Origin of the sequence: Arthrobacter sp. zg.Y820, from assembly GCF_030125555.1 — a bacterium.
Taxonomy (GTDB): domain Bacteria; phylum Actinomycetota; class Actinomycetes; order Actinomycetales; family Micrococcaceae; genus Arthrobacter_B.
Window position 1 is genome coordinate 401,557 of sequence record NZ_JASKLX010000006.1, and the last position, 50,884, is coordinate 452,440.

The following is a 50,884-nucleotide window of genomic DNA, read 5'->3' on the forward strand; positions in this document are numbered from 1 at the left end:
GCCCGCCGCTGACCGGCTGGACGAACTCGCACCGTTCGCAGTCGAGTTCGCCGCCGACGTGGTGGGTGAAAGCGCCCACGCGCTGGCGGCTTCGCTGGCACCGGGCTCCGTCCTGGTACTGGAGAACATCCGGTTCGATCCGCGCGAAACGTCGAAGAACGACGACGACCGCCTGGCGTTGGCCCGCGAACTTGCCGGACTGACGGACAACAGCGGATCGTACGTGGACGATGCTTTCGGTGCGGTGCACCGCAGGCACGCCAGCGTCTACGACATCGCCGAGGTGCTGCCCGCCTACCAGGGCGACCTGGTCACCACCGAGGTTGAGGTCCTGAAGAAGCTCACCGAGAGCCCCGAGCAGCCCTACGTCGTCGTTCTCGGCGGCTCGAAGGTCTCGGACAAGCTGGCCGTGATCGAGAACCTCATGGAGCGCGCAGACTACCTGCTCGTCGGCGGCGGCATGGTGTACACCTTCCTCGCCGCGCAGGGCTTCAAGGTCGGCGCTTCGCTGCTGGAGGCGGACCAGATCGAGAACGTCAAGGGCTACCTCAGCCGCGCCAAGGAGATGGGCTGCGAATTCGTGCTGCCCACCGACATCGTGGTTGCTGACAGGTTCGCGGCCGATGCGGACTCCGAAGTGGTCCCGGCCGACGCCATCGAGAACAGCCGGTTTGCTGCCTCCGGCACCGGACTGGACATTGGCCCGGATTCCGCTGCCGCCTTCGCCGAAAAGATCCGCTCCGCCCGCACCATTTTCTGGAACGGTCCCATGGGCGTCTTCGAGTTTGACGCGTTCGCCAACGGCACCCGCGCCATCGCGCAGGGGCTGAAGGACTCCGACGGCTTCTCGGTGGTGGGCGGCGGCGATTCCGCTGCCGCTGTCCGCAAACTCGGTTTCAGCGACAGCGACTTCGGGCACATTTCCACCGGCGGCGGTGCTTCGCTGGAGTACCTCGAAGGCAAGAAACTGCCGGGGCTGACCGTCCTCAACCAGTAACATCCGGTGCGGGCCCTGCTGCCTCACGGCTGCGGGCCCGCACTGTCATGTCCGCCCTTCCCCGCCCGGACAGATCCCACCAATCCCATACCACCTAAGAAACCGGAGCGATGATGACTACCTCGACCAACGGCAAATTTGATCGGACACCGCTGATCGCGGGCAACTGGAAGATGAACATGGACCATGTCCAGGGCATCACCCTCCTGCAGAAGCTGGCGTGGACGCTCAAGGACGCGCAGCACGACTACAACCGTGTGGAGGCGGCGATCTTCCCGCCGTTCACCGACCTGCGCAGCGTCCAGACCCTGATCCGGGGCGACAAGCTTGACCTGGAATACGGTGCACAGGATCTCTCGCCGCAGGATTCCGGCGCCTACACCGGCGACATCTCCGGTGCCTTCCTGTCCAAGCTGGGCTGCAAGTATGTCCTGGTAGGCCACAGCGAACGCCGCACCGTCCACGGCGAAACCGACGAACTGCTGAACGCAAAGCTCAAGGCCGCCTACCGCAATGGCCTGGTGCCGGTGCTCTGCGTGGGCGAAGGGCTGGAAATCCGGCAGTCGGGCCAGCACGTGGAGCACACCCTTGAGCAGGTCCGCAACGACCTGGCCGGCCTTGACGCCGAGCAGGTTTCCAGCCTGGTGATCGCCTACGAACCGATCTGGGCCATCGGCACGGGCGAAGTGGCCGGCCCCGAAGACGCACAGGAAATGTGCGCAGCCATCCGCAGCGAAATCGCTGACCTGTACGACGACGCCGTTGCCGCCAAGACCCGCCTGCTCTACGGGGGGTCCGTGAAGGCAGCAAATGCGGCAAGCATTCTGAAGCAGCGCGACGTCGACGGCGTGCTGGTGGGCGGCGCCAGTTTGGATGTCACCGAGTTTGCTAATATTGTCAGGTTCGAACAACACCTGGTGACCGACTGATTTGCAGCTGACCTGCACCGCAGCAGTGTCTCCAATCCATGAGTCACCCCCGAAAGGCCGTAAGTGGAAATTCTGAAGATTATCCTGTTGGTTCTTCTTGCCATCACCAGCCTGTTGCTGACGTTGCTCATCCTGCTCCACAAGGGGCGGGGCGGCGGCATGTCGGACATGTTCGGCGGCGGCATGACCAGCAGCATGGGTTCCTCCGGGGTTGCCGAAAAGAACCTTAACCGCTTCACCGTCATCCTGGGACTCTCGTGGGGAGCCGTGATTGTCGCCCTGGGCCTGATCCAGCGCTTCTCCGGCGAAGCTTAGGCGAAGCATAGCCACTGCCAGAGGCACCTGCGGACAGAACGTCAAAAGCCCCGGGGATCCGCAAGGATCCCCGGGGCTTTCGTCTGCCGGCTAGTTCCCGGTGCCGGACCCGGAGCCCTCGGGGTCCAGAAGCCGGTCGGGCAGCTGGGAGGAGGCCGCCTGGTCGATGAGCCAGCGGGTCTTGATCAGTCCGCGTGCTCCGGCGGCGGGTACCTGGACCGGTCCGGCGCCGGCCAGGGCCAGGCCCACCGCACCGGCCTTGTCCTCGCCGGCGACGGTCAGCCACACCTCTTCGGCGGTGTTGATCGCCTCCAGGGTCAGCGACACCCGCTCCGGCGGCGGCTTGGGAGCGTTGCGCACGGCCACCACGGTTTCTCCGGTGGTGCGAACGCCGGCCATCTCGGGGAACAGCGAGGCGATGTGTGCGTCGGGGCCAACCCCCAGCAGAAGCACGTCGAACCGGGGCAGCCTGGGGTCCCGGGACTTCACGCCCCACGGCAGGTCCTCCTGCGCGGCAGCTGCGGCCAATGCGCGGGCGTAGCCGGCCGCCGCGTCCTCAACGGAGGCGGCGTCGTCGGACGCGGGAACCGGATGCACCCGGGCGGGGTCCACGGGAAGCCGTGACAGCAGGGCACCGCGGGCCTGCACGGCATTGCGGTCGGGGGAGTCCGCCGGCAGGAAGCGTTCGTCGCCCCACCAGAAGTTCACCTTGGACCAGTCCACGGCAACCCGGGCCGGGGCCGTGGAGACGGCGTCGAGCACGGCGATTCCCACGGTGCCGCCGGTCAGCACCACCGTGGCTTCCCCGCGCCGGCTCTGCACGTCCACCAGCTTGGTGATCAGCCGGCCAGCGGTCGCCGCGGTCAGGGCCTCGACATTCGGGTGGATGCTCACTCCGTTGGGTGAGTGCTTCATGCGTTAGCCCCTTCCTGGGACAGGCAGGCTGCCAGCCCCTGCGTCAGTACTTCACCGTAAACCTCGTCGGGGTCCAGCCGCCGCAGCTCCTCGGCCAGGCAGTCGCGGAGGTTGCGGCGCGGCAGCGAGATCTGCTGTTCCGGCTGGCCCGGCTGGGTCAGGTGCGCCGTAATCTGGTCCGGGCGGAGCAGCTCAACGTTGCCGCCGGCCCGGGTGAAGACCACCTGGTGGATGCCGGTGCCAGGCTCGCCCTCGACGATCTTCACCGGAACCCGCAGCGCGTGTTTCAGCCAGGCCGCGAGCAGGAAGGTGCTGGCGGAATCCGACGCGCCGGCCACCGTCACCGAGGACACCGGATCCGCCCCTGCACCGTCCAGCACCGCCGCCAGCTGGATCCGCCAGTTGGTCAGCCGGGTCCAGCTCAGGTCGGTGTCCCCGTCGGCATAGTCGTCGCCCAGCGCCAGCAGCGCCTTCTTGGGATCGGCCTCGGTCGCGGCGTCGGTAATCCGGCGGTGGGCGATGCTGCCCAGTGGCGTCCGGGAGGGGTTTTCCGGGACGCCGTGGGGCCACCAGACGACGATGGGAGCATCCGGCAGCAGCAGCGCCGAGACCAGCGAAACGCTTTCCCCGGAGAGCTCGCCGTGCCCGGAGAGGACGATGACCTCGGAGGCGCCGGCGTCGCCGCCGACACGGATCTCGGCGTCGAGCCTCGTTTCATCCGTCGGGGAGCCCTCGGCGAGCACGATGATCCGGCAGGGATGTTCCCGGCTGGCTTCGTTGGCGGCGGCGATGGCCTCCTCGACGAAGTCGGGCTGGGTGTCGACGACCAGGGTCAGCACGCGTCCCAGGGTCACCACGCCGCCTTTTTCGCGCATGGCGACAATTTCCTTGGATACCTTGGACGTTGTTGTGTCCGGCAGTTCAACAATCACGGCCTTCTCCAGGTTCTTCCGTCTTGGGCGAGCAGTTCATCGGCGGAGTCCGGACCCCAGCTGCCGGGAGCGTACGGTTCCGGCTGGGTGCCCAGGGACTCCCAGTACTCTTCGAACGGGTCGACGATCTTCCAGGACAGTTCAACTTCCTGGTGCCGCGGGAACAGCGGCGGCTCGCCCAGGAGCACATCGAGGATGAGGCGTTCGTACGCTTCCGGGCTGGACTCCGTGAAGGAGTGGCCGTATCCGAAGTCCATGGAGACGTCCCGGACCTCCATCTGCGTGCCCGGCACCTTGGATCCGAAGCGGATGGTGGCGCCTTCATCCGGCTGGACCCGGATCACAATGGCGTTCTGGCCGAAGTCGTGGTCGTTGTGGTCGCGGAAGAGCAGATTGGGCGCACGCTTGAACACCACGGCGATTTCAGTGACGCGCCGGCCCAGCCGTTTGCCGGCCCGCAGATAGAACGGAACCCCGGCCCAGCGGCGGGTGTTGATGTCCAGCCGGACGGCGGCAAAGGTCTCGGTGGTGGAATCCGGGTTGAACCCTTCTTCCTCCAGGAAGCCGGTGACCTTTTCTCCGCCCTGCCAGCCGCCGGTGTACTGGCCGCGTGCTGAGTGCTTGGACAGGTCCTCGGGAAGCCGGACGGCGGCGAGCACCTTTTCCTTCTCCGCGCGCAGGTGGTCGGCGTCGAAGGAGATGGGCTCCTCCATGGCAGTGAGCGCCAGCAGCTGGAGCAGGTGGTTCTGGATGACATCGCGGGCCGCGCCGACGCCGTCGTAGTAGCCGGCCCGTCCGCCGATGCCGATGTCTTCGGCCATGGTGATCTGGACGTGGTCAACGAAGTTGGAGTTCCAGATCGGTTCGAACATCTGATTGGCGAAACGCAGGGCCAGGATGTTCTGGACCGTCTCCTTGCCCAGGTAGTGGTCGATGCGGAACACCGAATCCGCCGGGAACACCGACTCCACGACGTTGTTCAGTTCACGCGCCGATTTCAGGTCGTGGCCGAAAGGCTTTTCGATGACGACCCGGCGCCATTTGCCCTGGGAGGTCTCGGCAAGCCCGTTCCGGGAAAGCTGCTGGCAAACCTCTTCGAAGGACTTCGGCGGAACCGAGAGGTAGAACGCGTGGTTGCCGCGTGTGCCGCGCTCGGCGTCGAGGTCTTCGAGGGTGCTCTTGAGATGAACGAAGGCCTCGTCGCTGTCGAAGCCGCCCTCGACGAACCGGATGCCCTCGGAGAGCTGCTTCCACACGTTCTCGTCGAACGGGGTGCGGGCATGGGCCCGGACGGATTCCAGAACCCGGGCCGCGAAGTCTTCGTGGCTCCAGGGCCGGCGGCCGAAGCCGACCAGCGAGAAGCTGGGCGGCAGCAGGCCGCGGTTGGCCAGGTCGTAGACGGCCGGAATCAGTTTCTTCCGGGCCAGGTCGCCGGTCACGCCGAAGATGACCAGCGACGAGGGGCCGGCAATGCGGCTGAGCCGCCGGTCGCGGGGATCCCGGAGCGGGTTGCCGGACCCTGTCCTGTCATCCGCCATCTAGCTGATCCCGTCTTCGCGGACCAGCGAACGCACGGCGTCTTCCAGCTCGCGAACGCCCTGTTCCCGGTTCAGCAGGTTCAGGCGCAGGACCGGACGGCCCTGGTCCGCGAGGACCTTGGCGTCTCCGGCGGCCTGGGCGGAAATCAGTTCACCAAAGGTGAAGGGACGGCCCGGAATGGGAAGGTCCTCGCCCGGCTCGCCGGTGATCTGCAGGAAGGCGCCCTGTGCCGGGCCGCCCTTGTGGAACTGTCCGGTGGAGTGCAGGAACCGCGGTCCCCAGCCGAAGGTCACCGGACGTCCGGTGGCAGCGGCAAGTTCAGGACGGATGCCGGCGAGCTCTGCCTGCCGGAACCGGTCCAGGTAGGCATGGATGCTCAGGTAGCCGTCGGAACCCAGCCGGCCGGTCAGGGCGGCGAGGGCTTCCCGGAGCGTGGTGGCGTTGCCCAGCAGCTCGGCCGGGCCGCGGACCTCCACGGCGCCGTCGGTGAAGGCGGGCGCCGTGGGTTCGGGGCGCGCGTCCAGCATGCCGCGGGCGGCCTTCTTGGCCGCCTCGACGTCGGGCTGGTCGAAGGGGTTGATGCCCAGCAGCCGGCCGGCGACGGCGGTGGCCACTTCCCAGAGCATCATGGAGCCGCCGAGGGTGCCGGCAACCACTGCCTGATCTCCCTCGGGTGCGGCGTCGGAGTCCACAGCCACCAGGCGGACGGTCAGCACATCGGCGGCACGCGACGTGATTTCCGGCGCGCCGGGTTCGACGACGACGGGCAGCAGGCCGGTGCCGAGCTTGCCGGTGGACTCGGCAATGAGCTGCTCGGCCCAGTCGGGGAACCCGACCAGTCCGGATCCTTCATCAACGATGACCACCTTGTTGCGCAGCGGCGAGGTGCCGCCCAGGGCGGCGCCCAGCTGCAGGCCGATGTTGTCGGCCGCATTGTCACTGAGGATTTCCAGTGCGTCCTCGGCGTCGTCCAGCAGCGTCTCAATGTCGGCTCCGGCCAGGCCGGAGGGCACCAGGCCGAAGGCCGTCAACGCCGAATAGCGGCCGCCGACGTTCGGATCGGCATTAAAGACGGCACGGTAGCCGGCCTCGCGGGCGGCACTGTCCAGGGGGGAGCCCGGGTCGGTGACGATCACGATGCGCGACTTGGCGTCGATCCCGGCGTCGGTGAACGCCTGCTCGAACGTCCGGCGCTGGGAATCTGTCTCAACGGTGGAACCGGACTTGGAGGAGACCACAATGACCGTCTCCTCCAGCCGGCTCTCCAGTGCGGCCCGGACGGCATCCGGGTCGGTGGAATCCAGCACCGTCAGATCCACTCCGGCGGTGCGGGTAATGACCTCCGGTGCCAGGGAAGAACCGCCCATGCCGGCGAGGACCACGCGGGTCACTCCCTCGGCGGCCAGTTCTTCCCGGAGCCCGCGGATCTGTCCCACGAGCGGCCGGGACGCCTCGGAAGGGTTCAACCAGCCGAGCCGGACGGAAGCCTCCGCTTCGGCGTCGGGACCCCACAGCGTGGGGTCCTGGGCGAGGAGACGGGCGGCGACGTCGTTCCGCACCAGGGAAGGTACGTTTTTTTCGACGGCGGCCAGCGCGGCTCCGGCTGCTTCGAAGGACAGTGTGGTCATTTGCTTATGCCTCTTTTGCGGTGTCCAGTGCGGTCTTCACGGTCTCGAGGAGTTCTCCCCAGCTGACCACGAACTTGTCCAGGCCTTCGGTTTCCAGCTGCTCCACGACGTCGGTGTAGGACACTCCGAGGCGGTCCAGCTCGTCCAAGAGGGCACCGGCCGCGGCGTAGGTGCCGGTGACGGTGTCCCCGGTGATGACGCCGTGATCCGCCGTGGCGTCCAGGGTCTTCTCCGGCATCGTGTTCACGACGTGCGGGGCAACGAGCTCCGTGACGTAGAGGGTGTCCGGCAGCGCCGGATCCTTCACGCCGGTGGAGGCCCACAGCGGACGCTGGGCGTTGGCGCCGGCGGCAGCCAGCACGGCCCAGCGCTCGGTGGCGAACTGCTCTTCGAAGACCTGGTAGGCCAGGCGGGCGTTGGCCAGTCCGGCCTTGCCCTTGAGCGCCTTGGCTTCATCGGTGCCGACGGCGTCCAGGCGCTTGTCGATTTCGCTGTCCACGCGGGAAACGAAGAAGGAAGCCACCGAGTGGATCGTGGACAGGTCGTGTCCGTTTTCCTTGGCCTGCTCGATGCCGACCATGTAGGCGTTGATGACCTCGCGGTAGCGCTCCAGCGAGAAGATCAGCGTGACGTTGACGCTGATGCCGGCGGCCAGCGTGGCGGAGATCGCCGGGAGGCCCTCCTTGGTGGCCGGAATCTTGATCAGCACGTTGTAGCGGCCGACCTTGTCGAACAGCTCGCGGGCTTCCTTGATGGTGCCTTCGGTGTCCCGCGAGAGGCGGGGGTCAACCTCGATGGAAACGCGGCCGTCAACGCCGGAGGTGGCTTCGGCCACGGGGGCGAAGACGTCGCATGCCTGGATGACGTCGTCGGTGGTGATTTCGAAGACGGCCTTGTCAACGTCGGCGCCGGAGCGGGAGAGCTGCTGCACCTGGGCGGCGTAGGATTCGCCGTTGGCCAGCGCGGCAGCGAAGATGCTCGGGTTGGTGGTGACGCCGACAACGTTCTTGCTGTCGATGAGGTTCTTGAGGGACCCCGAGACGATGCGTTCGCGGGACAGGTCGTCCAGCCAAATGGATACGCCGGCTTCGGAAAGCTGCGCGGTGGGAGTGGAAGTCATGAATTGTCTCCTTGTTGCTGGAATTACTTCTGGTCGCCGGTTTCGGTGGATTCTCCGCCCGACGGCGCGGCAGAGGTGCCGGCCGGAGGAGTGTCCGAGCCGTGGGCAGCAGCCAGGGAATCCCGGGCGGCTTCCGCAACGGCCTCGGCGGTGATGCCGAACTCGCGGTAAAGGGTCTTGTAGTCCGCCGAGGCGCCGAAGTGCTCGAGGGAAATGCTGCGGCCGGCGTCGCCGACCAGCTCGCGCCAGCCCTGGGCGATTCCGGCTTCCACCGACACGCGTGCCTTGATGTTCTTCGGCAGGACGGATTCGCGGTACTGCGCGTCCTGCTTGTTGAACCACTCAACGCTGGGCATCGAGACCACGCGGGCGGCGATGCCCTCGGCTGCCAGGGCCTCGCGGGCCTCGACGGCGAGCTGGACCTCGGAGCCGGTGCCGATGAGGATGACGTCAGGGGTCACCACGGAACCGTCCCGGACAGCCTCCGCCAGGACGTAACCGCCGCGGGAGACGCCCTCGGCGGAAGCGAAGGTCTCGGCCGTGGCTGCGCCGTCGCCGCGCTCGTACGTGGGGATGTTCTGGCGGGTCAGCACGATGCCGGCGGGGTTTTCGGTGTTCTCCAGGATCGTCTTCCAGGCCACGGCAACTTCATTGGCGTCGCCGGGACGGACAACGTCCAGGCCCGGAATGGCGCGCAGCGAGGCCAGCTGCTCCACCGGCTGGTGGGTGGGGCCGTCCTCGCCCAGGCCGATCGAGTCATGCGTCCACACATAGATGGCCGGAACACCCATCAGGGCGCCGAGGCGGATGGCGGGACGCTGGTAGTCGCTGAAGATCAGGAACGTGCCGGAGAACGCGCGGGTGCCGCTGTGCATGACGATGCCGTTGACGATCGATGCCGCAGCGTGCTCGCGGATGCCGAAGTGCAGCACCCGTCCGTACGGGCTGCCGGACCAGGTGCTGGTCTGCTTTGACGCCGGGATGAAGGACGGGGAGCCTTCGATGGTGGTGTTGTTGGATTCGGCCAGGTCGGCGGAACCGCCCCACAGCTCGGGAAGCACCGGGCCAATGGCGGAGAGGACCTTGCCGGAAGCGGCGCGGGTGGACATGTCCTTGCCGGCATCAAACTCCGGCAGCGCCTTTTCCCAGCCCGCCGGAAGCGTGCCGTTGCTGATGCGCTCCAGGAGGGCGGCGCCGTCGGCGTTTGCCGCCTTCCACGCCTCGAAGCCCTTGTTCCACTCGCTGTGCTCCTCGGCGCCGCGGGACACGGCCCGGCGGGTGTGCTCCAGGACCTTGGGATCCACGTCGAAGGACTTGTCCGGGTCAAAGCCCATAACTTCCTTCAGGGCGGCAACTTCGTCCTTGCCCAGCGCGGAACCGTGGATCTTTCCGGTGTTCTGCTTGTTCGGTGCCGGCCAGCCAATGATGGTCCGCAGCGAAATGATGGAGGGCTTGCTGGTCTCGGCCTTGGCAGCGAGGAGTGCCGAGTAAAGCTCGTTGACGTCCTCGACGTACTCGCCGGTCTTGGTCCAGTCCACGCGCTGCGTGTGCCAGCCGTAGGCTTCGTAGCGCTTGAGGACGTCTTCGGTGAAGGCGATGTCGGTGTCATCTTCAATGGAGATGTGGTTCTCGTCGTAGATCACCACGAGGTTGCCCAGCTCCTGGTGGCCGGCCAGCGAGGAGGCCTCGGAGGTGACGCCCTCCTGGAGGTCGCCGTCGGAGGCAATGACCCAGACGGTGTGGTCGAACGGGCTCTCGCCCTGCGGCGCGTCGGCGTCGAGCAGGCCGCGCAGGCGGCGCTGGGCGAACGCGAAGCCCACGGAAGAGGCCAGGCCCTGGCCGAGCGGGCCGGTGGTGATCTCCACGCCGTCGGTGTGGCGGTACTCCGGGTGGCCGGGGGTCTTGGAGCCCCAGGTGCGCAGCGACTCCAGGTCTTCGATCTCCAGCCCGTAGCCGGAGAGGAAGAGCTGGATGTAGAGCGTGAGCGAGGTGTGCCCGGGGGAGAGGACGAAGCGGTCCCGGCCGGTCCACTGGGGATCTGACGGATCATGGCGCATCAGCTTCTGGAACAGCAGGTAGGCTGCCGGTGCCAGGCTCATGGCTGTTCCCGGATGTCCGTTGCCGACCTTTTCGACGGCGTCGGCGGCCAGAACGCGAACGGTGTCCACGGCCTTCCGGTCCAGGTCTGTCCAGATCAGTTCTTGCTCTTCCATATGTGGCACGTTTACCGGGCCCCTCTCTACTACAGATGACCGGCGCGTCAAACGCCGGAGACTCCTGAACGCGCTGGTTCTTCCAGTGCATACGGTTCTTAACCACCACAACAGTCGGATCCGAAGAATCCATACCGGGGTGTGGCATGTTTGTCCTGCATGGTGCTGCCCAGCGGCAATTTACCCGCCGCGGGAAAGGTCCGCTCCAACCTTATCCCGTGGGCAGGACCTATGGGCGTATCGTTTCCTTCAGCGGGACTTCCGCCGTGTTGGTGCGCTTGTGCAGGCCCTGTCCGGACCTTGTCCGGACCCCGTGCAGGCGCGGCAGTGCAGGGCTTCGTTTTCTACAGCCGATAGAGGCTATGATGATGGTGGACTTTTCCGGCCCAGATTGGATGATGTGATCGCCCCGTGACAACGCAGCAAGCCCCCGCCGACCTTCCGGTGTACACCGGCAAGATGACGGCAGGCCGTAAGCTCCGGGCTTATGTGGCTCTGACCAAGCCGCGCGTCATCGAACTGCTGCTGGTGACCACCCTGCCGACCATGATCTTCGCTGAGCGGGGGCTGCCGGGCCTGTGGCTCGTTGTCGCCACCATGGTGGGCGGAGCCCTTGCGGCCGGCAGTGCCGGTGCCTTCAACTGCTACATCGACCGCGACATGGACAAGCTGATGAAGCGGACCAAGAGTCGTCCGCTGGTCACCGGGGAAGTGTCTCCGCGGGAGGCCCTGGTCTTCGCCTGGATCCTGGGCGTTGTTTCCATCGCCCTGCTGTGGTTCGGTGCCAACCCGCTCACCGGGCTGCTGGGCGTGGGCGCCATCCTGCTTTACGTCGTGCTGTACACCCTGATCCTCAAGCGCCGCACCACCCAGAACATTGTCTGGGGCGGCGCCGCCGGCTGCATGCCGGTGCTGATCGCCTGGGCCGCCGTCACGAACCGGGTGGAATGGCCGGCGTTCATCCTCTTCATGATCATCTTCCTGTGGACGCCGCCGCATTACTGGCCGCTGTCCATGAAGTACGGCGAGGACTACCGCAACGCCAGCGTGCCGATGCTCGGCGCGGTGGCCGGCGCCAAGCTGGTTTCGGTGCAGGTTGTGCTCTACGCCTACGCCACCGTGGCCTGCTCGCTGCTGCTGGTTCCCGTGGGCGGCGCCGGCTGGGTCTACACCCTGGCCGCCGTGCTCAGCGGTGTGTGGTTCCTTGCCGAAACCCATCGCCTGCACAACCGGGCGCAGCGCGGGGAGATCACCGACAAGACCGCCATGAAGGTCTTCCACGGCTCGATCAGCTACCTGACGATCCTGTTCCTGGCCCTGGCCGTCGATCCGTTTGTGGGCGGCCCGCTGCTCTAGCCCGCGGGTTCGGGTTACAGGGGCCCGGCGGACATTTCATCGACGGGCCGCGGAACCTTGAAGGACCGGAGGAAACTCCGGTCCTTTTTTGCGTGCGGGGTTCTTTTTTGTGTGCGCTATCCTTCGTGCAGTTCAGGGGCCTTGGCCAGATCCTTCGTACAGATCAGGGGGTAAAAACGTCCAAAACAGGGGTTTTGGTCCCGTTATCTGCACTAAGGAATGTGGGAGAGCCCGCGATCTGCACGATAGATGCACCAACGGGCCGCGGGCTCCCGCGATCTAGCGCCACTTCCGCTGCCACGCTGGGATATCCCTGCCATTTTGGGCTGGTACTGCGGAGCGGCAGCAGAATTCCCGAACGGCAGCAGACTCCCGGAGCGGCAGCAGAAGTGGTGCGGCCTGAGGTGAACGCGGCGTGTCGGGCGGGAAAGATGTTCCGCTGCAGCCGGCAGGCAAAGCAGCACAGGATAAAAGCACCATGGGCCGGACTCCCGAAGGAATCCGGCCCATGGTGTGGCGCTGAGGCAGCGCCCGCCCCAGTGCGGCGGCGTGAGCCGGCGGCCTACCGGCGGACGTCCGTCTCGGAAGCGGCGGCTCCTGAGCGGACCGGGGCAGCGGTGCCGGAAGCAGCACCGGCATCCTTCCCCGGAACCTGGCGGGAGAAGCCGGTGAAGACCACGTGTGCGGCCGCAGCGGTGAGCAGCGACGCGCCGAGCATGTGCAGTCCCACGAGCACGATCGGCAGGTGCAGGAAGTGCTGCGCGTAGCCAATGACGGCCTGGGCCAGCACGACGGCGGTCAGCAGCAGCAGCGAACGGCGCAGCCGGCCGTCAGCGGCATGCCGGAACACCAGGTAGAGGGCTACGGCGAGGGCAAACACGAGCATGTACACGGGCACCACATGGATGCGGGTCATCAGGTCCGGATCCAGCCCGTTGCGCGCCGCGCCGTGGTCCCCGGCGTGGGGTCCGGAACCGGTGACGACGACGCCGAGCACCACGGCCAGCGCCGAGAGGACACCCAGTGCGCCAAGCAGCGGACGCAGCGTGCGGGTGGCCAGCGGTCCGTTGGTGCCGGCCAGCTGGGCCGGGGTCAGCCAGGCGCGGTTGACCAGCACGGTGGCCAGCACAATGAGGAACATCGACAGGATGAAGTGCCCGCCCACGATCCAGGGGTTCAGGCCCGTCCACACAGTGATGCCGCCCAGCAGCGCCTGAGCGGGAATGCCGGCAAGCAGGACGATGGAGAGCCGGAACAGGTCACGGCGCTCGGCGCGGGCGCTCCAGACGCTGAACACCATGGCAAAGGCGATGGCGGCCAGCACGAAGGTCAGCAGGCGGTTGCCGAACTCGATGATCCCGTGGACACCCATTTCCGGCGTGGTGGTCAGGGAGTCCGGGGTGCACAGCGGCCATTCCGGGCAGCCCAGTCCCGAAGCGGTCAGCCGCACCGCGCCACCGGTGACCACGATGGCAATATTGGCAACGAGCGTTGCAACGGCAAGAGTGCGGACTGTTTTTCCCGCTGCGGGCGACGCAGCGGGCGATGACGCGTCCGGGGACCCGGCCTGGGGGACGGCGGGGGAGGAACCGGGGGATGCAGATGACACGGAATTTAGCTCCATTTGAACCAGCGGACAGCAGCAAGGCCACCCAGGATTGTCCACGCGGTCAGGATCAGCGTGGCGGGGATATTGAATGTGGCGTCGAGCAGTGCGGACCGCATGGCTTCACCCAGTGCGGCCGACGGCAGGATTTCCACGAACGGCTGCAGCATCTCCGGCAGGCTTACCGCCGGGATGATGATACCGCCGGCAGCCGCCAGAAGTATCCAGAGCAGGTTCGTGATGGCCAGCGTTGCCTCGGGTCGGACGGTGCCGGCCACGAGCAGCCCCAGCGCGGTGAACGCGGCGGCACCGAGCAGCAGGGAGACGAGCCCGAGCGGAATGCCCGCCCAGGACGGCTGCCAGCCGAGGAAGCCGGCCACAATGCTCACCACCACCACTTGGATGGCCAGAACGGCGACGACGGCGATTCCCTTGCCGGCGATCAGCCCGGCCTTGCCCAGCGGGGTGGTGGACAGGAACCGCAGGACGCCGTAGCGCCGGTCGAACCCGGTGGCGATGCCCTGGCCGGTGAAGGCAGTGGACATGGCGCACAGGGCCAGGACCCCCGGCGTCGCGATGTTGATGCGGGAACCGGCGAACCCGTCCAGGATGGGCGTCACGGACAGCGCCACCAGCGCCATCAGCGGCAGGAAGACGGCCAGGATCAGCTGTTCTCCGTTGCGGAGCATGGTGATGGCCTCGTAGCGCCCCTGATTAAGGATGCGCACGGGCAGCGAGGCGGGAGCGCTCATCGGATTTCCCTTCCGGAAAGGTCGAGGAAGACATCCTCCAGGGACCGCGAGGCCATGTGGATGGCGGACGGAAGGAGATTCAGCCGGGCCCACCAGGCGGAAAGGGCGGCAACATCCGCGGGCGTAATCGCACCGCGCAGCGTGTAGTGGCCGGGCACCGGTTCAGCAGCGGCCAGATGGACGAGCCCGACGGCGGCCAGGTCCAGTCCCGGGGCGGCGTCGAAGGTCAGCAGCCGCTGGTCGGCAAGCTCGCCGGTTTGGGCGGTCAGCTCGGCGACTGTGCCCTGCGCAACGGTCTTGCCCGCATCGATGATGTAGACGTAGTCGGCGAGTTTTTGCGCGTCGTCCATCAGGTGGGTCGTCAGGATGATGCCCAGGCCCTCGGCGCGGAGCTCCGAAATCAGGTCAAAGACAATCTGCCGCGACTGCGGGTCCAGTCCGGCGCTCGGCTCGTCCAGGAACAGGACCTCCGGCCGGCCGATCAGGGCGGCCGCCATGGCGAGGCGCTGCTTCTGTCCGCCGGAGAGCCTGCGGATGTTGGTGTTGGCGAAGCTGCCGATGCCGAGACGGGCCACCAGCTCCTCCACGGGACGCGGGTCCGCGTACATGGAAGCGATGTGGTGCAGCAGGGGGACCGGCCGTGCCGACGGGGGAAGGCCGCCGTCCTGCAGCATCACGCCCACTCGGCTGCGGAGATCCGCTCCGGCCCCGTAGGGAGCCTGCCCCAGCAGCAGGACCTCGCCGCCGTTAATGGGCTGCAGGCCCTGCGCGCATTCCAGCGTGGTGGTCTTGCCGGCGCCGTTGGCGCCCAGCAGGGCGGTGACGGAGCCGCGGCGCGCGGTGAAATCCACGCCGGCCAGCACCCGGATCATTTTGCCGTCGAGACCGGCTACCGGACCGCAGTCCTTAATCAGGCCTTTGATGGTCAGGCAGGGTTCGTCGTTAGGCACCGTCATATTCTACGTTAGGTAGTACTGGAGGATGCACCCGGCGGCGGCGGACGCCGCGGGGCACTCCGGCGATGGGAAGCCTGTCCTTAGTGGCATGCGGGAACAGATTAGGTCATGCTTGTGTTGTGTATTCTATGAGCAACTCTGAGCCGGAGGCAGTGGCCAAGCCGGCAGCAGCCCGCGAAGCGGAGGAACGTACCCGGGACCGCGTCCTGGGTGCAGTGCTGGAACACGGCCCCGTGAGCGCCGCGGAACTCGGCGAACGGCTGGGCTTCACGCCTGCTGCTGTGCGCCGGCATCTTGATGCCCTCTCCGCCAAGGGGCTGATCGAGGTCAAGCGGGTCAGCACCCCGTCGTCGGGCGCCGGCCGTCCGGCTCGCCGTTACGTGCTGAGCCCGCAGGGCCAGGCATATCTTGGCAATGACTACCTGGACATCGCCACCGAGGCCCTGCGCCAGCTGGGGCTGGCTGCCGGGCCCGGGGCCATCGAGAAGTTCGCCGCTGACCGCTTCGCCCGGATGGAAGAGCGCTACCGGCCGGTGGTTGAAGCAGCCGGACCCGCGATCGCCGACAAGGCGCAGGCCCTGGCGGCGGAACTGACGAAGGACGGCTTTGTCGGATCGACCACCATGATCGGCACGGCAAAGCAGCCCAGCACGCTGCTCAGCGTGCAGCTGTGCCAGGGGCACTGCCCGATTCAGGGACTTGCCACCGCCTACACGGTCTTCTGCGACAAGGAAACCGAAGTTTTCGCCCGCCTGCTGGACGTCGATGTCCGGCGGCTGTCAACACTCTCCCGCGGGGGTCACGTTTGTACGACCCACATCCCCGTGGGTCGAACCGGGTCTGTGACGCGCCTACCCGTGCGCGCCGCAACCAACCAGTCCACATCCATTCATCAGCAAGAAAGGCCGTGATGACGGATCAAGTAACCCAGAAGTCAACGGCGCCCTCATCGGTGCCGGAGTCTGTGATTTCAGACATCCTGGAAAAGAACCCCGAACTTGAGGGCATTGGAACCTACGAGTACGGATGGGCAGACTCCGACGTCGCGGGTTCAAACGCGCGCCGCGGACTCAGCGAGGAAGTCGTCCGGGACATCTCGGCGAAAAAGAGCGAGCCCCAGTGGATGCTGGACCTTCGACTCAAGGGCCTGAAGTACTTCTCCCGCAAGCCCATGCCGACCTGGGGCGCAGACCTCTCCGGCATCGACTTCGACAACATCAAGTACTTTGTGCGCTCCACCGAGAAGCAGGCCAACACCTGGGAAGACCTCCCCGAGGACATCCGCAACACGTACGAGAAGCTCGGCATCCCCGAAGCTGAGCGCGGCCGCCTGGTTTCCGGCGTCGCAGCGCAGTACGAGTCCGAGGTTGTCTACCACCAGCTCCGCGAGGACCTGGAACGCCAGGGCGTCATCTTCCTGGACACCGACACCGCGCTGAAGGAACACCCGGAAATGTTCCAGGAGTACTTCGGCACCGTCATCCCGGTGGGTGACAACAAGTTCGGCTCGCTGAACACCGCTGTCTGGTCCGGCGGCTCCTTCGTCTACGTCCCCAAGGGCGTTCACGTGGAGATCCCGCTGCAGGCCTACTTCCGCATCAACACGGAAAACATGGGGCAGTTCGAGCGCACGCTGATCATCGCCGACGAGGACTCCTACGTCCACTACATCGAAGGCTGCACGGCGCCGATCTACACCTCGGACTCGCTGCACTCCGCCGTCGTGGAAATCATCGTGAAGAAGGGCGCCCGCGTCCGCTACACGACCATCCAGAACTGGTCCAACAACGTGTACAACCTGGTCACCAAGCGGGCCATTGCACACGAGGGCGCCACCATGGAGTGGATCGACGGCAACATCGGTTCCAAGGTCACCATGAAGTACCCGGCGGTCTACCTGGTTGGCGAGCACGCCAAGGGTGAAACGCTGTCCATCGCCTTTGCCGGCGAGGGCCAGCACCAGGACACCGGATCCAAGATGGTCCACATCGCCCCCAACACCAAGAGCTCCATCATCTCCAAGTCCGTGGCCCGCGGCGGCGGCCGTGCCGCTTACCGCGGCCTGGTCCAGGTCCGCGAAGGTGCCAAGCACTCGGCCAACACCGTGCGCTGCGACGCCCTGCTGGTGGACACCATCTCCCGCTCGGACACGTACCCGTACGTGGACATCCGCGAAGATGACGTCACCATGGGCCACGAGGCAACGGTGTCGCGCGTCAGCGAAGAACAGCTGTTCTACCTCATGTCCCGCGGCCTGCCCGAGGACGAGGCCATGGCCATGATCGTGCGCGGCTTCATCGAGCCGATCGCCCGTGAGCTGCCGATGGAATACGCCCTTGAACTCAACCGCCTCATCGAACTCCAGATGGAAGGAGCCGTCGGTTAATGTCGAAGCTTAACGACGTCGTCGAAACCGTGACCGAACAGGTCAGCAAAACCGTAGAGGGCGTCAAAGCCAGGATCGGTGCCCCCTCCGGGGACAACCGCGTCCGGATTGACGGTTTCACCGAAGAGGGCGAGAACCTCTCTCCGCTGAACGAATCCTCCGCGATCCTCGGCGGCGACAGCAGCAAGTCCCACAGCCACGGCGCAGGGGCAGGCATTCCGGACAGCTCACGCGCCGGACGCCTGACCTCCTATAACCGCGGCGACTTCGGCAAACTGACCGGACGTGAAGAAGACTGGCGGTTCACCCCGCTGAAGCGCCTGCGCGGCCTGCACACCGCTGAACTCACCGGCACCGCGCCCGAGGTGGCCGTTGTGGCCCCCGACGGCGTGATCGTGGAGAACATCGCCCGCACCGATGCCCGCATCGGTTCCGCAGGCATCCCCGAAGACCTGGTGGCAGCTGCCGCCTGGGAAGCCTTCACCGAGGCCACCGCAGTCACCATCCCGGCCGAAACCGTGGTGGACGGCAGCGTCACGCTGACCATGACCGGCGCCGGCAAGGATCCCGCGGCCCAGCACATCGTCATCACCGCGGAGAAGTTCTCCAAGGCAGTGGTGGTCCTGGACCACAAGGGATCGGCCACGCTTTCGCAGAACGTTGAGATCGTCGTCGGCGACGGCGCTGAACTCACCGTTGTCTCCGTTCAGGACTGGGATGACGACGGCGTTCACGCCTCCGCCCAGTACGCGAAGATCGGCCGCGACGCCAAGTTCAAGCACGTGGTCATCAGCCTCGGCGGCGACCTGGTGCGCATCACGCCGTCGTCGAAGTTCACGGCGGTTGGCGGTGACGTCCAGATGTTCGGCCTCTACTACGCCGACGCCGGACAGCACCTGGAGCAGCGCCTGTTCGTTGACCACGCGGTCCCGAACTGCAAGTCCCGCGTCATGTACAAGGGAGCCCTGCAGGGCCGCGACGCGCACACCGTCTGGGTAGGCGACGTCCTGATCCGCAAGGAAGCTGAAGGAACCGACACGTACGAGGTCAACCGCAACCTGCTGCTGACCGACGGCGGCCGTGCCGACTCCGTGCCGAACCTGGAAATCGAGACCGGACTGATCGAGGGTGCCGGCCACGCCAGCGCCACCGGCCGGTTCGACGACGAGCACCTGTTCTACCTGATGGCCCGCGGCATCCCCGAGGATGTTGCCCGCCGCCTGGTGGTCCGCGGATTCCTCAACGAGATCATCCAGCAGATCAAGGTTCCGGCCCTGGAAGAGCGCCTCACGGAGGCCGTCGAGCGCGAGCTCGCCACCGTCGAGAGCTAGCAGGCGTTTCCCGGGAGCCGCACGGCTCCCGGGAAACGCGGCTGCACCCCCCACACTTTTTGAAGCTTAAATACGCACCAGAGCGTGCAAAGGAGAAAGCGTAACTCGTATGTCTACTCTTGAGATCAAGGATCTTCACGTCAGCATTGAGACCGATCAGGGTGTTCGCAAGCAGATCCTGAAGGGCGTCAGCCTGACCATCAACACCGGTGAGACGCACGCCATCATGGGCCCGAACGGTTCCGGCAAGTCCACCCTGGCCTCCACCATTGCCGGCCACCCGCGCTACCTCGTCGACAGCGGCTCGATCACCCTGGACGGCGCCGACGTCCTGGACATGAGCGTTGATGAGCGCGCCCGCGCCGGCCTGTTCCTGGCCATGCAGTACCCGGTTGAGGTCCCCGGCGTGACGATGACCAACTTCCTGCGCACCGCCAAGACCGCACTCGACGGCGAAGCGCCGTCCCTGCGCCACTGGACCAAGGACGTCAAGGCAGCCATGTCCCAGCTGCGCATCGACGCCGACTTCGCGTCGCGCAACGTCAACGAAGGCTTCTCCGGCGGCGAGAAGAAGCGCGTGGAGATCCTCCAGCTTGAGCTCTTCCGCCCGAAGTTCGCCATCCTCGACGAGACCGACTCCGGCCTCGACGTTGACGCGCTGAAGGTTGTTTCCGAGGGCGTGAACCGCGAGCACAGCAAGGGCGAGATGGGCACGCTGCTCATCACCCACTACACGCGGATCCTGCGCTACATCAAGCCGGACTTCGTCCATGTGTTCGTTGACGGCCGGATCGCCGAGCAGGGCGGCCCCGAGCTGGCCGACCGCCTCGAAGAAGAAGGCTACGACCGCTTCACCGGCGCCAACGCGACAGCGGCCACCGCTACCGCCAACGCCCTGAAGGCCTAGGCTTAACCCCTGTCCGCAACAACTGCCAAGGAGCAGATGATGAGTGAGTCGAATCTGGCCCAGACGTCCCTGGAGGACGTTGAAGAGGCCCTGAAGGACGTCATCGACCCCGAGCTGGGCGTGAACGTTGTTGACCTTGGTCTGCTCTACGGGCTGCGGTATGCCGACGACGGCGCACTGCTGATCGACATGACGCTGACCACTGCGGCCTGCCCGCTGACCGACGTGCTCGAAGAGCAGGTCGGCCAGGCGCTGGACGGCGTCGTGGATGACTGGCGGCTGAGCTGGGTCTGGATGCCGCCGTGGGGTCCGGAGAAGATCACTGACGACGGCCGCGACCAGATGCGCGCGCTCGGCTTCAACATCTAGTACCGCTGCACCTGTGGTTCTGCAGAAGGGCCGCTTCCCCGACACGGGGAGGCGGCCCTTCTTCGCGTGTGCGGCTGCTCCGCTTGGCCTGGCTGCTACCGTATGCGCCATGGGGAAAACAGAGCATTTTCATGACCAGTATCTTGCTGCTTGGAACGAGGCCATGGCGTCCGGGGACAGCGGACCCATCGAGGCTTTCCTGTCGCCGGACTACCACGGCTGGCTGGGCCAGGACGCGGCCGCTGCCGAAGCGTTCGACGGCGCGGCGGCGCGGAAGGGCTTTCGGGACGCCGTTTCCGGCCTGCAGGGCAGCACGGTTCACACCGACTTCCGAACGGTGGCCCCGCGCGGCCGGGACGAAGCCGTGGTCTTTCACGAAATGACCTACCGGACCGGCGGGGACATCACCGCACGGGCGCTGCTGATGGAATCCTGGCGGCTCGAAGCCGGTTCCTGGCTGCTCTGCCGGGACTTCACCGAAGTCAACGTCGGAACGCCGGAATAGCTCCCGCCGCCGCGGCTGCGGCTAAGCTCCCGGAGTGTCCAGGTCCGCGGCGCTGAACGTGTCGCACGCGCCGATTCCGCCGTCGTTGTTGTAGCCCTGCATGAACCAGGCCTGGCGCTGGTCCCCGGAGCCGTGCGTCCAGCTCTCGGGGTTGACCTGGCCGGTGGCCATCGACTGGATGCGGTCATCACCGATGGCCGAAGCGGCCGACAGGGCGTCCTGGACATCCGTGGTCGTCAGTTCCGCGAGGAACGGTTCGGAGCTTCCCGGAGCCGGAACGGAGGCGGCAGCTCCGGCCCACAGTCCGGCGTAGCAGTCGGCCTGCAGCTCCGTGCGGACCGCGGCGGAGTCCGCTCCCTGCGGATCCCGGGCGGAGGCGCCGAGGACACCGGTCAGGTTCTGGATGTGGTGGCCGAATTCATGGGCCACCACATATTCCTGGGCCAGCGGCCCGCCGGAGGCGCCGTACTGCGCCACCAGCTCGTCAAAGAACGCGGTGTCGTAATAGGTCTGCTCGTCGGCAGGGCAGTAGAAGGGTCCGACGGCGGAGGTGGCCGAGCCGCAGCCGGTGGAGGTTTGGCCGCTGAACAGGGTGACGCCGGGCTCGGTGTAGGTGAGTCCCTCGGCTGCCAGCGCCGGCCCCCAGTAGCTGTCGAGGCTTTCGGCGGTGCCAACGATCCGGCAGTCCAGGCGCTCGTTCGCGTCCGCGCCGTCGAGGCACTCGGTGATGCTCGGTGAGCTGCCGGATCCGGTTGCGGCGTCGGCCCCGTCGGTGAGGCCGAGGCTGTCCACGACATCCGATCCGAAGACCAGGGACAGGATCAGGATCAGGCCGCCGCCGAGTCCTCCGCCCAGGGCGATCCCTTTGCCTTTGCCCCGGTGATCGCGAACCCGGGAGGAATCCAGCCGTGCATTTTCGTTAAAACTCATGCCCGCAATTATCCCCGACGATCAGCGTGCTTCCGTTCCGCCTTCACCTGCGGGTCGGGCGGTTCCCCGATGCCGCGGGCGGCCAGGGCATCGCCGGTCTGCTGCGCGTAGGCCACCGCCTTGATCACCACCGGAACGGTCAGCGCCCGCGGATTGCGCTCCAGTCCGCGCGCCATGGCCGACTGCCGGACATCCTGCGCCGACCCCAGCAGGAACGGGATGCTGCGCATCATTAGGGCGAGCGTGAGGCCAAACCGTTCCGGATCCGCGCCGAGGACGCGGAAGGGCCGGGCCAGGGCGACCAGCCCGTCCAGCAGTTGCTGCGGGGGAGTGGTCAGGGTCAGCAGGCGGGCCGCAGCCACGCACGCCGCAATGTTGCCGACCACCAGCACGGCTGCGGCCGGCCCGTTCGTCCAGGCCTGAAAGCCGCCCAGGAGCAGCAGCACCGGCCACATCAGCTTCAGCGGGCGCCACGACTCGCGGAGCATCCGGGCCGCGGCATAGGCACCGGCCAGGATCAGCAGGGCTGCGCCCAGCAGCGGCAGCGAACCGGCAACGAGCACCGTTACCGAGAGCACGACGACGGCGGCCGCCTTCACCCCCAGCGGGGCGCGGTGCACCGGGGTGCGTCCCGGCCGGTAGGAGCCGAGCAGATGGTTTGAGCTCTTTATCGAAGGCCTCACTGCACGCCCAGTGCCAGCGTGCGGTAGGCGTCGAGCGCCTGTTCCGGGGCGGCGTCGAACACGATCCGCCCGCCGTCGACCACCAGCACGCGCCGGGCGTCGGCAGCGAAGTCCAGGTCATGGGTGGTGTAGATGATCTGCTGGGGCAATTCCGCGAAGATCCGCCGCAGCCGGGCCGTGTTGCGCAGATCCAGCAGGGTGCTGGGCTCGTCAGCCACCAGAATGGCGGGATCAACGGCCAGCACCGAGGTCAGGGCCATCAGCTGCCGTTCACCGCCGGAGAGGTCGTAGATGCTGCGGTCCGCCAGCTCCAGCAGTCCCATGGCCTCCAGCCGGGCTTCGGCCGCTGCGCGCCGTTCCTCCCGCCGGCGGACGGCCGAGCGCAGGGACAGTTCGACGTCGTCGCGCCCGGTCGGCATCACCAGCTGGGACAGCGGATCAGTGAAGACGAAGCCGACCCGGCGCCGGACCCGGCTGCCGTGCTTCGCCGTGTCCAGGCCCTGAACCGTCACCGAGCCGGTGTCGGGCAGCAGCAGGCCGTTGAGCAGCTTCAGCAGCGTGGACTTTCCTGACCCGTTGGCGCCGATCACCGCTATCCGGTCTTCGGTCAGGTCGAGGTTCAGCGGGTGCAGGATCGGGGCGGCCGGGTTTCGGGTGGAAGCGGAGTCCGGGGCCGGCAGCACCGACACGCCGCGCAGCTGGATGCCGAGCATCAGCGGGGTTTCGCTGCCAGGCGCGGAAAGGCCGTCAGGACGCTCACGCCGACGGCGGCCGCCAGCAGGTTCTTAAGCACGTCCCCGGGCCAGAAGGCCATGTCGGCGGCCAGGGCTGCGGGGAACTCCAGCTTCGCGTTGAGCATCATTCCGGCGATGCCAAGGGGATGGACCACGAGGAAGCTGGTGCCCATCGCCGCGGCAAACAGGAGCGGAAACCGGGCCCGGCGGGTGCGGCGCAGGACCAGGCGTGCCAGCAGTCCCAAAAGGAAGGCGGCGGGCAGGAACGCCAGCAGGTATCCGGCCGACGGCCCGGCCAGCACGCCAAGGCCGCCGCGGAAGCCGCTGAAGACGGGCAGCCCGGCCAGGCCGGCCAGCAGGAACAGGCCCACGGCCGCGGCGCCGCGGGCGGGGCCCAGGATGATGCCGGCGAGCATGACGGCCAGTGTCTGCAGCGTGATCGGAACACCGGAGCCCAGGGGCACTCCCGGAAGCACCGAAAACGCTGCCGTGAGGGCCGCGAAGACCGCGATCAGGGACAGGTCGCCCGGGGTCCACCGCCGGCGCTGCCGGAGGATCCGGCCGGAAGGTACCGCCGGGGGAGCGGGGGGAAGCGTCATCTGGCCTCACTTCGTCGAAGTTCTACAAGGGGTGACACGTCTCACCCGGGGCTGAGCGGCCGCGCTCCCCGCCGTCAGGACGGGGATGCGGGGCGGCGCTGCTGTCGACACTAGCCGGGGATGGCCGTAATTCCTTTGGAGCTTTTCTACAAATCGGCTATCAACGGTAGACTTGAGACGCTGCCATCGCAGTTCAAGCACTATCCCCAACCCCCTCGAAAGGTCCACTGAGTGATTGCCGTATCTAATCTCGAGCTTCGTGCCGGCGCACGTTTGCTCATGGAAGCGGTTTCATTCCGTGTTGACAAAGGCGACAAAATTGGGTTGGTAGGCCGCAACGGAGCGGGCAAAACCACTCTTACCAAGGTTCTGGCCGGCGAGGCGCTGCCCGCCAACGGACACGTGAAGCGCGTTGGCGAAATCGGCTATCTGCCGCAGGACCCGCGCACGCCGGACATGGAGCAGCTGGGCAAGGACCGCATTCTCTCGGCCCGCGGCCTGGACGTCGTCACGGCGCAGCTCAAGAAGTGCCAGGACGAAATGGCCAGCGAAGACGAAAAGGTCTCCCGCAAGGCCATGAACCGCTATGACCGGCTCGAGGCCGACTTCCTGGCCGCCGGCGGATATGCCGCCGAATCCGAAGCCGCCACCATCTGCGCCAACCTGGCCCTTCCGGACCGGCTGCTGAATCAGCCGCTGAGCACCCTTTCCGGTGGCCAGCGCCGCCGTGTGGAACTGGCGCGGATCCTGTACTCGGACGCCGAAACCATGCTGCTCGATGAGCCCACCAACCACCTTGACGCCGACTCCATTGCCTGGCTGCGCGAGTTCCTGAAGAACCACACCGGCGGCCTGATCGTGATCAGCCACGATACTGCGCTGCTTGAAGCCACCGTGAACAAGGTCTTCAGCCTGGACGCCAACCGCGCCACGATCGACATCTACAACATGGACTGGAAGCGCTACAAGCTGCAGCGCGAGACCGACGAGCGTGCCCGCAAGCGCGAGCGTGCCAACACCGAGAAGAAGGCAGGCATCCTGCTGGCCCAGGCCAACAAGATGAAGGCCCGTGCTTCCGGCGCCTCGGCCGCGCAGAGCATGCTCAAGCGCGTTGACCGCCTCATGGGCGGCCTGGACGCCGTTCGCGCCACCGACCGGGTCGCAGCCCTGCGCTTCCCGGATCCGGCACCCTGCGGCAAGACTCCGATGATGGCCGAAGGCCTCAGCAAGAGCTACGGTTCGCTGGAAATCTTCACCGACGTTGACCTGGCCATCGACCGCGGTTCCAAGGTGGTCATCCTGGGCCTGAACGGTGCCGGCAAGACCACGCTGCTGCGCATGCTGGCCGGCGTCGACACCCCGGACACCGGCAAGGTCATCCCCGGCTTCGGCCTGAAGGTCGGCTACTACGCCCAGGAGCACGAAACCCTGGACACCGAGCGGACGGTGCTGGAGAACATGCGTTCCTCGGCTCCGGACATGGACGACGCCGAGGTCCGCAGCGTCCTGGGTTCGTTCATGTTCAGCGGTGACGACGTCGAGAAGAAGGCCGGCGTCCTCTCCGGCGGTGAGAAGACCCGCCTGGCCCTGGCGACCATCGTGGCCTCCTCGGCTAACGTCCTGCTCCTCGATGAGCCCACCAACAACCTGGACCCGGCCTCCCGCGCGGAGATCCTGGGCGCCCTGAGCAACTACTCCGGGGCAGTGGTGATGGTCAGCCACGATGAGGGAGCCGTTGCGGCGCTCAACCCCGAGCGCGTAGTGCTGCTGCCGGACGGCGACGAGGACCACTGGAACGATTCCTACCTGGACCTGGTCACGCTGGCCTAAGGCTCACACCAGCAACGCCCCGGGATCTGCCCGGGTACCGCGGCGGCCGGACTCACGTTCCGGCCGCCGTTGGCGTGTCCGGGCGCCCTTGGCATGCCTGGTTCCCTTGTGCGCGGAGTGTGTGGACTTGACCCTGTCGCCGGACCCGCGCTGCCCCCATCCTGCTTGCCCCGCCGCCGGCGCCCCCATCCGGCCCCGCCTGCCCGCATCCTGCCCGGCCGCCGCCCTGGTTCCCACTGTTTGTTTCCTCCTGTGGCTTCCGGAACCCCATGAGCCACTCCCGCCCCAGAGAGTGGGAGCACGTGCGCCCAGTGCAGGCCCATCGAGGTCGATCCGCCCTTGGGGAGGGAATGGGCTGGGGAAGCGCCGCCTCCGGGAGGGGATGGGTCCGGGAGCGGACGGGTCCTGGAGGGAACAGGGCCGGCAGCCAGGAATGGGGGAGGGGCAGCGGAGATCGGCGCCGCACCCATGCGGAGAGCCGGCCTTCCAGGCTGTAACAATCGGCGGCAAGCATTTTGGCGGCTGGTAATCGTCGACTGCTAATCGTCGACAATCGGGTTCGCCAGAACCGCACTCCCCTCCATCTCTTCATTTCGTATAAATTTTTATCCAACAATATAAAGAATTTCGGATATGTCCGCTAGGATGGGTGGCATGCACAGTGCCACGAACCCGTACTCACCCGGCGCAGGCCGCACACCTTACGAGCTGGCCGGCAGAACAGCCTTGATGAATGATTTTGACCTGCTGATTTCGCGGGCGGCATCCGGTCGAACCGACCGGGGGATAGTGCTGCACGGGCTGCACGGCGTGGGCAAGACCGTCCTGCTCAATGATTTCCGGCGCCGCGCCGAGGAAGCCGGCTTCCTGGTGGTGTCGCTGGAGGGGAGGGACGCCGAGGGCGGACCGAAGGCCATCCGCGCCAAACTGGCGCGGAGCCTGCTGCAGGCCGGACGCAAGGCCAACTCCCGCGGAGGAAGCAAGGCCCTGGCCGACGCGCTCGGAACCATCACATCGTTTGCCGACGGACTCCAGGTCAGCGGCATCGATGTGGGTGTCGGTTCCCGGCACGGGCGTGGTGACTCCGGAGCGTTTGCCGTTGACCTGGAGGAGACTGTGGAGGATATCTCCCGGGCCCTGGCCGAACAGAACGGTGCGCTGATTATTGTGGTGGACGAAATGCAGAATCTGGATCCGGTTCTGCTCTCGGCACTGCTGGGCGTCCAGCATCAGGCCGGGCAGCGGGACTGGCCGTTTTATCTCGTCGCTGCCGGATTACCAAACCTTCCGTCGGTCCTGAACCAGTCGCAGCGCTATGCCGAGGGTCTGTTTACCTACCGCACTGTTGGCGCGCTGGACCGGGAGGACGCCGGCACCGCACTGACTGCTCCGGCGAAGGAGCAGTCGGTTACCTATGATCCGGAGGCCCTGGACCTTCTGCTGAACGCCGCCGGGGGATATCCCTACTTCCTGCAGGAGTATGGGTCCGCCGCGTGGGAATCCGCGCCGCATCCGGTGATCACCGCCGCTGACGCCCGGGTGGCCGTTGAAATAGGCCGGGCCCAGCTGGACCAGGGCTTTTTTCCCATGCGCTGGCGGCGCGCCACCAAGGCGGAAAGGGACTTCCTCCGGCTCATGGCGGTTGACGGCGCCGCGGGCTCGGGGACGGCAACCCTGGCAGCCCGGGCCGGCAAGAAAATGACGTCAATGACCATGACGCGCGGTTCCCTGATCCGCAAGGGGATCATTTACGCACCTTCCCTGGGCCAGGTGGCCTTCACGGTGCCGGGCATGGCCGAGTACGTGCGGCGGGTCACCGGCTAAGCACCGGGAACAGTTGCTACCCGTCCCGCGGCACCCGGCCAAGTGCTACCGTGTGGCCATGACCCGGCCCGCAGATGGCTCCGAGACCCCGTGGCCCGCCGGCCCGGTGCTCTCTCCGCCCGCCCTGGTCACGCAGTCCTGGTCCGATGCCGTTTTTCTGCACTGGCGCATAACGGCGGCGGAGGCGGCGCCGCATATGCCGTCCCTGGTCGAACCGGATGTCTTCCACGGTTCAAGCTGGGTGGGACTGATCGGGTTCCGGCTGCACGGAACAAGACTCGGAGGTGCGCTGCCCCTCCCGTGGCTGGGCAGCTTTACCGAAGTCAATGTTCGCCTGTATACCCGCGGGGCCGACGGAACCAGAGGAGTCCTCTTCCTGTCCCTCGACGCGTCCCGCCTGCTGGCCGTACTGACTGCCCGTGCCGCCGGTGTTCCGTACGTCTGGTCCCGCTGCCGGCAGCAGGCCCCCGGCGGACCGGACCGCGACACCTGCGGGTACGCCGTCGAACGGTACGGCAACGGTGCAAGCTCATCCTTCGCAGTGCGTCCGGAGCTCAGCAGGCAGGCCGATGACCCCCTGTCCCTGGAGCTCACCGCACGCTTCGGCGCCCACGCCACACTCGCCGGCCGGACGATCTTCGTTCCCAACACGCACCGGCCGTGGCCCCTGCACCCGGCCGCGCTGGCGGAGTGCGACGACGAACTGCTGGCCTCCGCCGGCCTGCCGGTTGCGGGTCCGCCCGATTCCGTGCTGTTTTCATCCGGTGTCCGGACCGTTTTCGGCCGGCCGCGGACAGTTCGGAAAGGAGAGGCGCGGTAGCTGTCCCGGGGCGGACCGCGGGAGCACGCACCGCCTGCTTTTGTGTCCAGCTGCTGTCTCGGTACGCTTGGGAATTTGGGTGATGCTCAGCCCATTCCCCTGTTCGGAAGGATGCGCCGCCATTTCCCCCTCAGTTTCCGTACCTGCCCGTCGCCGTGCGGCAGTGGCCGCCCTGTCTTTTGGTCTGGTCCTCAGCGGCTGCACCGGCACACCCGAAACCGACGGCAGTGCCGGGACGACCCCGGACGTGCCGTCCGTCAGCCTGTCTCAGGACCGCGACGTGACCGGTGTCTTTGACGGGGGAGCGGGAAAAGCCTCCCTGGCCGCAACTGCTGCGTTCTTCGCGTCCAGCCCTGCCGCGGTGGTGCTGGCCGCGCCGGAAACCGGCGGGCAGATTCCGGCCTCATCGGACCCGGCCCCGTCGGATCCGGCCGGCACGGATCACACCGGAGCGGCTGCCGCGGCGGCTGCCGGGCTGGGCATTCCGCTGCTCGTGGCCGAACCGGGCAGCGAACAGCAGGTCGCCGCCGAGCTCGATCGGCTCGGCGCCGCCTCGGTGATCCTCTACGGCACGCCGGCGGACGGGTGGTCGCAGACGGTGGGGGAGCGGACCCAGGTATCCGGCCCCGCCACCGCCGCCGGCTTCGCCTCCGTGCTCGGCCTTGAAGCGGAAGCCGCCGGGAAAGAGGGGCTGGTGGCGCAGGTCGCCGCAATGGCACCGGGCGAGCGGCTGACGGTCCCCGGGCTGGAGGTTCCTGCCCCGGAGCCCTCGGAACGTGACCCCTCGGAAAGTGCGGATCCGTCACCAAGTGGCGCCCCGCCCCAGGGCCCGGCCCCGTCCGAGAATGCCCGGCGGGACCTGGCCGGGGAGGACCTGCCCGCCTTCGAAGCGGCGCCGGAACCCGCCAACGCCGTCGTCCTGGCGACCGAAGATCCGGCGGCTGCCGCAGCGGTGGCCACTGCGCGGGCGGCCGGTGCCGAAGTGCACATGGTGGCCACTGCCGACCCCCGGGCCGACAGCGGCGTCATCGCCCTGCTGCGCACCCACCGTGATGCGGGGATCTATGCCGCGGGAGACGGCTTCGGCGGAGCGGAGAACTTTGCGGCCCAGACCGCCGTCGCCTTGGATGCACCCGAGCTCCCCGGCGGCGGGCAGACGGTGTTTCCCGGACGGCGGATGGTGGCGCTGTACGGACATCCCAGCGGGGGAAGCCTGGGCGTGCTGGGGGAGCAGGGCCTGGATGCCACGATCCAGCTGGCCAAGGACACCGCGGCCCGGTACCAGCCCTACAGCGAGGAGCCGGTGGTTCCCGCCCTGGAGATCATTACCACTGTCGCCAGCTCGGAGGCCGGCGACGACGGCAACTTCTCCACCGAAACTCCGGCGGAGGAACTGCGTCCGTGGGTGGAGGCTGCCCGGGAAGCGGGCGTCTACGTGGTGCTGGATCTGCAGCCGGGGCTAAGCACATTCCTGGACCAGGCCGTGCGGTATGAGGAGCTGCTCAAGCTTCCGAACGTCGGGCTGGCACTGGATGCGGAATGGCGCATCACGCCGGGGCAGCGGCACCTGGAGCAGATCGGCTCGGTGGACGCCGCTGAGGTGAACGAGGTCTCGGCGTGGCTGGCCGATCTGACCCGCACCAATGTCCTGCCGCAGAAGGTCTTCATGCTCCACCAGTTCAGCGTGTCGATGATCCGGGACCGCGGATCGCTCGATGTCAGCCGGCCGGAGCTGGCCGTAAGCCTGCACGCCGACGGGCACGGAACCGTCGGCGAGAAACTGGAAACCTGGAACGTCCTGCGCGACGGGCTGCAGCCGCAGATCTGGCCGGGCTGGAAGAACTTCCACGACGAGGACACCCCCATGCTGACACCGGAGCAGACCTTCACCCAGGTCAGCCCCAAGCCCTGGTTCGTCTCCTACCAGTAGCCAACCCTCCGAGCGGGCAGGGGAGCGGGGCCTAGAAGCCCTGCGCCTTCAGCAGGGCGTCTTCCTCGTCCTCCTGGGTACTGCCGCGCTGCTTCCGCGGGCGGCGGCGGGAAGCCGGCCCCGGGTGCGCGGCGTACGTTTCGTCGTCGTCCTCTTCGTAATCGTCCTCGTCGCCGTAGCGCAGGTTCATCGCTTCCTGGTACGCCGCGTAGCCCAGGCCGATGAAGAGCATCACGGCAAAGGCGAACCACTGCATGGCGTAGGACAGGTGCGGGCCCTCGTCCACGGAGGGCTTCGGCGCAGCTTCGGGAACGACGGCGGGAGCGGGGTCCTCGCTGGCCATGAGGCCGTAGGCGCCCTGTTCCAGCTCGTATCCGACCTCGTCCTGGTACTTGGCCAAGTCAATGGAGGCCAGCTGCCCCTCCGGTGCTCCGCGCTGCAGGGCGGGCTCGGGGGGCTTGACGCGCGCGACGACGGTGACCTCGCCCGCGGGCGGCGCTGGAACGGTGTCGGGCCGGCCGGCCTCGTCGTTGCCAATGGGGAGCCAGCCGCGGTTGATCACGACGGCGGTCCCGTCGGTGAGCTTCAGCGGCACCACCACCTCGTAGCCGGCACGCCCGCTCAGCGGACGGTTCCGGACGATGCGCTGGTTGTCGGCGTCGTACACGCCGGTCATTTCCACCGGCATCCATTCGTTGGCCGGATCATAGGTTTCGAACAGGCCGGCGGCGTCGGCAAAGGCGGCCGGCGCGGCGTCGTAGTTGTTGACCACATTGCCGATGTCTTCGCGGATCGCGTCCCGGCGGTCCATCTGCCACAGGCCCAGGGTGGTGCAGACGGCCGAAAGCAGGCAGACCAGGGCAAACCAGCCCAGCCAGCGGCTGGAGAAAAGGAACCGGTACATTTACGCACTCCCGCTGTCGGGGTCCGCCGGAGTCGGCGCTCCGGTGAGCGGAAGCGTTTCCTTCCAGAGATCGCGCGTCTGCAGGTACTCTTCCAGCCAGCCGCGGTGTTCGCCGCACGCCAGCCACGTCTTCCGACGCTCCGGGGTGTGAATCCGCGGGTTGTTCCACAGGAGCCGCCACGCGGCCGGCTGCCGGCAGCCCTTGCGGGAGCAGACCGCCGGAGCGCCGGCCTCCGGGTCCGACGGCTCGGATCCGGTGTGGGGAGCGGCGCCGGTGGTGCGGGCCAGTTGGTCAAGAAGGTTCATGCTGAAGGTGGTGCCTTATCTTCGTGGTGGCTGTCGGCTTGGTCCCCGTCAGCGGGGTCGTCCTCAACGATCTCGCCGTGCAGCAGTGTGGTCTCCGGGGAGTCGCGGTGCTCCTCCGGGCGCGGCGCCTCAATGGCCGGCGGCGGAAGCGAGTCGATCATGGAATCCGACGCCGTCATGTTGCGGGTGTCGCTGCCGGCGTTGGCAATGATCACGGCGAAATACGGAAGCACGACGGCGGCCGCGATGACAACCCAGAGCAGCCAGCCGTGCACAACAAACATCAGGCCCAAGCACACAATGCGGATGCCCATGGACACCGAATACTTGATCATGCGTGCATGCATCTCATCGGTGTGCGCCGTGCGGGCGTCAGTGATCCGGGGGACCGAAACGCCGCGGCTGGATTCCTTGTTCATCACTCTCCCAAACAGATTCATCCATTGTCGCACTGGATCCCGTGATGTTGAAGTTGGTTCCGGCCGGGCTAGGATCAAGTTCATCCAACCCCACACTCCCAGCGGAGGAAATCTGTGCACAACAACACCCAGCCGTCCACCGGCCGCAGCGTCCTGGTCACCGGCGGCAACCGCGGCATCGGACTGGCCATCGCCCAGGCGTTCCTTGCCAACGGCGACCAGGTAGCCATTACCTACCGCAGCGGGGACGTGCCCGAGGGCCTCCTCGGCGTCAAGGCCGACGTCACCGACATGGCGTCGGTGGATGCCGCGTTCACCGAAGTGGAGGCAGCCCACGGCCCCGTGGAGGTCCTGGTGGCCAACGCGGGTATCACCCGCGACACCCTGCTGCTGCGGATGAGCGAAGACGACTTCACCGACGTCGTGGACACCAACCTCACCGGCGCCTTCCGTGTCATCAAGCGGGCCTCGAAGGGCATGATCAAGCTGCGCCGCGGACGGGTTGTCCTGATCTCCTCGGTGGTGGGCCTGTACGGCTCGCCCGGCCAGATCAACTACGCGGCCTCCAAGGCGGGACTGGTCGGCATTGCCCGCTCCCTGACGCGGGAACTCGGCTCGCGGAACATCACCGCCAACGTGGTGGCGCCGGGCTTCATCAACACCGACATGACCCGGGCCCTGCCGGAGGACACGCAGAAGAATTACCTGTCCTCCATTCCCGCCAAGCGGTTCGCCGAGCCGGAGGAAGTGGCCGGCGTGGTGCGCTGGATCGCCAGCCCTGAAGCCGCCTACATTTCCGGTGCCGTCATCCCCGTTGACGGCGGACTGGGAATGGGCCACTAGCGCTCCCGCCCACCGCGCCGGCCGGCACTGTCCGCACCGGTCCTGCCAACGTCCCCGGGGGAATTCCTTGGAGGTTTCCACCACTGTGGAGAACCCCGGGGGCTGGCAGGATGGAATCTGTTGCTTAAAACTTTGGATACTTTCCACAATCTTCACGAAGGAGCACCCATGGGCCTGCTGGACGGCAAAGCCGCCATCGTTACCGGATCCTCACGCGGCATCGGAGCGGAGGTGGCCAAGTTCCTGGCCGCCGAGGGCGCCGGCGTGGTGGTCAACTACCGGCAGAAGGCACCGCGGGCCAACAAGGTGGTCACCGGCATCGAGAACGACGGCGGCCGTGCCGTTGCCGTCGGCGCCGACCTGACGTCGCCCGAGGGCCCGGCGGCGCTGGTTGCTGCCGCCACGGAGAATTTCGGCGGGGTGGATGTCCTGGTGCTGAACGCATCCGGCGGCATGGAGAGCGGCGTCGAAGAAGACTACGCACTGAAGCTCAACCGCGATGCGCAGGTCAACATGCTCACCGCGGCACTGGAGGTCATGCCGGCCGGATCGCGCGTGGTCTTCGTCACCAGCCACCAGGCACATTTCATCAACACGGTGCCCACCATGCCCGAATACGAGCCGGTGGCGCGCAGCAAGCGGGCCGGCGAGGACGCCCTGCGCGACATGCTCCCGCAGCTCGAGGCCAAGGGCATCACGCTGGTGGTGGTGTCCGGGGACATGATCGAAGGAACCGTCACTGCAACGCTCCTGGACCGCGCCAACCCCGGAGCGATCGAAGCGCGCCGCGTGGAGGCCGGCCGGCTGTACTCGGTGCAGGAGTTCGGCGCCGAGGTGGCCCGCATGGCCACCGCCGACGTTTCCTCCGGCCACACCGAATACGTGGGCGGCGCCGACTACCTCGGGGTTGCCGGGTAGTTCTGAACGGCTGGTCCTGACGGCTCTGTCCGGAGCCGAACGAAGTGCTGCACCACGTCCAGGTTGGGCAGGTTCAGCACGGCATCAGCGGCGGCCTGCACTGCCGGCTTGGCGTTGAACGCCACGCCCAGCGCGGCCGCCGCCAGCATGTCCAGATCATTGGCGCCGTCGCCCACCGCAATGGTGTGCCGCTCGTTTATGCCCAGGCCCGCCGCCCACGTCCGCAGGGACCGGGCCTTCTCGGCGCGGTCCACCACCGGTCCGTCGACGGTTCCGGTCAGGACACCGTCGGAAATGCCCAGCAGGTTGGCCTTGGCGTGGGTGAGCTGCAGGCGCTCGGCCAGCGGCGCGAGCACCTGGCTGAAACCGCCCGACACCACCGCCACCGCGTGGCCGGCGGCCAGGAACTCCTTGACCAGCGCCTCCGCTCCGTCGGAGAGCTCGATCCGGGCGCCGACCTCGTTTATGACCGACGCCGGCAGTCCGGCCAGCGCGGAAACGCGCTGGTGCAGGCTCTGCGTGAAGTCCAGTTCACCGCGCATGGCGGCTTCGGTCACCGCCGCGACTTCCGCCTCACGTCCGGCGTGGGCGGCCAGCAGTTCAATGACCTCCTGCTTGATCAGGGTGGAGTCCACGTCCATGATCAGCAGTTTCCGTGCCGGTTCCAGCAGTGAGGACGGCACGACGGCGCTCTGCGCGCCTGCCGCTGCAGTGCCCAGGGCGGCCGCCGCTGCGGTGACGGCCAGCCGCAGCAGCTCGATGCCGCCGTCGTATGCCACCAGCAGCTTGGTGACGACGTACCCGTCGCCGGAGGCGTTCTCCAGCTCCAGGATGCGTCCGCCGACGGTGCCCACCGCCTGCTGGACGGCGGACAGGTAGGCGTCGCCCAGTTCCCGGCCGTAGCTGACGACGCTGTACTGAGCAGCGGCACCGGATACAGGAACGGCACTGGACTGCGGAGAATTCTGGGTGGGCATTGGGCATCCGTTTCTTCGGGCGGGGCTGGAACTGCGGGGCTGCCGGCATCACGTTTAGCCATCGGCCCTTTCTTTAGCCTAATGTCTAGTGCTATGAGTGATGTTCTTGAATTTGCTGCCGTAAGTGTCGTTCGCGGCGGCAAGACCCTGTTGGACGCAGTTAACTGGCAGGTCAAGGAGGGGGAGCGCTGGGTCATCATGGGGCCCAACGGCGCCGGAAAGACCACGCTGCTGCAGATCGCCGGCGGACGCATGCACCCCACCCGCGGAGTCGCCGGAATCCTTGAGGAAGTCCTCGGAACGGTCGACGTGTTTGAACTGCGCCCGCGGATCGGCCTGGCCTCAGCGGCACTGGCAAACCAGATCCCCGAGCATGAAACCGTGCTCAACGTGGTGCTGACCGCGTCCTACGGCATGACCGGACGCTGGCGCGAAAAGTACGAAAAGCTCGACGAACGCCGCGCTTTCCACCTGCTCCACGACTGGGGCATGTCCACCTTCATCAACCGCAGCTTTGCGTCCCTGAGCGAGGGTGAGCGCAAGCGCGTCCAGATTGCCCGGGCCCTGATGACCGACCCGGAGCTGCTGCTCCTGGACGAGCCGGCGGCCGGCCTGGACCTGGCGGGCCGCGAGGACCTGGTGGCACGCCTGGCGGACCTGGCCCGCGACGAGGAAGCACCCGCGATGGTCCTGGTCACCCACCATCTTGAAGAGGTGCCTCCGGGCTTCACCCACGCGCTGCTGCTGCGCGACGGCGGCGTCGTGGCCTCCGGTCCGATCGACGGCGTCTTCACCGAAGAGAACCTCAGCGCCGCCTTCGACCTGCCGCTGGACGTGCATCACGACGGCGGCCGGTGGTCCGCCACCGCCCGCCGCTGACGCTGCCCCGCAGGCGGTAGCGTCATGGACCTGTTCCATAGCGCCCTGGTCTTTTTTGCCGGACTGTGGGCGGGAACCATCAACGCCGTCGTCGGCTCCGGCACACTGGTAACCTTCCCGGTCCTGGTGGCCCTGGGCTATGCCCCGGTGGCCGCCACCATTTCCAATGCCATGGGACTGATCGCCGGAAACCTGGCCGGGTCCTGGGGCTACCGGCGGGAACTGGCCGGGCTGAAATCAACACTCCTGAAACTGCTGCCGGCCTCGATCCTGGGCGGCATCACCGGCGCGGCGCTGCTGCTGCACCTGCCGGAGAGCGTGTTCAGTGCGGTGGCGCCGTACCTGATTGTGGTGGCGCTGCTGTTCGTCATCTTCCAGCCCGCGCTGCAGCGGTGGGTTCGCCGCCGTGCCGAAGCGTCAGCGCCGGAGCCGCAGTCCGGCGGATCCACCCTTTCCGCCGCGCCGAAAGCTCCCCGCCGCCAGACCGTGATCCTGATCATCCTGATCTATCTGGCCGGTGTCTACGGCGGCTACTTTGTGGCTGCGCAGGGAATCCTGCTGGTGGGAATCCTGGGCATCTTCCTGCACGGCAGCATCCAGAATGCCAACGCCATGAAGAACATCCTGGTGCTGGGCGTGAACATCGTGGCAGCAGTTTCCTACCTGCTCTTCGCCTTCGACCGGATTGTGTGGCCAGTGGTCGCCCTCATTGCCGTGAGCTCGCTGATCGGCGGTTTTGCCGGCGCTGCCCTGGGGCGCAGGCTCTCGCCGGTGGTCCTGCGCACGGTCATCGTGCTGCTGGGCCTGGTGGCACTGTGGAATATGCTGTTCTGAGTGACCCTCCAGTACCTTCGCACCGCCGCCGACCCGCGCGTCGCCGACTACACCAACCTGACCGACACCGCCCTGCGCCGCCGCCGCGAGCCCGCGGAAGGCATGTACATCGCCGAGTCCTCCAAAGTTCTGCGCCGGGCTCTGGACGCCGGGCACCGGCCCCGGTCCTTTTTCCTGGCCGAGAAGTGGATTCCCGACCTGCAGGACCTGCTGGACCGGTATCCGGAGGTTCCCGCCTATGTAGGCACGGCGGAAATCCTGGAGGAAATCACCGGATTCCATCTGCACCGCGGTGCGCTGGCCGCCATGGAGCGCCCGGCGCCCCGTGAACTGGCCCCGCTGCTGGCCTCTGCCCGGCGGGTGGCCGTGCTGGAGGACATCGTGGACCACACCAACATTGGTGCCATCTTCCGCTCCGCGGCAGCACTGCAGGTGGACGCCGTCCTCGTCAGTCCGCGCTGCGCCGACCCGCTCTACCGGAGGGCCATCCGCGTCAGCATGGGAGCGGTCTTCCAGGTGCCCTGGATGCGGCTGGAAAACTGGCCCGGCCAGCTGGCGGCGCTGCGCGACGCCGGCTTCGTCACCGCCGCGCTGGCCCTGGCCGAGGATTCGGTAAGCCTGGACGAGCTCGGGGCCCGCCGGGACGAGCGCCTGGCCCTGGTGCTGGGAACCGAGGGGGACGGCCTGGCCGCCGGCACCCTCTCCGCCGTCGACCTCACCGTCCGGATCCCGATGAGCGCGGGAGTGGACTCGCTGAATGTCGCTGCCGCCAGTGCCGTGGCGTTCTGGGAATGCCGGCCGCAGCCGAAATAGGCGCGGTTTCGCTTACCTTCATCCGGCTTTGGTGCAACACTTGCGTCGTCATTGATCACCCTCCGCATTCGTTCCTGAGGCCGCTATGCGTATTGGTTCAAGCCGGGCGTTCCAGCGCCGGCGCTCTTCCCGGGCCGGGCCTTCGGCTGCCCCTTCTCCTGACAGCGCCCGTGTTTCTGCCTGGACGGCGGCGCTGGCGGCCGCGCTGCTGCTGCCGCTGGCGGCCTGCGGGCCGACCGCCGAACAGTTCAGGGACAGGCAGAGCGTGTCCGGCCCGGCATCCGTGCCCGGCGCACCGGCACCGCGTCCGGTTCTGCCCTCTCCTTCAGCGCCGCCCTCTCCTTCAGTGCCGGCCACCCCAAGCGCCGCCGTGCCGGAACCGGCCGCGGAACCGCTGAAGGTCGGCGTCAGCGGCAGCCAAGCCGGCATGCCCCAGCTGGTCCAGGACGCCTGCCAGTTCCTGCTGCGCCGCGACCCGGCGGTTATGCCGCCGAACGAGGCCGCGGCCTGCATCAGCGCCGGCATGACCGCCGGAGGCGGAGCAACGCAGACCCTGGAAACGGCGTCGAGCTGGCTCCCGCAGGGACAACACACCGTGCAGTTCACCACCGCGCCGGAGTTCTCGCTCACCCTGGAAAACCAGGGACTGGACCTGCGGATCACGGCGGGCGCCGGCGGCAGCAGCGTCGACACCGGCGGGGGCAGGATCAAGGCCGATGCCTCCGGCACCCCCGAGGAGGCCTACGCGGCAGTGCTGGCCTCCGCCGCCGAGCTCACCGTGAACCCGGACCGGGTGGGAGCACTGTTCGGCGGCGCCGCAGCCCTGGAGGTGGATTACGGCGCCATCCTCAACGGGGCCGCCAGGACCAAGATCAGCGGGGTCCGCGCCGGGGATGCCGCCGCCGATGACATGATGCCAACGGAGCTGACGGTGTGGCTCGACGATTACTATCGACCGGTCCGTTTTGAACTCACCGGACAGGCCAGGGGAATCAGCTCCAGCATCACGGCCGTCAACAGCGCATGGGACCTCCGGCAGTAACGGGACCTCCGGCAGTAACCGGATCCGGCTTTAACCAGCGGCCCGGGATGCGGTATGCTGAATTGCTGATCCCCGTGTGCGCATTGAACTGCGCCCCATGGGGGCATTCCAAGCTTTCAACCACCAGTGCCTGGCAAAATCCAGGCACCAAAAGAAGGTAATACATTGAAGTCTGATATCCACCCCAAGTATGGCCCGGTTGTTTTCCGCGATCTCGCGTCCGACACCGCGTTCCTGACGAACTCCACGGCTACTTCCGCCAAGACGATCGAGTGGGAAGACGGCAACACCTACCCCCTCATCGAGGTGGAAATCTCCTCCGCATCGCACCCGTTCTACACGGGCAAGCAGCGCATCATGGACTCCGCCGGCCGTGTCGAGCGCTTCAACGCCCGCTTCAAGGGCTTCGGCGGCAAGAAGTAACCCGTTCGTAAAGAACAGCACAGGTTCTAGACTAGGAAGGCCCGCCCGGACATCCGGGCGGGCCTTTTTACTTGCGGAAAAGGAAACTCAATGAGCAGCTCAGAACGGCACAACAACCGCCTGCACGGTGAGTTCAAGGTGGCCGGCGGCAAACTTGTGGTGGTGGACCTGGAAGTCAGGGACGGCAAGCTGGCGGACGTGTCGCTCAGCGGTGACTTCTTCCTGGAGCCCGACGACGCCCTGGCGGACATCAACAAAGCGCTGGAGGGACTTCCGGAAGACACGGCCGGCATTGACATTGCTGCCGCTGTCCGACGGAACCTGCCCGCTGACGCCGTCCTGTTCGGATTCTCGCCGGAAGCCATTGCCACCACTGTGCGCCGCGCGCTGGCCAAGGCCACAGGCTGGAACGACCACCAGTGGGAGATCATCGGCCCCACACCCCTCTCCACACCGATGCACGTTGCCATGGACGAGGTCCTGGCCGAGGAGGTCGGAGCGGGCAGGCGCAACCCCACCCTCCGGTTCTGGGAATGGGAAGCACCATCGGTGGTCATCGGCAGTTTCCAGTCGCTGCGCAACGAGGTTGACCCGCAGGGCGCCGAAAAGCACGGGGTGACGGTGGTGCGCCGCATCAGCGGCGGCGGGGCCATGTTCATGGAACACGGCAACGCCATCACCTACTCGATTTACGTACCGCAGTCCTTGGTGGACGGACTCAGTTTCGCCGAGTCCTATCCGTTCCTTGACGCCTGGGTGATGGAGTCGCTGGAGAAGCTGGGCATCAAGGCCTGGTACCAGCCGCTCAACGACATCGCCACTGACCAGGGGAAGATTGGCGGTGCCGCCCAGAAGCGTTTCAGCAACGGCGGAATGCTGCACCACGTCACCATGTCCTATGACATTGACGCCGACAAAATGCTCGAAGTCCTGCGGATCGGCAAGGAAAAGCTCTCCGACAAGGGGACCACCAGCGCCAAGAAGCGGGTCGATCCGCTGCGCCGCCAGACCGGGCTGACCCGGGAAGAAATCATCTCCACCATGATGGAAACCTTCACCGCGCGCTACGGCGCGGTTCCCGCCGGCATCACCGGCGAGGAGCTGGCGCGGGCCGAAGCCAAGGTGGCCGAGAAGTTCGGCACCGCGGAATGGCTCAACCGGGTTCCGTAACGCTCCTGCCGCGGCAGGGCAGGAGCACGACGGCGAAGTTGGCGCCGCGGTGCTCCTGCCCTAGTAGACTGCCGTGCATGGAAAAAAAGTCCCTGACCGCCTTGGTGCGGACCCAGCTGCAGCTCGCCGGCGGAGCGTCGAGCGGACGCAGTGCCCAGACGGTTTACGGGGGCCACGAACACGTGCTCCGGCAAACACTGATCGCCCTGAACGCCGGGTTCCTCCTGGACGAACATGAAAACCCCGGCGAAGCGACGATCCACGTGCTGAAGGGCCGTGTCCGGCTGCACTCGGAAGGGGATTCCTGGGAAGGCTCGGCAGGGGACCTGCTGATCGTGCCGCAGGCCCGGCATTCCCTCGAGGCAGTGGAGGACTCCGCGGTGCTGCTGACTGTCGCCAAGCGGGACCGCTGACCGTCCTGCCCCGTTGCCCCGAGTAGCGGGCTGCGCTTTAGCTGGCCTGGGAGGCTGCTGCGAGGACCCCGGCAAGGTCGGCGGGACGGCTCCACATGGGCCAGTGGCCCGTCGGCAGGTCGATAAGGTCCAGGTTCTCGAGCCTGGCCACTTCGGCGAACACGGGATGGCCGGAACGGGCCAGCTCCATCATCTGGGTGCTCGGGATCGAGCAGCAGACAAGGGTTGCCGGGACCTTGAACCGTTCCTCGTTGCCGAGCTCCACAGGCTGGCGCAACACGGGCCCGGGTTCGGGAACCGCCCGCGTCCGGAAACGCTCAAGAACGTCGGCGTTCAGGCCGTCAAGACTGGCCTGCTGTCCGAGCGATTCAAAGGACGGCAGCGGAAGCTCTTCCATTTCCGCGGGGACACCGGGGTCGAAGACGGTACCGGACGCGACCGGACCACTGTCGACCCAGATCACCCGGCGGATCAGGTGGGGGTGCCGATCGAGCACGAGGCTCACCGGAGTGCTGGCTCCGCTGTGGGCGACGATGACCACCGGGCCGGTTTCCCCGGCCATGGCCTGCTCGACTGCCGCTGTCTGATCGTGGAGAGTCCTGGACGCTCTGTCCGGGTCTGTCCCGTCGAGGCCGGGCAAGGTGAGGGGAACAGCTCGCCGGCCCATGGCAGTCAGGTGTTCCAGGACTTCGTCCCACGCCCAGGCTCCCAGCCAGTGTCCCGGGATCAGAAGGATGGTCGGGCTGTTCGTGTGAGTCGTCATGCCACAATGCTCGCAGGCGGCGCAGCGGTGCGCACGGGGTCCGTGCACACCGCCGGCGCCTACCTGCCGGCAGCCTGTGCCCGCAGCGCCCGCAGCAGCTGGTCCTGCTGCTCCACGATGATCCTGCGCAGGGCCGCCGGGGCCTGCGGGTTCGCCTCGAGCCAGTCCATGCTGGCCACCAGGACCGGGTGATCGGCGGGAACCATGTGCTCGGGCAGGTCCTGTGCGCCCGGGAACAGCCCGGTGACAATGCGGCTGGCCAGCTCAATGCTGCGGGAGCTCCACACCAGGGCCAGCGACGCGAAGTAGTCGGCGGCGAAGACCCCCAACAGCTCGGTGCTGCCAATGGTGAAGCCTTCGATGGTGGCCGACAGCAACTGGTTGGACAGCTCGTCCGAATGAACGGCATCCTGCCACGCGGCGGCCTTGGCGGCGGGTTCGGGGAACGCCGCCGTCGCGGTCGTGAAGCCCACCCGTCCGGAAGCGGTGGAATCGCGCGCCAGTTCGGCGTCCAGCTCCGCCCGGCGGGCATTGCCGGTCGCGGCCAGCGCCACCCACAACAGCCAGCGCAGGTCCGAGTCCACGGCCAGCCCCGGCACCTTCACCGTTCCGTCCAGCAGGCCCCGCAGCAGCTCTGCGTGCGCGGCGCTGCGCCGCCCCAGGGCCGCCGCGCTGCGGGCCCACACCAGCTGCCGGTCGCTGCCGGGATCCGCGGCGTGGAGCTGCTCGACCACCAGCGAGTACAGGTTCTCGCGAAGGGTGCTGCGGTGTTCCGCCGGAGCATAGCGGTCCACGGCAAAACGGGCGTTGTCGAGGATCACCTGCAGGACGCCGGCCCCGGTTTCCGCCGGCGCGGCCTGCACGATCAGCCGGACATAGTCCCGGGCGCTGAGCGCCCCGTCCCGAACGCTGTTCCACAGGGCCGAGAAGCACACGGCCCGGGTCAGCGGATCGGGAATCAGGCCCAGGAAATGCAGCAGGGTCTGCAGGGAGTCGTTGTCGAACCGGATCTTGGCGTAGGTCAGGTCCTCGTCGTTCAGCAGCAGCAGCGCCGGACGCTGCGTTCCCACCAGCTCGGGCACATCGGTGCGCGGCCCGACGACGTCGATCTCCAGGCTGCCGGTGCGCACCAGGGTGCTTCCCGCGGCGAGGTCGCCGGTGTTGTCCGGGTTGTACAGTCCGATGCGCAGGCGGTGCGGCCGCGGCACCTGCTCGCCGCTGACCGGATCCGGAGCGTCCTGGACAATCGTCACGGAGGTGTAGGCGCCGTCGTCGTCCGTTTCGACGCGGGGAGTCAGGGTCGGCACGCCGGCTGTCTGCAGCCACAGCCGGGACCAGGCGGCCATGTCCCGGCCCGAGGCCGTGCTCAGGGCGTCGAGCAGGTCAGCGAGGGTGGTGTTGCCGTAGGCATGGTCGCGGAAATAATTGCGGGCCGCCGCGATGAACGCGTCGAAGCCCACGTAGGCGACCAGCTGCTTGAGCACTGACGCGCCCTTGGCGTAGGTGATGCCGTCAAAATTCTGCTTGGCCGCTTCGAGGTCGGTGATGTCCGCGACGATCGGATGGGTGGTGGGCAGCTGGTCCTGGACATACGCCCAGGCCTTGCGGCGGTTGGCAAAGGAGACCCAGGAATTGGTGAAGTCGGTGGCCTGGTCAACGGCGAGGGCACCCATGTAGTCGGCGAAGGATTCCTTCAGCCAGAGGTCGTCCCACCACGCCATGGTCACGAGGTCGCCGAACCACATGTGAGCCATTTCGTGCAGGATGGTGTTGGCGCGTGCCTCGTACTGGGCCTCGGTGGCCTTGGATCGGAACACGTAGGCGTCGGTAAAGGTCACCAGGCCCGGGTTTTCCATGGCCCCCAGGTTGTACTCGGGAACGAAGGCTGAATCGTACTTGCCGAACGGATACGGGTAGGCGAACAGCCCGTGGAAGTAGTCCAGGCCGCGCTTGGTGATGTCGAAGATGTTCTGCGGATCAAAGGACCCGGCCATGGAGGCCCGGCAGTAGGCACCCAGCGGAACATCCAGGACCGACCCGTCCTCCAGTGTTCCGGACCAGGAATCCTCAGCCTTGAAATACGGTCCTGCCAGCACCGACGTGATGTAGGTGGAGATGCGCCGGGTGGGCGCGAATTCCCGGCGGCTGTACTGCCCCTCAGCAAGCGGCGTGCACGAGACCTCTGCCCCGTTGGAGGCCACGGCCCAGTCCGAGGGCGCCGTTACCGCGAACGTGAAGGCGGCCTTCAGGTCCGGCTGTTCGAAGTTCGCAAACACGCGCCGGGCGTCGGCGGGCTCGTACTGGGTATAGAGGTAGGTGCGGGAATCCGCCGGATCGGTGAACCGGTGCATTCCCTCGCCGCTGCGGCTGTACAGGGCCGTCCCGTCCACCGTGACGGTGTTCTCGGGAGCCAAATCCGCCAAGTGGATCCGCGAACCGTCCACTGTGCCCTCCAGCGGCAGCTCCCGGCCGTTCAGGACCACGGAGGACACGCCGCCGTGGATAAAGTCCAGGAACGTGGCCGCGCCGGGCTCGGCACAGCGGAACGTGATGGTGCTCCGGGACCGGAACCCGGGAGCATCAGGGTCCTCGGCGGTGCTCAGATCAAGATCGACGTCGTAGGTTGCAACGGATATAAGGGCTGAGCGGGCGGCGGCTTCTTCACGGCGCAGATTCTGGTTCGACACCCCATCATTCAACCACTTCCGGTCGCCTCAGGTCCCGGATCGGAACTCCGCTCTTTGCCCGCCGCGCGGGCCGCGCAACACCCGGGCCGGCAGGAGACTGTCCGCCACTGCCTGGAAGGAGAGCGAAGCAAGCAGGATGAAGTACGGGACGTAGAGGTACAGGAGGCGGGCCCGGCCCTCGGACAGCAACAGGAACAGCAGCAGCCCGAGCAGTGCTATGCGCACGGCAGAGACCTCCGGCAGCAACAGACGGGGCGTTCGAAACACCAGCGGCACCGCCACCAGTGCCAGCACCACAAACCACGCCCCCTGCCAGAGCGACAACAGCCAGGGGAACCCGGGACGGTTGTTGCCGTACATATCCTGAATGCCGCGGTCCGCCGGAGCGGTGGACACAAACTCATCGCCCGTCCGGACGCCCTCACCCCAAGAGAAGAAGGAGCCGTCCCCGGTGACCCACAGCAGCTTGTGGTTCAGGAAGTCCGCATAGCCGGCCGGACCCATGGCGGACACCCGCTCCGCATAAACGTGGAGTCCCTGCTGGAACCGCTCGTCCGGATCGGCAATATTCACCGTGCTCCAGTAGTCCTCATTGTTGAAGCAGCCGTAAAGCAGGCCGTGGGGTCCTTGCCTGCTCTGCGACCCGACCTTCAGGAAATGGGTTGGCGGGATGGCCGCCGGGTTGTCCTCGACATCGAACCCGATCGCCGTCGTCCGCTGTTCCAGGAACTCAAGGATCCGATGTCCGGCCATGACGCTGCCGGCAACCACTGCGGCGCCCAGGAGCAGGGTCCCGGCGCTCCGGCCCCTGCCGCGCAGCACGGGGGAGCAGGCCGCAGTGATGCCGGCGGCAAGGAGGCAGATGATGACTGTTGGTTTGACGCCGTACCCCACGGCTCCCGCCCCACCGGCCAAAATCCACAGCGCAACCCGGCCGGCGAGACGCCGGGACCGCTGCGAAGCCAACAGCAGGCACAGGATCAGGACCGGAAAAACCAGTCCCGTCGTGTCTGAGTAAAGGACACCGAGCCACGGGGACAAGAGCACGAAAATGGTGGAGGGAAGCAGCGTGAACGCGGCCACCGTGCGGCCTCCGAGCATGCGGGCCGCCGCGTACGTCAGGGCGATCCCGGCGAAGAGCACGACGGCGTTCAGGAAAGCGGCGGCGACCTCCAGATCGGTTACGCCCAGCGAGACGACCAGGCCGAAGTACACGGACAGCAACAGCGTCAGCAGGATGTTGTTGGGGTTCAGGGAGAAGTAGCCGGAGTCGATTTCGGTCCGGGTTCCCAGCGCCAGCCCCGTCGCGGACACGAACATGGGGTGCGAGTCCCAGTCCGCCGGCAGCCGCACGGCGCAGGACAACCGTACCTGCAGGGCGAAAAGTGCCATCCAGACCGCGGCCGATGCCAGCCGTCCCGGGATGGGGTGTCTGAGCAGGTGCGGTTCGGCCTTCCGCAGGCCCAGGTATAGGCCGGCCATCAGGAGCAACACCACGGCGGCAGCGGCGAGCGCCCACGAGGTTTCGTAGCGGGAGACGCCGTAGTGCGGGTCCACCAGGTTCCCCAGCAGGGACCACAGGCTCACCCCGCAGAACACCAGGCCGGCCATGGTTGAAAGCAGGTTGTTCCGGTTCCGGTGCGGGGCACCGGCGTCCGCCGGCGCGGTCCCGTCGCCTGAACGCGTGCTGCCGGTACCGGTGCCGCCGGGGTGGGCCCGCTGTTGATTCGCCAAAATATCCCGTCCTTTGGGGCAGGAGGCGGTGAGCTGGATTCGGCGTCGCTGAATTGGTGCTGGCGAGAGTAGGGGGCGTCAGGCGCCGGGGGCAAGAGTGAAGGTCGGATTCAGTGTCCCCTGACGCTGCCCCGGGCCTTACCGGGACAGGGTCAGCGCCAGAGCCAGCCCCAGGCCGCCAATGAGGAACCAGGAAACCAGTGCGGCGGCCAGGGCCCGGAATCCGGACACGAACAGAGCCCGGAACCGCACTCCGGCGCCCAGGGCGAAGAGGGCGGCGGCGAAAAATACTTCCTGCACCACGGCGGCGGCCGACAGCACGCTTTCCGGCAGCACCCCGGTGGTGCGGACAACAATGAGGGCGAGGAACCCGGCCACAAACAGCGGCACCAGCGGCGGCAGTTTGCCCGGGGTCTGTTCTCCCCGGGCCGACCGGCGCCCGAGCAGTCCGGCGGCGGCGGCCAGCGGAGCCAGCAGGACCACCCGCGCCAGCTTGACGACGACGGCGGCGGCGAGCGCCGCCGTGCCTGCCGTCTGCGCGGTGGCGACCACCTGGCCGACGTCGTGGACGGAGGCGCCGGCCCAGATGCCCAGCGTTTCGGCCGGCAAATCCAGGAGCGACCCCAGCAGCGGCAGCACGCCGATGGCGAGCGTTCCGCAAAGGGTAACCAGCGCTATCGGCACCACCGTGTCTTCGTGCCGCACCCTGCGGGCCGCGGCCATCGCACCGATGGCGGAGACTCCGCAGATCGAGAAGCCCGAAGCGATCAGCAGGGGCTCCTGCCCCGGCAGGCGAAACGCCCGGCACACCAGGTAGGTTCCGGCGAAGGCCGCCCCCACCAGCGCTGCGATCAGGAGCAGGGCGGTCCAGCCCAGGCCGGCAATATCGACCAGCGAGACCTTCAACCCCAGCAGCACGATGCCGGCCCGCATCAGTCTCCGGGCCGCCAGCGACAGCCCCGGCTTCAGCGGGCCGGCCACGGCCGGGGAAATCCCCGGCAGGTTCGCGGCGAGCAGCCCAAGGACCACCGCCGTGGTCAGGACCGGCAGCCAGGGAAACAGCCAGTGCAGCAGGTACGCAGGAAGCACTGCCGCGGCAGCGGTGACCAGGCCGGGCAGCACTGCGGTGGCGGTTCTTTGCCGGGGAGTGCGGTTCACGGTTCCACCCTGCCGCAGAATCCCTTCCCCGCCAAACATGACCGCTCAGCTCCCGGTTCCCGTTCCAACGGGAGTTTGCCGGCGGCTGCTTTGTTAGAGTGAACAGCACCCCCTACCGCCAGAGGCAAACCCATGCACGTGGACGATCAGATGCCCGAACAGCCCTGGACATTATCTGCTTCGCAGGTTGCGGCGCAGTTGGAGGTTACCCCGGACACCGGGCTCTCCGCCGACCAGGCACAGCAGCGCACCACCCGGTACGGCCGCAACGAACTGGCTGCGGGCCGGAAGGTACCGGCCTGGCGCAAGATCCTGGGCCTGCTGACGGACCGCCTCATCCTGGTGCTGATCGGTGCTGCCGTCATCAGCGCCGTCGTCTCCCGGGAATGGGAAACACCGGTGGTCATCCTCGCGGTGATCACGCTGAACACGGTGCTGAACTATGTGCAGGAGCAACGGGCGGAAAACAGCCTGGAAGCCCTGCGGAGCACTTCGATCTCAGTGGCCACGGTCCGCCGCGGCGGACGGACGCTGGACATCCCGCGCACCGACCTGGTGCCCGGTGACGTGGTCCTCCTGGAGGCAGGGGACACCATTCCCGCTGACGGCCGGCTGCTGGAAGCCGTCCGGCTGCAGGTGGCCGAGGCAGCGCTGACGGGGGAGTCGCAGCCCGTCAACAAGACCACGGCTGCCCTGGCCGACCCCGAACTGCCGGTGGGCGACCGCACCAACATGCTCTACATGGACACCGATGTGAGTCGCGGCCGTGCGGTGCTGCTGGTCACCGGCACCGGCATGGAGACCCAGATCGGCCGGATCGCCCACCTCCTGGGCACCACGGCGGACGAAAAAACGATCCTGCAGCGCAGCATCGACCAGCTGGCCAGGCTGCTGACCTACGTGGCGCTGATCGTCGTCGCCGTCGTGTTCGTGCTCGGCCTGCTGCGCGGGGACAGCTGGGAAGATCTGTTCCTGACCGCCGTCTCCCTGGCAGTGGCCACCATCCCCGAAGGGCTGACCGCCGTCGTCGCCTTCACGCTGGCCATGGGAGCGTCCCGGCTGGCTGCCCGCGGCGCCATCATCAAGCAGCTGGCGGCCGTGGAGACCCTGGGCAGCACCTCCCAGATCTGCACCGACAAGACCGGCACCCTGACCCTGAACGAGATGACCGTGCGGCGCGTCTACGCGGCCTCCGGCCGGGTCTTCCGGGTGTCAGGGTCCGGGTACTCCACCGAAGGGGCCCTGCTCAGCGCCGACGGACACCCGGTCTCCGCCCTTACCCCGGCCTTCCTCGGCTTCGCCCTGTGCAACGACGCATCGGTGCGCAACGGCGTCCTCACCGGTGATCCCACCGAGGGCGCCCTGGTGGTGCTGGCGGAAAAGGGCGGCATCGACGCCGACGGCGCACGCGCTTCCCATCCGCGGATGGCCGAAGTTCCCTTCGACTCCGACTACAAATTCATGGCCACGTTCAACCGTTCTCCCGGCGGCGGGGACGCGGCCGACGACGCATCCGGAGAGAGAGCGCCCGGGGAGGCGGCGGGCGGGGAACTGTTCTGCTACGCCAAGGGAGCCCCCGGAGTCCTGCTGGAGCGCTCGGAGTTCCTGTCCACCGCGGACGGAGACCGGCCGCTGCGCCCCGAGGACCGGAAACGGATTTCGGAGGAAGTGGCGGCCCTGGCCCGGCAGGGGCTGCGCACCATGGCAGCAGCGGGCCGGCCGGTGGACGGCGGGCTGCCCGCCGATTCCGATGCCCTCCGGGACAGCGTCACCGGGCTGACCCTGTACGCCGTCGTCGGCATCATGGATCCGCCCCGCCCCGAAGCCGCCGAAGCGATAGCGCGGGCCCACCGGGCCGGAATCAGCGTGCACATGATTACCGGCGACCACCTGATCACTGCCTCCGCCATCGCCAAGGACCTTGGAATCGGCGGCGAAGCGGTCTCCGGCTCCGCCCTTGACGGCCTCGACGACCAGGCGCTGCGCGAACGGGCTCCCGGCTACGGGGTGCTGGCGCGGGTTTCGCCCGAGCACAAGATCCGGATGGTGGAGGCGCTGCAGGCGGACGGCGCCGTGGTTGCCATGACCGGCGACGGCGTCAACGACGCCCCGGCGCTCAAGCGCGCCGACATCGGCATCGCGATGGGCATCACCGGCACCGACGTGTCCAAGGGCGCGGCGCGGATGATCCTCACGGATGACAATTTCGCCACCATCGTCACCGCTGTGCAGGAAGGCCGGGGCATCTACGCGAACATCCTCAAGTTCGTCAGCTTCCAGCTCACCACGGCGTGGGGGTTCGTGCTGATTTTCCTGGCGGCTGCGGCGTTCTCGCTGGCCGGCGGAGCGCCCTTCACCGCCCTGCAGATCCTCTGGGTCAACATCATCATGGACGGCCCGCCGGCGCTGGCGCTGGGCGTGGACCCGGCCGATCCTGACCTGATGAAGCAGCCGCCGCGGCCGGCCCGGGAACCGCTGCTGACTCGCCGGCGGATCCTGCGGATCCTGACGATGGGCATTGTCATGGCGGTGGGGACCTGCAGCGTCCTGTACCTGGCGCCGCAGATGTATCCCGAAAGCGCCGGCGACCCGCTGTTCGCCACCACCCTGGCGTTCACGACCTTCGTGTTCTACCAGGCCTTCAACCTGCTGAACGTCCGCTCGGCCACGGGCAGCGTCTTCTCGCTGCACACCTTCACCAACCGGGCGATCTGGGTGTCGCTGGCCGCCGTCGTCGTCCTGCAGGTCCTGGTGGTGCAGCTGGGCGTGCTGCAGGGGCTCTTCGACACCACCGACCTGACCTCCGGCCAGTGGTTCCTGGCCCTCGGCGTCGGGTCGACGGCGCTGTGGATCTCCGAGATCCGGAAGGCGGTCTCCCGCTTCCGGCTGCGGACCTCAGCGCCGGCTTACCAGGGTGAGGGCTTGTAGTCCTTCAGGAAGACGCCGAACTGGTCAACGCCTTCCTCACCCATGACGATCGGGTCGTAGACCCGGGCAGCGCCGTCGACCAGGTCCAGGGGGGCGTGGAAGCCCTCCTCGGCCAGGCGCACCTTCGTGGGATGCGGCCGCTCATCGGTGATCCAGCCGGTGTCCACGGCCGTCATCAGGATGCCGTCGCTTTCCAGCATTTCTTCGGCGCTGGTGCGGGTGAGCATGTTCAGCGAGGCCTTGGCCATGTTGGTGTGCGGATGCCCGGGGCCCTTGTACCGGCGGGAGAACTGGCCCTCCATCGCCGAGACGTTCACGATGTACTTCCGGCGGGCGCCCGAGGCGGCCATGGCCGGCCGCAACCGGTTGACCAGCAGGAATGGTGCGGTCACGTTGCAGAGCTGGACCTCGAGCATCTCCAGCGGTTCCACCTGGTCCACCACCTGGGTCCAGCTGTTGATCGGTGCGGTGTCCGGCACCAGTCCGCCGGCGTCAATGGCCGTTCCGGCGCCCAGCTTCTCCAGCGAGGAGGAACCGGCCGTCAGCGCCAGCGAGGTGACGGCGTCGCCGGCGAGCACGGGATGTTCCGCGATCGACCCCGCCAGTGCTGTGGGATGGGCGTTGTGGGTGTGGCCGAAGGTCACCAGCTCCGGCATGTTGCCGGCCGGCAGTTCCTCGAGCTCGGCGTCGACCAGCGGCTGGTACGCGTTGGACGTGCGGCGCACTGTCTGGGCGGCGTTGTTGATCAGGATGTCCAGGGGCCCGGCGTCGGCCACTGACTCGGCCAGCGAGATGACCTGCGCCGGGTCGCGCAGGTCAATGCCGACGATCCGCAGCCGGTGCAGCCAGTCCGCGGAGTCCTCCATGGCGGCGAAGCGCCGGGCGGCGTCCTTGGGGAAGCGGGTGGTGATGGTGGTGTGCGCGCCGTCGCGCAGCAGCCGCAGGGCGATGTACATGCCGATCTTGGCGCGGCCGCCGGTCAGCAGGGCACGTTTTCCGGTGAGGTCGGTGCGGGCGTCGCGCTTGGCGTGGCTGAAGGCAGCACATTCCGGGCAGAGCTGGTGGTAGAACGCGTCAACCACGGTGTAGGGCTGCTTGCAGATGTAGCAGTTGCGCGGCTTCAGCAGCGTTCCGGCCGACGGTCCGTGCGCCGAGGTCCGCAGCTGGGCGCCGCGGGTTTCGTCGTCGATGCGGTCGGCGGCTCCGGTGGCGGTGCGGGCGACGACGGCGCGGTCGGCGTCCGCAGCGGCGTCGCGCTTTTCATTCTTCCGGTGCTTCTTCACGGATTTGAACATTTTGGCGGTCGCCCGGCGGACGGCAACGTAATCCGGGTGCTCCTCGTCCAGGACGTGGATGGAGGACAGGACCCGCAGGCAGGCCTGCAGATCTTCGGGAGTCAGGTCGGGGGTGCTCATGAAAAGTCGTTTCTGCTGTGTTTCCCGCCGGCGAACAACACGGCGAAGGCAAATTTTTGTGCCTTCCGACCTTACAACGAAACGCCGCGGCGCCCGCTATTGCGGGGCCCCCCGCGGGGGAACATGACACCCCGCCGCAGGCCCAAAGGGGG

At 67.3% G+C, this 50,884-nt stretch carries 46 protein-coding genes (1 of these 46 cut by a window edge); 24 read left to right on the forward strand and 22 right to left on the reverse strand.

The genetic code is table 11. The annotated features are described in order from the left end of the window. The 3 genes from QNN99_RS07040 to secG all read left to right on the forward strand — a co-directional run. Positions 1 to 997, forward strand: the 3' portion of a protein-coding gene (locus QNN99_RS07040; RefSeq protein WP_229965720.1) for a phosphoglycerate kinase. 230 nt of this gene lie to the left of the window's left edge; 997 of the gene's 1,227 nt are visible here — the last part of the coding sequence; its start codon lies off the left edge, out of view; the stop codon is at positions 995 to 997. A 113-nt stretch (positions 998 to 1,110) separates the two neighbouring features. Continuing rightward, positions 1,111 to 1,926, forward strand: coding sequence for a triose-phosphate isomerase (gene tpiA / locus QNN99_RS07045; protein ID WP_229965721.1), 816 nt, complete (start codon positions 1,111 to 1,113; stop codon positions 1,924 to 1,926). Between the two features lie 63 nt (positions 1,927 to 1,989). After that, entirely contained in the window at positions 1,990 to 2,241 is a 252-nt protein-coding gene (gene secG / locus QNN99_RS07050) for a preprotein translocase subunit SecG (RefSeq protein ID WP_229965722.1), read from the forward strand. 90 nt (positions 2,242 to 2,331) lie between these two features. Here secG and pgl read toward each other — a convergent pair whose 3' ends face one another. The 6 genes from pgl to tkt are packed head-to-tail and all read right to left on the reverse strand — an operon-like array spanning position 2,332 to position 10,588. Continuing rightward, on the reverse strand, positions 2,332 to 3,156 hold the full coding sequence (gene pgl / locus QNN99_RS07055; protein ID WP_229965723.1) for a 6-phosphogluconolactonase: 825 nt from the start codon (positions 3,154 to 3,156) through the stop codon (positions 2,332 to 2,334). Then, a complete protein-coding gene (locus QNN99_RS07060; RefSeq protein ID WP_229965724.1) occupies positions 3,153 to 4,088 on the reverse strand; it encodes a glucose-6-phosphate dehydrogenase assembly protein OpcA in 936 nt (311 codons plus the stop codon). Before QNN99_RS07060 ends, pgl begins: the two co-directional genes overlap by 4 nt. Beyond that, positions 4,085 to 5,626, reverse strand: a complete 1,542-nt coding sequence (gene zwf, locus QNN99_RS07065; RefSeq protein WP_229965725.1) for a glucose-6-phosphate dehydrogenase — start codon at positions 5,624 to 5,626, stop codon at positions 4,085 to 4,087. The genes QNN99_RS07060 and zwf overlap by 4 nt, the downstream gene beginning before the upstream one ends. Then, a complete protein-coding gene (locus QNN99_RS07070) occupies positions 5,627 to 7,255 on the reverse strand; it encodes a phosphoglucose isomerase-related protein (RefSeq protein ID WP_229965726.1) in 1,629 nt (542 codons plus the stop codon). It abuts the gene before it with no gap. 4 nt (positions 7,256 to 7,259) lie between these two features. After that, positions 7,260 to 8,375 (reverse strand): transaldolase, encoded by a 1,116-nt coding sequence (tal, locus tag QNN99_RS07075; protein WP_229965727.1) that lies wholly within the window; start codon positions 8,373 to 8,375, stop codon positions 7,260 to 7,262. A 23-nt stretch (positions 8,376 to 8,398) separates the two neighbouring features. Continuing rightward, positions 8,399 to 10,588, reverse strand: coding sequence for a transketolase (tkt, locus tag QNN99_RS07080; RefSeq protein WP_229965728.1), 2,190 nt, complete (start codon positions 10,586 to 10,588; stop codon positions 8,399 to 8,401). Positions 10,589 to 11,047: 459 nt separating this feature from the next. Between tkt and QNN99_RS07085 the strand changes: the two genes are divergently transcribed. Further along, positions 11,048 to 11,944, forward strand: a complete 897-nt coding sequence (locus QNN99_RS07085; RefSeq protein WP_229965799.1) for a heme o synthase — start codon at positions 11,048 to 11,050, stop codon at positions 11,942 to 11,944. Between the two features lie 562 nt (positions 11,945 to 12,506). Here the strand turns inward: QNN99_RS07085 and QNN99_RS07090 are convergent. Genes QNN99_RS07090 through QNN99_RS07100 form a run of 3 tightly spaced genes read right to left on the reverse strand, consistent with a single transcriptional unit; the run spans position 12,507 to position 15,252 of the window. Next, positions 12,507 to 13,553 carry a COX15/CtaA family protein gene (locus QNN99_RS07090; protein WP_229965729.1) on the reverse strand — a complete coding sequence of 349 codons (1,047 nt, stop codon included), beginning with the start codon at positions 13,551 to 13,553 and terminating at the stop codon, positions 12,507 to 12,509. A 5-nt stretch (positions 13,554 to 13,558) separates the two neighbouring features. Next, the gene (locus QNN99_RS07095; RefSeq protein WP_229965730.1) at positions 13,559 to 14,302 is read right to left on the reverse strand and encodes an ABC transporter permease; all 744 of its coding nucleotides are present in this window, start codon (positions 14,300 to 14,302) and stop codon (positions 13,559 to 13,561) included. Next, positions 14,299 to 15,252 (reverse strand): ABC transporter ATP-binding protein, encoded by a 954-nt coding sequence (locus QNN99_RS07100; protein ID WP_442860490.1) that lies wholly within the window; start codon positions 15,250 to 15,252, stop codon positions 14,299 to 14,301. The genes QNN99_RS07095 and QNN99_RS07100 overlap by 4 nt, the downstream gene beginning before the upstream one ends. A 134-nt stretch (positions 15,253 to 15,386) precedes the next feature. Between QNN99_RS07100 and QNN99_RS07105 the strand changes: the two genes are divergently transcribed. The 6 genes from QNN99_RS07105 (at position 15,387) to QNN99_RS07130 (ending at position 20,756) form a co-directional block, all read left to right on the forward strand. Beyond that, on the forward strand, positions 15,387 to 16,169 hold the full coding sequence (locus QNN99_RS07105) for a helix-turn-helix transcriptional regulator (RefSeq protein ID WP_229965732.1): 783 nt from the start codon (positions 15,387 to 15,389) through the stop codon (positions 16,167 to 16,169). Next, the gene (sufB, locus tag QNN99_RS07110; protein WP_229965733.1) at positions 16,169 to 17,644 is read left to right on the forward strand and encodes a Fe-S cluster assembly protein SufB; all 1,476 of its coding nucleotides are present in this window, start codon (positions 16,169 to 16,171) and stop codon (positions 17,642 to 17,644) included. The genes QNN99_RS07105 and sufB overlap by 1 nt, the downstream gene beginning before the upstream one ends. Continuing rightward, on the forward strand, positions 17,644 to 18,975 hold the full coding sequence (sufD, locus tag QNN99_RS07115) for a Fe-S cluster assembly protein SufD (RefSeq protein ID WP_229965734.1): 1,332 nt from the start codon (positions 17,644 to 17,646) through the stop codon (positions 18,973 to 18,975). The genes sufB and sufD overlap by 1 nt, the downstream gene beginning before the upstream one ends. 109 nt (positions 18,976 to 19,084) lie before the next feature. Continuing rightward, the gene (gene sufC / locus QNN99_RS07120; protein WP_229965735.1) at positions 19,085 to 19,882 is read left to right on the forward strand and encodes a Fe-S cluster assembly ATPase SufC; all 798 of its coding nucleotides are present in this window, start codon (positions 19,085 to 19,087) and stop codon (positions 19,880 to 19,882) included. A gap of 39 nt (positions 19,883 to 19,921) precedes the next feature. Then, the gene (locus QNN99_RS07125) at positions 19,922 to 20,251 is read left to right on the forward strand and encodes a metal-sulfur cluster assembly factor (RefSeq protein ID WP_229965736.1); all 330 of its coding nucleotides are present in this window, start codon (positions 19,922 to 19,924) and stop codon (positions 20,249 to 20,251) included. A gap of 109 nt (positions 20,252 to 20,360) precedes the next feature. After that, positions 20,361 to 20,756 carry a DUF4440 domain-containing protein gene (locus QNN99_RS07130; protein ID WP_229965737.1) on the forward strand — a complete coding sequence of 132 codons (396 nt, stop codon included), beginning with the start codon at positions 20,361 to 20,363 and terminating at the stop codon, positions 20,754 to 20,756. 21 nt (positions 20,757 to 20,777) lie between these two features. Here the strand turns inward: QNN99_RS07130 and ypfJ are convergent, their stop codons facing one another. From ypfJ to QNN99_RS07150, 4 genes are read right to left on the reverse strand one after another with little or no spacing between them, the layout of a single operon-like run. Beyond that, positions 20,778 to 21,686 (reverse strand): KPN_02809 family neutral zinc metallopeptidase, encoded by a 909-nt coding sequence (ypfJ, locus tag QNN99_RS07135; protein ID WP_229965738.1) that lies wholly within the window; start codon positions 21,684 to 21,686, stop codon positions 20,778 to 20,780. An 8-nt stretch (positions 21,687 to 21,694) separates the two neighbouring features. After that, positions 21,695 to 22,369, reverse strand: a complete 675-nt coding sequence (locus QNN99_RS07140) for an energy-coupling factor transporter transmembrane component T (RefSeq protein ID WP_229965739.1) — start codon at positions 22,367 to 22,369, stop codon at positions 21,695 to 21,697. Then, on the reverse strand, positions 22,366 to 23,082 hold the full coding sequence (locus QNN99_RS07145; protein WP_229965740.1) for an energy-coupling factor ABC transporter ATP-binding protein: 717 nt from the start codon (positions 23,080 to 23,082) through the stop codon (positions 22,366 to 22,368). Before QNN99_RS07145 ends, QNN99_RS07140 begins: the two co-directional genes overlap by 4 nt. After that, positions 23,082 to 23,702, reverse strand: coding sequence for a biotin transporter BioY (locus QNN99_RS07150; protein ID WP_229965741.1), 621 nt, complete (start codon positions 23,700 to 23,702; stop codon positions 23,082 to 23,084). The genes QNN99_RS07145 and QNN99_RS07150 overlap by 1 nt, the downstream gene beginning before the upstream one ends. 231 nt (positions 23,703 to 23,933) lie before the next feature. Here QNN99_RS07150 and QNN99_RS07155 point away from each other — a divergent pair, with 231 nt between their 5' ends. The 4 genes from QNN99_RS07155 (at position 23,934) to QNN99_RS07170 (ending at position 30,106) form a co-directional block, all read left to right on the forward strand. Beyond that, positions 23,934 to 25,532 carry an ABC-F family ATP-binding cassette domain-containing protein gene (locus QNN99_RS07155; RefSeq protein WP_229965742.1) on the forward strand — a complete coding sequence of 533 codons (1,599 nt, stop codon included), beginning with the start codon at positions 23,934 to 23,936 and terminating at the stop codon, positions 25,530 to 25,532. 654 nt (positions 25,533 to 26,186) lie between these two features. After that, the gene (locus QNN99_RS07160) at positions 26,187 to 27,356 is read left to right on the forward strand and encodes an ATP-binding protein (RefSeq protein WP_269439164.1); all 1,170 of its coding nucleotides are present in this window, start codon (positions 26,187 to 26,189) and stop codon (positions 27,354 to 27,356) included. Between the two features lie 58 nt (positions 27,357 to 27,414). Then, entirely contained in the window at positions 27,415 to 28,176 is a 762-nt protein-coding gene (locus QNN99_RS07165; RefSeq protein WP_229965744.1) for a YqjF family protein, read from the forward strand. Positions 28,177 to 28,339: 163 nt separating this feature from the next. Next, positions 28,340 to 30,106 (forward strand): hypothetical protein, encoded by a 1,767-nt coding sequence (locus QNN99_RS07170; protein ID WP_229965745.1) that lies wholly within the window; start codon positions 28,340 to 28,342, stop codon positions 30,104 to 30,106. Between the two features lie 31 nt (positions 30,107 to 30,137). Here QNN99_RS07170 and QNN99_RS07175 read toward each other — a convergent pair whose 3' ends face one another. The 3 genes from QNN99_RS07175 to QNN99_RS07185 are packed head-to-tail and all read right to left on the reverse strand — an operon-like array spanning position 30,138 to position 31,735. Then, on the reverse strand, positions 30,138 to 31,010 hold the full coding sequence (locus QNN99_RS07175) for an SURF1 family cytochrome oxidase biogenesis protein (protein WP_229965746.1): 873 nt from the start codon (positions 31,008 to 31,010) through the stop codon (positions 30,138 to 30,140). Further along, positions 31,011 to 31,316 (reverse strand): hypothetical protein, encoded by a 306-nt coding sequence (locus QNN99_RS07180; RefSeq protein ID WP_229965747.1) that lies wholly within the window; start codon positions 31,314 to 31,316, stop codon positions 31,011 to 31,013. Continuing rightward, a complete protein-coding gene (locus tag QNN99_RS07185) occupies positions 31,313 to 31,735 on the reverse strand; it encodes a DUF3099 domain-containing protein (RefSeq protein ID WP_229965748.1) in 423 nt (140 codons plus the stop codon). The genes QNN99_RS07180 and QNN99_RS07185 overlap by 4 nt, the downstream gene beginning before the upstream one ends. A gap of 114 nt (positions 31,736 to 31,849) precedes the next feature. Here QNN99_RS07185 and QNN99_RS07190 point away from each other — a divergent pair, with 114 nt between their 5' ends. Further along, a complete protein-coding gene (locus QNN99_RS07190; protein WP_229965749.1) occupies positions 31,850 to 32,578 on the forward strand; it encodes a beta-ketoacyl-ACP reductase in 729 nt (242 codons plus the stop codon). A 168-nt stretch (positions 32,579 to 32,746) separates the two neighbouring features. Further along, on the forward strand, positions 32,747 to 33,496 hold the full coding sequence (locus tag QNN99_RS07195) for an SDR family oxidoreductase (protein WP_229965750.1): 750 nt from the start codon (positions 32,747 to 32,749) through the stop codon (positions 33,494 to 33,496). Here the strand turns inward: QNN99_RS07195 and serB are convergent. Then, positions 33,475 to 34,473, reverse strand: a complete 999-nt coding sequence (serB, locus tag QNN99_RS07200) for a phosphoserine phosphatase SerB (protein ID WP_229965751.1) — start codon at positions 34,471 to 34,473, stop codon at positions 33,475 to 33,477. The two genes, QNN99_RS07195 and serB, sit on opposite strands and share 22 nt — an antisense overlap. A 93-nt stretch (positions 34,474 to 34,566) precedes the next feature. Between serB and QNN99_RS07205 the strand changes: the two genes are divergently transcribed. The 7 genes from QNN99_RS07205 (at position 34,567) to QNN99_RS07235 (ending at position 40,047) form a co-directional block, all read left to right on the forward strand. Beyond that, entirely contained in the window at positions 34,567 to 35,352 is a 786-nt protein-coding gene (locus QNN99_RS07205; RefSeq protein ID WP_229965752.1) for an ABC transporter ATP-binding protein, read from the forward strand. Between the two features lie 24 nt (positions 35,353 to 35,376). Then, positions 35,377 to 36,186, forward strand: a complete 810-nt coding sequence (locus tag QNN99_RS07210) for a sulfite exporter TauE/SafE family protein (protein ID WP_229965753.1) — start codon at positions 35,377 to 35,379, stop codon at positions 36,184 to 36,186. Next, the gene (locus QNN99_RS07215; RefSeq protein WP_229965754.1) at positions 36,187 to 36,999 is read left to right on the forward strand and encodes a TrmH family RNA methyltransferase; all 813 of its coding nucleotides are present in this window, start codon (positions 36,187 to 36,189) and stop codon (positions 36,997 to 36,999) included. A gap of 85 nt (positions 37,000 to 37,084) precedes the next feature. After that, positions 37,085 to 38,041 (forward strand): hypothetical protein, encoded by a 957-nt coding sequence (locus QNN99_RS07220; RefSeq protein ID WP_229965755.1) that lies wholly within the window; start codon positions 37,085 to 37,087, stop codon positions 38,039 to 38,041. A 165-nt stretch (positions 38,042 to 38,206) separates the two neighbouring features. Continuing rightward, entirely contained in the window at positions 38,207 to 38,464 is a 258-nt protein-coding gene (locus QNN99_RS07225; protein WP_227889826.1) for a type B 50S ribosomal protein L31, read from the forward strand. 90 nt (positions 38,465 to 38,554) lie between these two features. Then, positions 38,555 to 39,634 carry a lipoate-protein ligase LplAB gene (lplAB, locus tag QNN99_RS07230; protein ID WP_229965756.1) on the forward strand — a complete coding sequence of 360 codons (1,080 nt, stop codon included), beginning with the start codon at positions 38,555 to 38,557 and terminating at the stop codon, positions 39,632 to 39,634. Positions 39,635 to 39,711: 77 nt separating this feature from the next. Continuing rightward, entirely contained in the window at positions 39,712 to 40,047 is a 336-nt protein-coding gene (locus QNN99_RS07235) for a cupin domain-containing protein (RefSeq protein ID WP_229965757.1), read from the forward strand. Positions 40,048 to 40,084: 37 nt separating this feature from the next. On the opposite strand, the gene QNN99_RS07240 is transcribed toward QNN99_RS07235, so the two are convergent. The 4 genes from QNN99_RS07240 to QNN99_RS07255 form a co-directional block, all read right to left on the reverse strand. After that, positions 40,085 to 40,810 carry an alpha/beta fold hydrolase gene (locus QNN99_RS07240; RefSeq protein WP_229965758.1) on the reverse strand — a complete coding sequence of 242 codons (726 nt, stop codon included), beginning with the start codon at positions 40,808 to 40,810 and terminating at the stop codon, positions 40,085 to 40,087. A gap of 59 nt (positions 40,811 to 40,869) precedes the next feature. Beyond that, entirely contained in the window at positions 40,870 to 43,497 is a 2,628-nt protein-coding gene (gene pepN / locus QNN99_RS07245; RefSeq protein WP_229965759.1) for an aminopeptidase N, read from the reverse strand. A gap of 27 nt (positions 43,498 to 43,524) precedes the next feature. Next, positions 43,525 to 45,231, reverse strand: a complete 1,707-nt coding sequence (locus QNN99_RS07250; protein ID WP_229965760.1) for a glycosyltransferase-like membrane protein — start codon at positions 45,229 to 45,231, stop codon at positions 43,525 to 43,527. A 138-nt stretch (positions 45,232 to 45,369) separates the two neighbouring features. Then, positions 45,370 to 46,389, reverse strand: coding sequence for a YeiH family protein (locus tag QNN99_RS07255; RefSeq protein ID WP_229965761.1), 1,020 nt, complete (start codon positions 46,387 to 46,389; stop codon positions 45,370 to 45,372). 132 nt (positions 46,390 to 46,521) lie between these two features. Between QNN99_RS07255 and QNN99_RS07260 the strand changes: the two genes are divergently transcribed. Then, positions 46,522 to 49,317, forward strand: a complete 2,796-nt coding sequence (locus QNN99_RS07260; protein ID WP_229965762.1) for a cation-translocating P-type ATPase — start codon at positions 46,522 to 46,524, stop codon at positions 49,315 to 49,317. Here the strand turns inward: QNN99_RS07260 and QNN99_RS07265 are convergent. Continuing rightward, positions 49,296 to 50,732, reverse strand: coding sequence for an SDR family NAD(P)-dependent oxidoreductase (locus tag QNN99_RS07265; protein WP_229965763.1), 1,437 nt, complete (start codon positions 50,730 to 50,732; stop codon positions 49,296 to 49,298). The genes QNN99_RS07260 and QNN99_RS07265 overlap by 22 nt on opposite strands. Positions 50,733 to 50,884 lie beyond the last annotated feature (152 nt).

Coding starts and splice junctions, on each gene's coding strand:
- tpiA (WP_229965721.1), top strand. CDS start 1,111: ATGACTACCTCGACCAACGGCAAATTTGATCGGACACCGCTGATCGCG.
- pgl (WP_229965723.1), bottom strand. CDS start 3,156: ATGAAGCACTCACCCAACGGAGTGAGCATCCACCCGAATGTCGAGGCC.
- zwf (WP_229965725.1), bottom strand. CDS start 5,626: ATGGCGGATGACAGGACAGGGTCCGGCAACCCGCTCCGGGATCCCCGC.
- QNN99_RS07070 (WP_229965726.1), bottom strand. CDS start 7,255: ATGACCACACTGTCCTTCGAAGCAGCCGGAGCCGCGCTGGCCGCCGTC.
- tal (WP_229965727.1), bottom strand. CDS start 8,375: ATGACTTCCACTCCCACCGCGCAGCTTTCCGAAGCCGGCGTATCCATT.
- tkt (WP_229965728.1), bottom strand. CDS start 10,588: ATGGAAGAGCAAGAACTGATCTGGACAGACCTGGACCGGAAGGCCGTG.
- QNN99_RS07085 (WP_229965799.1), top strand. CDS start 11,048: ATGACGGCAGGCCGTAAGCTCCGGGCTTATGTGGCTCTGACCAAGCCG.
- QNN99_RS07095 (WP_229965730.1), bottom strand. CDS start 14,302: ATGAGCGCTCCCGCCTCGCTGCCCGTGCGCATCCTTAATCAGGGGCGC.
- QNN99_RS07105 (WP_229965732.1), top strand. CDS start 15,387: ATGAGCAACTCTGAGCCGGAGGCAGTGGCCAAGCCGGCAGCAGCCCGC.
- sufB (WP_229965733.1), top strand. CDS start 16,169: ATGACGGATCAAGTAACCCAGAAGTCAACGGCGCCCTCATCGGTGCCG.
- sufD (WP_229965734.1), top strand. CDS start 17,644: ATGTCGAAGCTTAACGACGTCGTCGAAACCGTGACCGAACAGGTCAGC.
- sufC (WP_229965735.1), top strand. CDS start 19,085: ATGTCTACTCTTGAGATCAAGGATCTTCACGTCAGCATTGAGACCGAT.
- QNN99_RS07125 (WP_229965736.1), top strand. CDS start 19,922: ATGAGTGAGTCGAATCTGGCCCAGACGTCCCTGGAGGACGTTGAAGAG.
- QNN99_RS07130 (WP_229965737.1), top strand. CDS start 20,361: ATGGGGAAAACAGAGCATTTTCATGACCAGTATCTTGCTGCTTGGAAC.
- ypfJ (WP_229965738.1), bottom strand. CDS start 21,686: ATGAGTTTTAACGAAAATGCACGGCTGGATTCCTCCCGGGTTCGCGAT.
- QNN99_RS07145 (WP_229965740.1), bottom strand. CDS start 23,082: ATGCTCGGCATCCAGCTGCGCGGCGTGTCGGTGCTGCCGGCCCCGGAC.
- QNN99_RS07150 (WP_229965741.1), bottom strand. CDS start 23,702: ATGACGCTTCCCCCCGCTCCCCCGGCGGTACCTTCCGGCCGGATCCTC.
- QNN99_RS07160 (WP_269439164.1), top strand. CDS start 26,187: ATGCACAGTGCCACGAACCCGTACTCACCCGGCGCAGGCCGCACACCT.
- QNN99_RS07165 (WP_229965744.1), top strand. CDS start 27,415: ATGACCCGGCCCGCAGATGGCTCCGAGACCCCGTGGCCCGCCGGCCCG.
- QNN99_RS07175 (WP_229965746.1), bottom strand. CDS start 31,010: ATGTACCGGTTCCTTTTCTCCAGCCGCTGGCTGGGCTGGTTTGCCCTG.
- QNN99_RS07180 (WP_229965747.1), bottom strand. CDS start 31,316: ATGAACCTTCTTGACCAACTGGCCCGCACCACCGGCGCCGCTCCCCAC.
- QNN99_RS07185 (WP_229965748.1), bottom strand. CDS start 31,735: ATGAACAAGGAATCCAGCCGCGGCGTTTCGGTCCCCCGGATCACTGAC.
- QNN99_RS07195 (WP_229965750.1), top strand. CDS start 32,747: ATGGGCCTGCTGGACGGCAAAGCCGCCATCGTTACCGGATCCTCACGC.
- serB (WP_229965751.1), bottom strand. CDS start 34,473: ATGCCCACCCAGAATTCTCCGCAGTCCAGTGCCGTTCCTGTATCCGGT.
- QNN99_RS07205 (WP_229965752.1), top strand. CDS start 34,567: ATGAGTGATGTTCTTGAATTTGCTGCCGTAAGTGTCGTTCGCGGCGGC.
- QNN99_RS07210 (WP_229965753.1), top strand. CDS start 35,377: ATGGACCTGTTCCATAGCGCCCTGGTCTTTTTTGCCGGACTGTGGGCG.
- QNN99_RS07220 (WP_229965755.1), top strand. CDS start 37,085: ATGCGTATTGGTTCAAGCCGGGCGTTCCAGCGCCGGCGCTCTTCCCGG.
- lplAB (WP_229965756.1), top strand. CDS start 38,555: ATGAGCAGCTCAGAACGGCACAACAACCGCCTGCACGGTGAGTTCAAG.
- QNN99_RS07235 (WP_229965757.1), top strand. CDS start 39,712: ATGGAAAAAAAGTCCCTGACCGCCTTGGTGCGGACCCAGCTGCAGCTC.
- QNN99_RS07240 (WP_229965758.1), bottom strand. CDS start 40,810: ATGACGACTCACACGAACAGCCCGACCATCCTTCTGATCCCGGGACAC.
- QNN99_RS07260 (WP_229965762.1), top strand. CDS start 46,522: ATGCACGTGGACGATCAGATGCCCGAACAGCCCTGGACATTATCTGCT.
- QNN99_RS07265 (WP_229965763.1), bottom strand. CDS start 50,732: ATGAGCACCCCCGACCTGACTCCCGAAGATCTGCAGGCCTGCCTGCGG.